This window comes from Corynebacterium alimapuense, from assembly GCF_003716585.1.
In the GTDB taxonomy this organism is placed as follows: Bacteria; Actinomycetota; Actinomycetes; order Mycobacteriales; family Mycobacteriaceae; genus Corynebacterium; species Corynebacterium alimapuense.
Genome location: NZ_PTJO01000006.1, coordinates 166946 through 223643 on the forward strand (window position 1 = coordinate 166946; position 56698 = coordinate 223643).

Genomic DNA, 56698 nt, shown 5'->3' on the forward strand with positions numbered 1-56698 from the left:
ATATTGCAGAGGCCATTCGCTGGGTCGCCTCGCTGCCAGCGCACATGAATATCGACTCGATGAATATCATGCCCCGCGATCAGGCCTAGACTGTTCGGTCGTGACCACTGCCGCTTTAAGCACCCTGCTCGTCGTGTGGATCGCGGCCATTGTCTCGCCCGGTCCTGATCTAGTTCAGATCATCCGCCTCGGCTCACGGTCTCGGGCAACCGGGATCTGGTGCGCCCTGGGGATCATGCTGGGCAATATCTTGTGGATCACCGGGTCCCTATTAGGGCTATCTGCACTGGTCAGCGCCTATCCGCCGGTGCTTACGGCACTCCAATTGCTCGGTGGTTCCTATCTATTCTGGATGGGTACAGGTGCCGTGCGAAGTGGGCTAAAAGCTCGCAGCGCAGCTAGCACCGATCCGGAAGCAACGCCCCAGGATCTTCCAGATCTGAGCGCCCTGCAGGCCGTGCGTCTGGGGTTGGCCACAAACTTGTCTAATCCCAAAGCGATTTTGTTCTTCGGTGCCATTTTTGCCCAGTTTATTCGCCCCGATATGGACGTGGCCTGGTCGGTAGCCGTTGCACTCATTCTCATTGTCACGGGTATCGCTTGGTTTGTGGGTTTTGCTTTGGCGGTAGGAGTGCTGGCCTCCAAAATTGTGCGCAATGCGGCGGTTATCGATCTCATCACTGGTGTGGTGTTTATCCTGCTAGCGCTGGTGATGATCTGGGAAGGTCTCCAGGGGTTAGCACTGGCTATTTCGGCACTCTAAAACCGATATCCCGGTAGGCGGTACTGCTGCCTGGAACCCGATAAGTACACTGGCCATCATGCAGGGAGCAGAGGTCGCGATCAGCGGTGAGACCATTAAACTTGGCCAGTTCATCAAGCTTGCCAGCCTGGTAGCTACTGGCGGTGAGGCCAAAGAGGCTATTGCCGCTGGACAGGTGAGTGTCAATGGTGAGGTGGATACCCGCCGTGGCAAAACGTTGCGCGTTGGGGACTTGGTTTGCGTTGCTGGCTCCTGCGCCCGTGTGAGTGCAGAGGCTGAGGGCGACTATTTTGACGAGGCTACTGCGGATGATGACTTTGACCCCGAGAAGTGGAGAAACCTGTAATGCCAGCTTTTGAGGCCATCGGTGGAATGCCGTATTGGATCGATCTGACTACCTCCGACGCTCGAAAGTCTGCGCACTTTTATTCCGAGCTGCTCGGCTGGGAGATTTCTGGCGATGATTATCGCATCGCCCGCGTGCAGGGTCTGCCGGTCGCCGGGCTTATCCCGCAGCCGGCCGATGGCTCTTCGTTTCCGGATACGTGGGTGACCTATTTCTTGGCTGATGATATTGATGCCCAGGTCCGCCAGGTAGTTGAACTCGGCGGGCGAGTCCTTGCTGAACCCACTGACGTTCAGCTAGGCCGGATGGCCGTGCTTATCGACGCCGCCGGGGCAATGTTTGGTCTCATCGAACCGGCCGGCGAGGATGCTTTTGTCGCGGCCGGCGAGCCGGGCACCCCAGTCTGGCATGAGCTGACCGCTACCACGGGCTTTGATGATGCCGTTGATTTCTATCATTCTTTGCTAGATTGGGAGCTGGTAGCCATGAACGCGGGGGAGGAGTTCACTTACACCACCGCGTTGGCACAGGGTGCCGCCTTCGCAGGCATTTGGAAGGCCGAGGGGAATTTCCCGCCCCAGGTGCCGAGCTTCTGGCAGAGCTATTTGGGTGTCTTAGATATGGCCGCTGCGGTGGCTAAGGTCCCGGAACTTGGCGGTGAGGTGATCCGTGATCCTTGGGATTCGGAGTTTGGCCTTATGTGTTTGATCTCTGATTCCACCGGCGCGACCGTCACGTTGTGTGAGGTTGAGGAACCGGTGGAGGATATCCGCGAGTCTGACCCGCTTGAGGGCTTTGAGTTCTGACCCGGTATTCGAGCTCGATGACCTGACGTCTGCGGTCCTCGCGCTTGTTGACGCGCTCCCGCCCGGCCAAGTGACCACCTATGGTGCGCTTGCTGCCGAGGTGGGTACTGGCCCACGTCAGGTTGGCCGCATCATGGCCAACTATGGGCACCTGACTGCCTGGTGGCGAGTGGTCCGTGCAGACGGCTCCTCACATGATCCTGAACGCTCCGTCCCGCACTGGGATGTTGAGGGGATCGCCCATAATGGGCGTGCTGTGAAGCTTTGATTCTGTCCGCTATTGAGGCTCGGCTGTTGGCCTTGTAGTGGGTTCAGTGCTGCATACTTTTGATTGTGGCTGTAGTCACACATTGCAATATCTATTGACCTATTGATAGAAAATTGAGTAAATTGCCTGTCAGGCGATAGAAAATAACCATGATAGTCGCCTCAACACTCCGAAACTGCAGGTAAGAAAGAGGTAATTGCATGGATGTCGCAGATATTGCCTGGATCCTGACAGCGTTCGCTTTGGTGGGCCTGATGTTCCCCGGTTTGTCTCTTCTTTACGGAGGCATGCTCGGCAGCGGGCAGGTTCTTAACATGTTCATGATGGTCATGAGTTCGCTGGCCGTCACCACATTTGTCTATGTCCTCTACGGCCATGGTCTAGTCCTCGGAAACTCCCTCGGTGGGTTGGGATTGATCGGCGACCCGCGAGAATACATTGGCTTCAACTCGCTCATCGAAGATGATGGAGCTGGCGGAATCCTCTGGGGTGGCTTCTTTATCTTGTTTGCCGCTATTTCCCTGGCACTAGTTGCCTCCGGCGCAGCAGGGCGGATGAAGTTTGGCTCCTGGCTCATTTTCGGAGCTCTCTGGCTCACCTTCGTCTATGGTCCTTTGGCTCACTGGGTGTTCGCCTTCGATGACGAAGAAGCTGGGATCGTTGGTGGTTGGTTGGTCAACAACGTCGGCATGCATGACTTTGCAGGTGGCACGGCCGTCCATATGAACGCTGGTGCCTCTGGCCTGGCCTTGGCAATGGTCTTGGGTGCTCGTCGTTCCGGCCCCACCCGTCCCCATAGCCTGCCTTTGACCCTGTTGGGCGCAGGCCTGATCGTTGTCGGCTGGTTCGGCTTCAACGGTGGTACTGCCGGTGGTGCGAACTTCCTCGCCACCTATGTCGTGGTTACCTCCTTGCTGGCCGCTGGTGGCGGAATTATGGGCTTCATGCTCATCGAGAAATTCCGCAACGGCAAGCCCACTCTGTTGGGCCTGGTCACCGGCATGATTGCTGGCTTGGTTGCGATTACCCCAGCAGCCGATGCCGTCAGCCCGATCGGTGCCATCATCGCCGGCTTCCTCGGTGCAGCAGGTGCAGCGTGGGCAATTAGCTGGAAGTCCCGCCACAAGATCGACGATTCCCTGGACGTCTTCGCAGTCCACGGCATCGCCGGAATCGTCGGCGCCTTCTTTGTTATGCTCTTCGGTTCTGCAGCAGCCCCGGCCGGAGTCCAAGGTGTCCTCCTTGGTGGAGACACTTCCCTGCTCTGGCGTGAACCCCTCGCAGTTGTGGTCACCCTGACCTGGGCCTTCGGTGTCACCTGGTTGATTGCCACCATAATGACCAAAATCTACGACATCCGAATCTCTCCAGAAGACGAAGCCGATGGCATCGATCAGTCGCTCCACGCTGAGTCTGCCTATGACATCCGCAGCACCGGCATGTTCGGCGCGACCTCTCGGGCAAGTGAGAGCCGTCGCCCTGTCAAAGCTGAGGCAAAGCCAGAAACCACGGTTGAACCGACCCCACCAGATAGTCCCAAGTAATCAAGCTAAAGCCCCCAAGTATCTGAAGAGCTAAGGACAAAACGTGACCAGCAATACTCCTTCCACCAATATCGATTTCCTCTACCTCTCCGAGCCCGAAATGGTTGAAGCCGGAGTCACCGACATCGCCCGCTGCGTCGATGTCATGGAGGAAACCCTCGTGCTGCTCGCCGATGGCGATTACATGATGGCTGGCCTGAAATCGAATTCTCACGGCGCAATGATCACCTTCCCGGAAAAGCCCGAATTCCCCGGGATGCCCGCTGATGGTCCGGATCGTCGCTTCATGGCGATGCCTGCCTACCTAGGAGGACGCTTCAACGGCACGGGTGTGAAGTGGTACGGCTCTAATGCCGAAAACCGTAAGTCCGGGCTCCCGCGCTCCATTCACGTTTTTGTCCTCAATGACACGGTCACTGGCGCTCCCAAGGCCATCATGTCCGCCAACTTGCTCTCTGCCTACCGCACCGGTGCGGTCCCGGGTGTGGGCGTCAAGCACCTAGCTAAGGCTGATGCGAGCTCAGTCGCCATCATCGGCCCCGGCGTGATGGGCAAGACCATCCTGGATGCTGCCATTTCGCAGCGCCCCATCACCACGGTCAAGATCAAGGGTCGCTCGGCTGGCTCGACCGAGAGCTTTACCGAGTGGGCTAAGAGCACTTACCCGGAGGTTAGCTTCGAGATCGTTGATTCGATCGAGGAAGCCTGCAAAGACACCGACATCGTCATTGCAGCTACCACTACCGATGCCGCTGGCCCGGAAGCCTTCCCTTACTTCCCGCGTGAGATTCTCTCACCCGGTGCGTTGTTGCTGCTGCCGGCTGCCGCGCGTTTCGACGACGAGTTGGTCACCGATCCGAGCACCCGCCTGGTCGTTGACTACGACGGCCTCTATGACGCTTGGAACGAGGAGTACGGCACCGAAGTTGCCTACCGCCTCCTTGGTATCCCCGGAAACCGCTGGTGGGACATGATCGAGAGTGGAGACCTGGCCAAGGATGCCACGTCTCAGATGGGCGATATTGCCGCAGGCCGCGCCCCAGGCCGAGCTAACGATGAAGAGATCATTCTCTACTCCGTTGGTGGCATGCCGGTCGAGGACGTCGCTTGGGCTACCGATATTTATGACACCGCCAAGAGCAAGGGACTGGGCACCAGCTTGAACCTCTGGGAATCTCCCGTCTTGGCTTAACGCACTACCCACACCCAGCACGAAAGCTCGAAAGGAAGCATCACCATCATGTCTGCACGAACCCGCGTCGGAGTCATCGGATTGGGAACCAGCGGGTCCATGGCTATGTGGCAGCTGAGCAAGGATAAAGACGTCGAGGTCATCGGCTTCGAGCAGTTTGGAGTCGGCCACGGATACGGAGCCTTCACTGGCGAGTCTCGGCTGTTTCGCACTGCCTATCATGAGGGTGCGAAATACGTTCCGTTGTTGCTGCGCGCTCGTGAACTCTGGCAAGACTTGGGCGGATTGACCGGTCGTCGGCTACTCAATCCATTTGGAGTGTTGAGTGTAGGAAAAGAAGATCATGCTCCGTTTAAGCGGATGGTGGAATCAGTAGAACAGTTCGGCCTACCGCACGAGCGACTCACCGCAGAGGCGATGCGGCACCGCTATCCCGGTCTGGACTTCCGGGATGATGAGGCTGGAGTTCTCGATCTTTACGGTGGTGCATTGCGCCCGGAGCTGGCAGTACTGAGCGCCTTGGAACAAGCCAAACTCAATGGCGCGACGGTCTTCGATCATGAGCGGATTCTCAATGTTGAGGATTTGGCTGATGAAGGAGTCAAGATCACCACTGAGAGTCGAGAGGTGATGGTTGATCGCGTCATCGTCACCGCAGGCTCGTGGGTCAAGGAGCTAGTGCCGGAGGTCTGCGATCTGATTGAGATTCGCAAGCTGGCATTGACCTGGTTCTTGCCCAAGTCTTACTCCGATTTCGTGCCGGAGCAGTTGCCGTGCTTTATCCGAGACCGGGACGGTTTCCACGTCTTCGGCGCCCCCAGCGTCGATGGCTACTCGGTCAAGATCGCCGGGATGGACATTTGGGGAGCACCCGGCAAGGAACGAATCGAAAACGCTGATCTACGGCTCGACCCGGAAGCTGTCTCGGCTTTTGGCGAGAAGGTCGTCGATATGTTCCCTGGAGTGCAGCCGGAGCCTAACCGCTACAGCGTCCACTTCGATAGCTTTACCTCATCGAAGGATCCCATCATTGACCGGATTGGCAATGTCGTTGTGGTCACTGGTTTGTCCGGACATGGGTTCAAAATGGCTACCGCGCTGGGTGAATTGGCTGGCGACTTGGCAGTACATGGCGAGGCTGAGTTTATGCATCCGGATTTCACTATCGCCGCGCATGAACCGATCCACGCGAAAGTTTAAGAGCTCGTTTGAGCTTGTCAGATAGTTGTTGAGACACTGAGCAGAAACAGGGCCGATGGTTGCGCACTAGCAATCATGGGCCCTGTCTGTGACTTAAGGAAAAGGACTACCCTCACCCTCATGAACGAATTAGACATCACCACCACTCAAGCTTGGGGCTCCCTAGGAATTAACCAGCCGCTAGAACCAGTAATCATTCCCCGGAGAGCTCTCCGCGAGGATGATGTGCGCATCAGCATTGAGTTCTCCGGCATTTGTCACTCGGATATTCATACGATGCGCGGAGATTGGGGGGCGCGGCAGTATCCGTTGGTTCCCGGTCACGAGATCGTCGGACGGGTCACCGCGGTTGGTGCGGACGTCGTCGATTATCAGTTGGGCGATCGTGTCGGGGTGGGCTGTTTCATCAACTCTTGTGGCTCCTGCCATGCCTGCCAGCAGGAAGAGATTTCTTATTGTGAAAACGGACCGATTCCCACCTATGGCGGTATTGATTCCTACGCTGATGATGAATACACCCAGGGCGGTTATGCGCGAGAGATCGTCGTGCGGGAGTCTTTCATTGTGCGCGTTCCAGAGGCGCTCGACCCAGCGGCGGCGGCTCCGTTGTTGTGCGCGGGTATCACCACCTATTCTCCGCTCAAGCGCTGGGGGACTGGCCCCGGCCGTCGAGTAGCGATCATCGGCATGGGCGGTTTAGGCCACGTCGGGGTCAAAATTGCGGCCGCGATGGGTGCTGAAGTCACGGTATTTTCTCATTCGACCAGCAAGCGCGAGGACGCCCTAGCTTTCGGCGCTCATGACCATGTCTCCACGGCTGAAGGACTGCCGGAGAACTACCGCAATTATTTCGATCTCATCCTCAACACCGTGTCCGTGGACCTAGAGACCGAGGACTATTTGGGGCTGCTGCGTTTCGACGGCTCGTTGGTCCAGCTCGGCCTGCCCGGCGCGCCACTGCAGACCAGCACCCGCAGGTTGGCACAGTTTCGTCGCTCGCTATCTGCCTCGATGGTTGGCGGCATTCGCGAGACCCAAGAGATGCTTGATTTCTGTGCCGAACACGGGGTGCTGGCCGAAATTGAGCTCATCTCGGCGGAGGACATTAACGTCGCTTATGACCGCACCGTGGCCTCGGATGTGCGTTATCGCTTCGTCATTGACGCCGCTACGATCTGAATTTAGGGTACTTTCCTGTAAGAATAGGACGAGTGAGCGGCTCTGCGAAGATAAAGACCGGGCGCCCCAGGCTGGGGCTGTCCGGTTGGATCTATACGCTCCGCCGCACGGTTCAGGGGTTTTGGTCCAATAGTGGGCTGGATAAGGCCGCCATGCTCACCTATTACACGGTGTTATCTTTTGCCCCGACGCTGTTGGCGGTTTATTCAATCGCCACGCTTTTTTTAGCTAATAACGCCGAATTGGTCAGCTCCTTGGTGGATGAGTTCATCACCACCTATATCCCAGATGAGTTTCAGGGACTGGTCACAGATATCGTCACCGCCGTTATCGGCTCGGCCGCTGGTGGCGTGGTGGGTTTGATCGCCGGTGCACTGACCGCCCTATGGTCGGCCTCAGCCTATGTCCGAGCCTTTTCTCGTTGTGCCAATAGTATCTACGGGCAGCCGGAGGGTCGTGGCCTGATCTGGACCTGGGGGACCATGCTCGTGACCACGGTGGTGCTAGTGGTGGGGCTAGTGCTGCTCGCAGCATCGGTGGCGATGAACGAATCGGTAGTCTCTGCGGTGTTTGCTCCCGTTGCTGATCCTCTGGGTCTGACTGACACGCTCAACTACCTGCTCAAGGTATTTTTGCCGGTCTGGGGATGGATCCAATGGCCAGTGATCTTAGGTCTAGCCATTGCCTTGATCGCGGTGCTCTACTACTACACACCGAATGTCCGGCTGCCGAAGTTTCGGTGGTTTAGCCCAGGCTCCCTAGTGGCATTGGCCGGGGTGGCATTGGTGGTCACGGGCTTTTACCTGTACCTATTGTTTTTTACTGCGCTGAGTTCTTATGGCGCTATCGGTACTCTTTTGGCGTTGATGTTTACCCTCTGGGGCGCCAATATCTCCCTGTTGTTGGGCGTCACCGTCAATGCGGAGATGGAACGGACCCGGCAGCTCAAGGAAGGAACTGCAGCGGAGAGCCAGATCCATCTTCCACTGCGCGGTACTACCGGAGCCCTGCGTAAAAAAGCCACGTGGCGTCAGATTGAAGCCCGCGGCCGTCAGTTGAGGCAGGAAGCCACTTCAGCGGCGGAGTCGGATTAAGGTCACACCGTGGCTAAGAACTCCGCCACATCGGCGATCTTGGTGCGGGAGACCTCCGGGGTAGCCACGCGGTGCCGAGAGACATATTCGCTGACGGTGACCTGTGGCGCCTGGTCAATCCCGACAGGGCGGGCGGCGATCTCATCCTGCAGAGCAATCTGAACCAAGGAACGTGGCCACGTGGACACTGGCGGGACTTCGCTGTTGCCGCGGATGCTGTCCGGAAGCCCTGCGACCGATCCGAGATCGGGGAAAGTGAGCACGAGGGCGTCGAAAAGCGAAGCATTAAGCGCAGCCAACGCGGCACCAGAGGAATAACCCCAGCCGGTGATGGAGCTGGCGTTATGGTGCTGGGCATAACCGACGGCCTTGGCCACCGCGGTGCTGATCTCCGGGACAGTGTGCTCAGGGGCCAGGGGATGATCCAGGTCCAGAATGGTTGTTCCGGAGCGCTGCGCTGCGGCGGCAACCTCTGGCCGCCAGGCGATCTCGAGCGCGGTGTCAGAACCGCGCCACCACCCTCCGGAATGCAGACTGATCGCCCAGCGGCCACTCGGCTCGGAAGGGACAAAAAGCTGACCGCCGACCTCCGGGACGTCAGAAACCTCAACTCCTTCGGCCCAGACCACCCCCGGCATCGAGTGATCTAAGCCAGCGCCGAGCATGAGCATCGCGGTATGAGTGATCCGGTCAGGTAACCGGGCAATGTAATTATCGGCCGGGGCAGGATCACCTGCGCCACCCTTCCACGGCGGAGTGAAATCGGGGAGATCGTAATGGGCCTCGAGGTAAGAGTAGAGCTGCTCGAGCTGCTGCTCAGGTGACATCTCGCGATCGATGCCACCGACCTGGAAATCAGCGCGGAAACGATCTTCTTGCTGCTGCTGGGTGCTCTTATCGGTGTCGGTCATGGCACCTAGCCTAGTGACGCATCGCTCTCACCGTGTCGGTGCCGAGTGACTATTCTGGAGATAGAACTAGCCACTGCGCATCAGGGGAGTCATCATGAGTGGAATCGTCCAAATCTACGATGCAGAGCTGAATCCGACGAAGGAATGGATCGCTGCCAGCTCCGGCGGAGTGGTCACGCTGCTGGGCAGCTATCGCCTGGCAGATCCCGCAGGGAAGGTGGGCATTGAGGTACTTGTCGGATCGGATATTGACGGCCGCCCCGTGCAACTGCCGCTGACCTACCGCGCCGCTGAACTGCATTCCGAGCACACACTATCGGAGATGGAACACAGCGTTTTGGGGCGACGCTGGGTATCTAATGCGCTGGGAGATCCGGTGGCGGTAGCTGCGTTTATTCGCGTCATCCTGGAAGGAGACGATGCTGCTACCCGCTCCGACGGTGTTCCGGCTGCTCTGGTGATCCGTGGTTCCGGTGACCATAGCCAGGTGAGTGTCACCGAGGTTGAGCTGAAAGAGGCCACTCGTCAGCGTGCCATTGGCACGGTGGTCGTCGATGGCCAGCGTAAATCCTTCCAGCTCTATCTTCCGCACTCGCTCCATCGCCTACACAGCAGTGACTCCGAAGCTGATCCCATCCGGCACAATTTGATCGGCTGGTTGCCGTCAATGCCGGAAAAGCAGCGCGTGGTGGCAGAACTCAGCCTGGAAGACTGAGCTGCTACCAGATGGTGACTCGCTTTTCTGGGGCAGTCCACATTGAAGATTCCTCGGTGACCTCGGGGAAGGCCTGATAGAACTCGTCGATATTGGCGGCGATGACATTGCAGCGGAACTCGGCTGGGGAGTGCGGGTCGATCGCCAGGTACTGCTGTGACTGCTCCGCGCGGATGGCGGTGCGCCACACTCTTGCCCAAGACAAAAACAGTCGCTGCAGGCCAGTGAACTCACGCTCGGCTAATTCTGGATCTGCGCCTTCGGCAGCGAACGGCAGTCGCGGAGAAGACTCGAAATCCAAGCCTTGGTCGGCCAGATAGTTGCGATAGGCCACCACTGCGATTCCCAGCCCGCCAAGGTCGCCGATGTTCTCACCCAAGGTGAACTCGCCGTTGACACCCGCAGAAGAGATGCCCGCCTCAGTGAGAACGCTCGGTACCAATCCGGTGAACTGTTCCACCAGCCGTGCAGTCAACGCGGTGAATGCCTCGCGGTCGTCGTCGGTCCACCACGACTTCAGGTTGCCGTGACCATCGAATTGGGAGCCTTGATCATCAAAGCCGTGGCCGATCTCATGGCCGATGACCGCGCCGATGGCACCAAAGTTCTCGGCTGCCTCAGCCTCGGGGGAATAGAAGGGGGCACGCAGGATAGCTGCCGGGAAGGTGATGTCATTGACCACCGGGTTATAGAAAGCGTTGACAGTTTGCGGAGTAGAAAACCACTCATCGCGGTCGGCGGGCTTGCCGATCTTGGCTAGCTCATAGTCCTGCAGGAAGATCGCGGCAGCGCGGACATTGTCCAGCAGCTGCGCCCCGGAAGCAGAAAAGTCCAGGCCCTCATAAGAACGCCAGGTATCCGGGTAACCGATCTTGGCTTTGAACTGGCTGAGCTTTTCTAGCGCAGCTTCCCTAGTAGGCAAAGTCATCCACGACAGGTCGGTGATGCGCTCACGGTAGGCGGCCACCAAGTAATCGACCAAAGTGAGCATCTCTTGCTTGGAAGAGACAGGGAAGTGACGTTCGACAAAGATCCGGCCGATTTCCTGGCCAACGAGAGACTCGGTGAGTCCGACGCCACGCTTCCACCGATCACGTTGCTCGGTTGCGCCGGACAGCAGCGTGCCATAGAACTCGAAGTTTTTCGTTCCTACTTCTTCCGGTAGAACGCTGGCCCGCGAGCGCAGAATGTGCCAGGTGCCCCAGAGCTGCCAGTCAGCCAACCGGTCGTCGGTAAGCAAAGAAGCCAAATGATCCACGTAGCTGGGCATCATCGAGATGACGGTGGCCGGCGGAAGGCCAGCGCCAGCCAGCAGCGTGCGGATGACCGATGGGAGTGCAGACCACTCCGTGGGGTTATGCACCTTCACTGCATCGCGAGTGGAGACGACATCCCAGTGAGCGGAGGCCAGCTCGGTCTCTAATGCCAGGATTCGATCGGCAGCGGCCTTAGGGGAGATACCAAATAGGCGCGCCGGGTCCAGGAAACCCAGCATCTCGGCGATGTGTTCGCGGTAGGCGGAAACGATCTCGGCGTGAGCGGGCTCGCGGTAATAGGCCTCATCGGGCAGTCCCAGGCCGGATTGAACGAGGTAGGCCACGGATTCTTCGGAGTCAGCGGATTTTTCCACCCAGAAGGTCACTGGGGAGGTCACTCCCAGACGTTCTAGCTGTCCTAGCTGGGCGGCGAACTTTTCTGCATTTGCTGCACTGAGCAGGTCCAAATCAGCATCCAAGGGTGCCATGCCGGCATCATTGACTCCGGGCAGATCCATGAACGAGGAAAACAGGGTGCCTGCTCGGCCGGTGTCGTGCTCGACGATGGCGCGGACGTCTTCTTCGGCGTCATCGCGTAGCCGGTGGAAGGTGCCGTCGACCCCGCGGTCGTCGGGAATGACATGGTCGGCCAACCAAGGGCCGTTGACGTAGGCGTAGAGATCGTTCATGACCACAACTGTAGGTGAGGTGGTTCCAGATAGTCTGGTGCGCATGTCAACCTACCGGCTTCAGCCCTCTGCGACTCGGCCTTGGTGGTGGGGCCTGTTTGGCGCCACTGCAATAATCCTGACGTTGCCAGTCATCCTCAATATGGCGGTGCCTACTCGCTATCAGACCGAGGAGGTTATTTTGGGCACACCCGGCTATAGCTGGGAGATCCCGCTTGGGCTCTCGTGTACCCCTTCTGCTGACTCGATCGGCGGTTCCGGCTGGTACTGCGGAGACGTATATGTGCAAACAATAATCGCTGAGGGCGGTACCGATCCTGATCGCACCTTGCGGCGGATGATGCGGGCGTTGAATACATCGGTGCCAGCTGAAAGCACGGCGATCCTCCGAGAGGATCAATCGCGTTTGCTTGTCGACGCCCCCGTTAACACCGTCGGCATCTCCCTTGAGGGGCAAGGGCAACAGGAAGGACAAACCATGGTCACCGTTGTCACCGGACCAGGTGCGCAAGTAGCTCCATTGGCAGATTTAGTGTGGCGTTCTTATACCGATGGTGAGGGTTTACCGGGCCTAGTGATGGAGGCTATTGCTGACTTGGACTATTCGACCGCGCTGCCGTGGGGAGTGTCCGCATGAGCCGTTTATTCCGTCGAACCTTAGCCTGGCTCAGCGTGCTCGGGTTGCCTATCTTGTTGTTTTTCAGCCTGAGTAATTTCTTTGTTTCTCCTGCTGGTACCGCTATTGGCCTGGTGTTTGCGGCACTTTATCTCGTGCTGGTGATCTGGCTGCTGCGGCGGTCGCCGATGTGGCCGGATCCCAGTGGTGCGGGATGGCTGTGGGTGGCAGCCTGTTTGGTGTGGGGCGCTGGGGTGAGCTTTTTATTGGTGATGCTCTCTGGACCTGCGATTCTTGCGTTGACCGAGAAATGGGGGCTGGAGCTGACAGAAGCTTCGTTCGGTGGTGCCTATCCAGAAGAGATCGGTAAGGCCTTGGGCGTGGGCGTTATTCTCTTTTCTTTTCGCGCGCTTAATCGCCCGTGGCATGGATTGATCACTGGCGCGCTGGTGGGATTGGGCTTTGAAGCTATTGAGAATGTGCTCTATGGGGCCATCGGCGCGGTGCTTGATCCTAATTCCGATATCAATGGCACATTGTGGTTATGGGCAGTGCGCCTACTTGCGGGGCCGGGTTTGCATATTGTGCTCTCGGCCTTGGCCGGCTGGGGGCTGGGCTTGGCGATCTTCAGCGCGCAGCGCAGCACCTGGTGGCGAGTGCAAGTTGCCGGTGGCTGGTTGGCCGTGGCCTTCCTCCTACATTTCGCGTGGAACTTGATGTGGCCGCAGACCTGGATGCTGATTGCTAACTACCTCGCCGTATCGATAGTGATGTATCCGCTATTTATCTGGGTTTGGGTGCGCGCCCACCGCGACTGTGTGGCCGATGACAGTTATGCTTATACCTCAAGGTCGATAGCAACGCTATCGACAAAGTGATTTAGGTCACCTTATGGAATCTTGACCTGGTATTTCACCCGGACCGACAGTAATTGGTCTGGGAGAATTGACTCTCGGAGTGTTTCTATAGGTTGACAGTCAGTTAACCGCGAAGGGGCATCCATGAATCGACAGGGTCTCTATAACCCCATTCACGAGCACGACGCCTGTGGCGTAGGGTTCGTCGCCAATCTCTACGGAAAACCATCTCGAGAGATCGTGGACAAAGGTCTGCAGATTCTCGAGAACATCGATCACCGTGGTGCAGCCGGTGCAGAGAAGAACACCGGTGACGGCACCGGCATCCTTATCCAGATCCCCGATGGTTTCTACCGGGAGGTCATGGCCGAGCAGGGAGTGACCCTGCCGGAAGCCGGTGCCTATGCCACAGGTATCGCCTTCCTCCCGCGTCGTCGCATGGCCATGTTTGACGCTCGTCGGGAGATCGAAGCCATTGCCGCCGAAGAGGGCGCGACCGTCCTCGGCTGGCGCGAACTACCCATCGAGCCAGAGGGCTTGGGGGAGATGGCACTAGATTCCATGCCGCACTTCTCCCAGATCTTCCTGTCTGCCAATGGCGCCACCGGCCTGGAGCTTGACCGGGTCATGTTCTTTATCCGTAAGCGCTGCGCGCGTGAATTAGGCACCAAAAACGGCGAAGAGACGGTCTACTTCCCCTCGCTGTCGGCACGCACCATCGTGTACAAAGGCATGCTCACCACTCCGCAGCTAGCGGAGTTCTTTCTCGACTTGGGCAACCCGCGGATGGAATCCGCTCTGGCCCTAGTTCACTCCCGCTTTTCTACCAACACCTTCCCCAGCTGGCCGTTGGCACACCCCTATCGCTTTGTCGCCCACAACGGTGAGATCAACACCGTCAAGGGCAACGAGAACTGGATGCGCGCTCGTGAGGCACTGATTGATTCGGATCTGTTGGGATCGCTCGACCGCGTGCTGCCGATCTGTTCTGCCGAGGCTTCCGATACCGCTCGCTTCGACCAAGCACTGGAGCTACTCCACCTGGGTGGTTACTCATTGCCGCATGCCATGGCCATGATGATTCCGCAGGCCTGGGAGCATAATCCCACCATCGATCCGAAGCTGCGGGATTTCTACGAGTACCACTCCTGCCTAATGGAGCCCTGGGACGGCCCGGCCGCAGTGGCCTTTACCGATGGCACCCTCATCGGTGCTGTGCTTGACCGCAACGGGCTGCGCCCCGGACGCCTCTGGGTCACCGATGATGGCCTTGTCGTCCTAGCCTCCGAAGCCGGCGTGATCGATCTTGAGCCTGAGCGCGTGGTCAAGCGCACCCGTGTGCAGCCCGGCCGCATGTTCCTGGTGGATACCGCCGCTGGAAGAATCGTCCCCGACGAAGAGATCAAGGAACAGCTCGCCAGCGCTCAGCCCTATGGCGACTGGATCTCGAAGAACTTCGTGCACGTGGAAAACCTCCCGCAGACCCGCTATGAGTACATGCCCCACGAGCGGGCAGTGCTGCGTCAGCGCGTATTCGGCGTTACTGAAGAAGACGCCGACCTAATTGTCCGTCCGATGGCACTGTCCGGGGCTGAGGCAATCGGTTCCATGGGCTCGGATACTCCCATCGCGGCGCTGTCCCAGCGCCCGCGCATGCTCTATGACTTCTTTGCCCAGCGGTTCGCTCAGGTAACCAACCCGCCGTTGGACTCGATCCGCGAGAAGCCGATCACCTCCATGTACACCCTGCTGGGTGCACAATCCGATGTGCTTAATCCGGATGCTCAGGCAGCCAGCCGCATTCGCTTGACCGGTCCGGTCATTGATAACCACCAGCTGGCCACGCTCACCCATGCCAATGATTCTGGGCAATGGCAGCACTTCCGTTCTGCAGTCATCTCCGGTCTCTACCCGGTGGCTCATCACGGTGCTGGCATGCGCGAGGCCATCGAGCGCGTGTTGCGCGAGGTCTCCGAAGCCATCCGCCAGGGCGCAACATTGATCGTGCTCTCGGACCGTGAATCCGATGAACGCTACGCCCCGGTGCCTTCTTTGCTGCTGACCTCCGCGGTCCACCAGCACCTAGTCACCGAGCGCACCCGTACCCGCTGCTCGTTGGTCGTGGAATCTGGCGATGCCCGTGAGGTCCATCATCTAGCTATGCTCACCAGCTTCGGCGCGGATGCGATTAACCCCTACATGGCGCTTGAAACCATTGATGAGTTGCGGTTGAAAGGTCAGCTCGGCGAGTTGACCCTTGACGAAGCCACCACCAACTACGTCGCTGCTGCGACCACCGGTGTACTGAAGGTCATGTCCAAGATGGGCATCGCTACCGTCGCTTCCTACCGAGGCGCGCAGTTGGCTGATGTCACGGGACTATCCCAGGAATTGCTTGATGAGTACTTCGGCGGGGTCCCTTCCCCCGTCGGCGGCATCAACTTAGATGAGCTGGCGGCCGATGTGGAAGCACGTCACCGCAGCGCCTTCCTACCTCGCCCCGAGGAGCTCGCGCACCGAGATCTCGACCTAGGCGGCGAGTACAAGTGGCGCCGTGAGGGGGAATACCACCTTTTCAACCCCGAGACCATCTTCAAGCTGCAGCACGCCACCCAGACCGGCCAGTACTCCATCTTCAAGGACTACACCCGGGCTGTCGATGACCAGTCCAAGCGACTGGCCACCATCCGCGGCATGTTTGAGTTCGACTCCGACCGTGAGCCGATCAGCGTTGATGAAGTCGAGCCCGTCGCGGACATCGTCAAGCGATTCTCTACCGGTGCGATGAGCTACGGCTCCATCTCCGCCGAGGCACACGAGACGCTCGCGATCGCGATGAACCGCCTTCACGCCATGTCTAACTCCGGCGAAGGTGGCGAGGATCCGGCCCGGTTTGAGGTCCAGCCCAACGGCGATTGGAAGCGTTCTGCCATCAAGCAGGTCGCCTCCGGACGTTTCGGTGTCACCAGCAACTACCTCAACAACTGCACCGACATCCAGATCAAGATGGCTCAGGGTGCCAAGCCCGGCGAAGGCGGCCAGCTGCCACCGAACAAGGTCTACCCGTGGATCGCCGAAGTGCGCATCACCACCCCGGGTGTCGGCCTGATCTCGCCTCCGCCGCACCACGATATTTACTCGATCGAGGATCTCGCACAGCTGATCTTCGACCTGAAAAACGCCAACCCGGATGCCCGTATCCACGTCAAGCTCGTCGCTGAGTCCGGTGTGGGTACCGTCGCCGCTGGTGTCTCCAAGGCACACGCCGATGTCGTGCTCATCTCCGGTCACGACGGTGGCACTGGCGCCTCCCCGCTGACCTCGCTCAAGCATGCTGGCGGTCCCTGGGAGCTCGGCCTGGCTGAGACTCAGCAGACCCTGCTGCTCAACGGTCTGCGTGACCGCATCCGCGTTCAGTGCGACGGTCAGCTCAAGACTGGCCGTGACGTCATGATTGCCGCGCTGCTGGGCGCCGAGGAATTCGGCTTCGCTACCGCACCATTGGTGGTCGAGGGTTGCATCATGATGCGCGTCTGCCACCTGGATACCTGCCCGGTGGGTGTCGCCACCCAGAACCCGGAGCTGCGTAAGCGCTACACCGGACAAGCTGAGCACGTGGTCAACTTCTTTACCTTCCTTGCCCAGGAAATCCGCGAGTACCTCGCTGAGCTAGGCTTCCGCTCCATTGACGCGGCCGTCGGTCAGGCGCAGGTTCTGCGTCAGCGTGATGACGTCGCCTTCATCAAGGCCAACCCGCGTGCTGCGGAACTGGATCTTTCCCCGATCTTTAAGGTCCCGGAGTCACCCTTCTTCCGTAACCAGAACCTGCGGTGTACCAAGACCCAGGAACATGGGTTGGAAGGCATCCTGGATGAGCAGATCATTCGCGATGCTCAGCTGACCATCGACGCGGCAGTAGCCGCCTCCGGTGAGAATGCTCCTGCATGGATGGTGGGTGCCCCGGCGCCTTCAATCCACCTGAGCTACCCGATCCGCAACATCAACCGCACCGTGGGCACCATGACCGGCTCCAAGATCACCCGAGCCGCAGGTGCCGCAGGACTGAAAGACAGCACCATCTCGGTGACCTTGACCGGTTCGGCCGGCAACTCTTTCGGCGCCTTCATTCCTCGAGGCCTGACCCTGGATCTGGTCGGTGACGCCAACGACTTCGTCGGCAAGGGACTCTCCGGCGGACGAATCATCGTTCGCCCGAACGCTGCTTCTCCGGAGCAACTTGATGGCGGAGAACCCGACATCATCGCTGGCAACGTCATCGGTTTCGGCTCGACCAGCGGTGAGATCTTCATCGCCGGTTCGGTCGGCGAGCGCTTCTGCGTTCGTAACTCCGGCGCTACCGCAGTAGTCGAAGGCATCGGCAACCACGGTTGCGAGTACATGACCGGCGGCCGAGTAGTTGTCCTCGGTGAGGTCGGCGATAACTTCGGCGCAGGCATGTCCGGTGGCGTCGCCTACCTGGCACCGGTTGGTGACCTAGAACGGCGAATCAACCCAGGTCTGGTTGGCATCGAAGAGCTTGACGATGAAGACATCGCCTTCCTCGAAGGTGCCATCGACGACCACATCCAGTTGACCGGATCGACCACCTCTTGGGAGGCAAAGGACATGATCAAGGTCATGCCGCGCGACTACCGCAAGGTTCTTAACATCATCGACCTAGCGACCCAAGAGGGCCGCGACGTCAACACCGCGATCATGGAGGCAGTGAACTGATATGGCTGATCCGCATGGTTTCTTGAAATATTCCCGCCGCGAGCCAGCACACCGCCCGGTGCCGCTGCGACTGATGGACTGGCGTGAAGTCTACGAAGCAGCCCCCGAGGGGCAGATTAATGAGCAGGCAGCACGCTGCATGGACTGTGGCGTGCCCTTCTGCCACGAAGGCTGCCCGCTGGGCAACATCATTCCTGAGTGGAATGACCTGGTTCGCCAAGGCCACTGGAAAGAGGCCTTCGACCGCCTTCACGCCACCAACAACTTCCCAGAATTCACGGGTCGTCTGTGCCCGGCTCCTTGTGAGGGCGCGTGCGTGCTGGCCATCAACGATGACGCCGTAGCGATCAAGAACGTCGAGCTGGCTATCGCTGAGAAGGGCTTCGAGGAAGGGTGGGTCACCCCGATCAAGCCCAGCTTCGACACCGGACAGTCCGTTGCCGTGATTGGCTCTGGGCCGGCTGGCATGGCCGCTGCTCAGCAGCTGACTCGCGCCGGGCACCGAGTAACTCTCTTCGAACGCGACGCCAGAATTGGCGGTCTGATGCGTTATGGCGTGCCGGACTACAAGATGGAAAACCGCTGGATCGAGCGTCGTCTCGAGCAGATGAGTGCCGAAGGCACCACCTTCCGCACCGGCGTGTCACCTACTGCTCAGGATCTCGCGCGTTTCGACGCCGTCGTCCTGGCCACCGGTACCCCCCAGGCCCGTGAGCTGCCCGCTCCTGGCCGTGAGTTGGCTGGCATCCATCAGGCGATGGATTACCTGCCCCAGCAGAACCTCAACAACGAGGGTGACCTGGACTCCGTGCAGATCTCGGCCAAGGGCAAGCGAGTGGTCATCATTGGTGGCGGCGATACCGGCATCGACTGCTTCGGCACCGCATTGCGCCAAGGCGCCGCGAGCGTCACCCAGTTCGACATCCGCCCAGTAGCTCCGGAAAAGCGTGCTGAGAGTACTCCGTGGCCGACCTACCCGCTGGTCTACCGCACTGCCACCGCCCATGAAGAGGGCGAGTACGTGGTCACCGGCAATGAAAGCGCCGATGAGATCGAAGCTCTGGGTCTGGCCTCCCGGCAGCCGGGCGACCTGATCGGTGGTCGGGTATTCTCCGCGAACACCGTTGAGTTCCGCGGCGATGAAAATGGCAATGTCGTTGGCCTCAGCTGCGTGGAGGTCGAGGTAGTTAACGGAAAGCGCGTACCTGTCGCAGGTAGCGACTTCGATTTCGATGCCGACATGGTGCTCATCGCTTTGGGCTTTACCGGTGCAGAAAGAAGCGGTGTCATCCACGAGCTCGGCGTCGCCTTCGACGACCGCGGCCGGATGGTCCGCGACGAGGAATACCGCGCCACGGTTAAGCCGCTGATGCCGGGCTTCCGCCCGAAGGTCTATGTCGCAGGTGACAGTGGCCGTGGCCAATCTCTGATTGTCTGGGCTATCGCTGAGGGTCGCGCAGCCGCAGCAGCGGTCGACGCTGACCTGATGGGTGAGACTGCACTGCCGATCGCAGTGACGCCTTATACCCAGCAGCTACAGGCCTAACAGCTGCTAGCAACTTAAGACCCGGATCCTGGAACTTCCAGGATCCGGGTCTTTTGGGTTTTTTAAGTCTGAGTGGTCGGTCTAACCCACCAGATCTACGGGGCGCCCACCGCGGATGAACAATCACATCCGCTGGGCGGGCCCGGGCTAGGCCGCTCGGGGGAGTAGACCTAGTTGTCGATCATCATCTCGGAGGGCATCCACAGCCCAGAGCGGGAGACGACCTCCATATCGATCTCGGCGTCTACTGGGGCAGTGCCCTCAGAGTTGACCCTTCGCAGGTAGATCTCGATGGAACCCCAGTCGCGGTGCCAATCGGACTTGGTATAGCTAGGCAGCTCATAAGAGCTGTTGACCGCATCCGCGGTGCCCATGATGCCGCCGCCGTCATAATCCTGGAAGGGAGTCAACGTGGACTTGCCTGGATGGTCAGGAGAAATGCGGTATTCAGGAACTTCGGTAACGCCTGCGAAGTGATCGAAGCTGCGCTGGCAGGGGAATTGCAAGCCGACTGACCAGTCAATCAGTCCAGGTTTCTCGGAACCGACAACATTGTTGAGGGAATCTAGGTCCGGTACCCGGGGCGGGGTGAATGCCAGCCACTGTTCGGGATCCAAGCTCAGGTCGGAGGCGACGATGCGCACCACGTCTGCCTCTTCGGGCAGTGAATCTAGCGGCAGTCGCAGGTTGCGCCACGACGGCTGCGGCCCGATGTCGAGCATCTCCATTTCTCCAACGTCAGTGACCTCGCCATCAGCTGTGCGAGTGCCGTACTCCAAGGCGAGATCCTGGCCATCTTGCAGCACACCGTTGATGTCGTGGTGTTCGATGCGTCCGGCCGCTGAGACCACCAACAAAGGAGTTTCTTCAGTGGCTTCAGGTAGCTCGAACCAGGAGGTGGTGATTTCAGCTGGGAATTGCGCTCCATTGGTCCACGAGCCCACCACTGGCACCGTGGTGTAATCCAAGCCGAAGGGGAGCCGGGCGCTGGAGCCATTCACGCCAGTTTCTGCGCGGACACCACCGGTGTTGCCAGTGTCTTGCCCGGTGGTCTCCTCTGAGCCGCCGGCGCTTTCGGTATCGGCAATAGCGCCGACCGAGGCGGTATCCACGGCATCTTGGGTGATAGATGGCGGTAGGTTATTGGCTTCGAATCCGCGATTGTCCTCTGCCTCGAGGGATTCACCGAGGGAAACGCCCTCGACTGGGTTGAGGAAGGAGTCGTTGGAATTGGTCTCTACGAGAGCATCGTTGGCTAGGTTGCAGGTATCGCCAGTCAGTGATCGCAAGTTGCCCAGTCCGACGGAGTACGCGGGGTATTGGGAGATAAAGCCCTTAGATAGTGATGCCAGCGAGAATACGATCATCACGGCGCAGGCTACTGCAATTGGCGCGGTAGCAACTCCGGTCCAGCGGGTGGATTTCTCGGAAGCTTTTTTGGCAGCCGTCGGGCTGGCACCGGAGCTTTCGGCGCGGGCGGTACGCAGATCGCCGATGAAAGATTGAATAGTACCTGCGGCCAACACGGCCAAAGAGATAAACAGGACGATCGTAGAGGCTTCGACCCCTTGGTATTGCACGGTTTTGTCGAACCAGGGGACCCCGAAGCTTGAGATATACCACCAGCCGTTGATGCCAGAAAGCGCGATGGCGGTGACAAAAAGGATGGCACCGATAAAGAGCGTTCGATTTCGGGAGGAACGCAGCACCATGTGACTGAGTGCGACTGCTGCTAGCGCTGCTAGGGCGCCGGCGATTCCGGCGTAGACACCGAAGTGGTGAGTCCACTTGGTGGGGGTAAACATCAAGAAGAACATGGTGCCGAAAATGATCAGAACCAGCCTCATCGAGGGACCCTTGGCGGAGCCTGGAACTCGGCCATTGCGCAGGATTGACGTCAGGACCAACGCCAAGCAGAGGAACATCATCAGCACGGCAAAGCGGCGGGTCAGGGAACCATCAACGGTTTGCTCCATGAGACTTTGGTAGCGAACCCATTCGTCGTACCACGCCAGTGAGGGGCCCTTGGCCGCGCGCACGCGGATGGATTCCATCACCGTTGCCCAGGTTTGGTCACCAAAGACGGCGATGAGAATGGCGGTGCCGGCGGCCACTAGCGGAGCGACCATCGCTAGTACCCCATGGCTTATCGACGCCCGTGAGCAACCAGGTGTCATACCCATCAACGGGAGGCGTCGGTAGATGATGCGGAAGAGACTAGACAGAGAGGCCAACAAGGCGGCCACGGCCATCAGACCGGTGGGTCCGGCTCCGAGCGAGATCGTGGCGATGATAATGCCGATCGCGGCTGGAAGCAGTCGGGAAGTAGCGATTGACCGCTCAAACGATGCCCACGTCAGCAGCGCTCCCATAGCAATGATTGGCTCCGGCCGGATGCCGTTGTTATAGGGCAGCCAGAAGGCGAGGAAGACCATGGCAGCTGTCCAATGAGCCACGCGGCGACCATCGATCATCGCGCCCAATCGGGGGATGATCTCTCGGGACAGCACCAGCCAAATGATGATGCCGGAGATCAGCGAAGGCAGGCGTATCCACACCGAGGCCGTCGAAATCTGGGTCATGAGAGCTAAGAGATCGTAATAGGGCGAGCCAAAAGGTGATTCTGGGACTCCGAACCAACGGTAATAATTGGCCATGTAGCCGGCGCTCTCAGAAGCCCTGGCCATGGTCAAGATGTAGCCGTCATCTGAGGTATTGGCGCCGAAGATATGCCAGAAACCGAGGGTGGATAGGACTATGCCGTCGAGGGGTTTGAAGCGCCACCAGCCGGCGGGAAGGAAGCGTCGCGACGACCGTCCATCCAGTAGGTCCATGCGGTGTAATGTCCACAGGCCGACCAGCAGGGAAGCTAGGCCACCAAACATGGCGAGGTATTTGACCGCCGAGGGTGTGGTGGTAAATCGCGAGTTGATCTCGACCTCGACATCAAGTCCGGCATCAGTGAGCGCGGCTGCAGTCTCAGGTGAGTCATCGATCTCGGTGTAGATACCGGTGATCTGAGGACGAACATCCTCATCGTCGATGATGCTCTCGAGGGCTTCTCCCTCATCATCGGTCGCTCCAGGGATACTGACTGTGGTTTCCTCTTCGGTCGAGGAAACCACCAGCAGTGCGTCGGAGTCGAGCTCTGCGATCTCGTCCTCGGTGAGCTCTAAGGGGACTTGGTCGCGAATGATGACATCAAGCCCGCCGTCGGCCGAACGGATGAACATACCGCGAGAAGTGGCATCGGTGGAGTCTGCTGGAAGAGTAGAAAGCAGCAGTGATTGGCCGGTCCTCAGCCCGTCGATGGCATCGGCGATGGGAAGCGCGATGTCGATCTGTTCTGGCGCATAGGAGATCAACGGGGCGTTGACCGAGCTGAGGCTGTCATCTTGCGGCCACGAAAGTGAAGACTGGGTCTGATTGACCGGCAGGAAAGGCGTCAGCACAAATAACAGGAAGCCCAGGAGGCCGGAAAAGATCGCCAGGTTCTTCAGCCAACTGGGGGCGATGCCCCTAGGGCCTGCTGAACCCTGGGAGGGTACTTGTTTCGACACGGCGGTTGCAGACACGAAAATTAAGCCTACTTCAGTATCAGGGGTTTACTCGGGTTGCCACAACGAATGGTCCGATCTGAGAGACCTTCCACTCTTGCGGAGAATCCAGGAAGACATCCGGATTGAACTGGATAGCTCGGTACCGGATGTTGGGATTGCTGGGGTAGATGTCCTCGGACAAGTGGGTTTGCCATCCGGATTCCTGATCTTCCAGGTCACCGCGTAGAACAAATACGTCAGGGGCGCGCCACGGAGATTGTTCCAATGCTCCGAGGAAGTCCGCTGGTTCCGAGAGCTCGTCCCAAGAGCCATCAGCCCAACCCTGGATGGTGCTATTTCGCTCTTCGAACTCGCCTAGGGGATTGGCGTAGTGGCTAGTAAATCCCTGGAAACCCAAATAGGGATTGAAGGCCATGAGGTTGAACTCGTCAGTCAGCATCACCGTGTCCTCGGTGACATAGCCTTGGGCGCTGATTTCCTCATTGATTTCGGCGTAGTAGCGACCTGCGTCTGGTGCATAGCGGTCAGCACGCTCGCCAAAACCATCAGTATTGGTATAGGCGTGGTCGATAGCGGTCTGGTTTTCGATCGGTATGTTTTGTGCGTAATGCACTCCGGAGGCACAGAGGATGATGACCATGATTGTGGTCATGCTGCGCCGGACCTTAGCGGAAAACCGGTCTGGATAAAGTCGGCTGATTCCCACCAATCGAAGCTCGGCTAGCGCGAGTACACCCGCGGTGCTGAGTTGGAGCACGATGAGCATATCGATGCGAAAGCCCAGCAAAGTAGTTCCGATGAGGGTTGCCACCATGGAGGCAAGTGCCCAGAGATAGAAGCTAAACAGCGCGATAGCCATCGCCTGGACATCCTGATCGACGATCCGCAGGAGGAGATAGACCAGGCCAATCAAACAGAGGAGGCCGATGATCGAGGGCGCTAAGAACGGCAGTGGGATCTGTGCCCCGGTTAACGGCAGATAATCCGGAGCGGTACTAGCCGAGTGCGGGTGACCAGTCACCACCATCCACAAGTAGGGACCCCATGCCACGAGTGCGATGAAGATGGAACCGAAGCCAATGACAGTCAAGTGCAGTAGCGGCTTGAGCGTGCGGGAATGCAGCAACGTGAAGATCAAGGCGATGACCACGACGGAGACGGCAACAGCGCCGGTAAACAACGTGTACATCGTCGCGGAGAACCCCAAATAGAGGGTGAGAGCGACGCTTGAGAACCACGAACCTAGCAAGGCACGTCGCGCCAGCAACGCAGCCGCCGGGGCACCTAATGCCACTATTGCGCCATAGGGTTCTTCTGGGCTCATCACCAAGACCACACACATGCTCACGAGCGCGATGCCTGTGGCTACCGCCAACGATCCGGTCAGCCGCTGCCAGATTGGAACCAGCATGCAGGCAGCCGCGGCAATGGAGATCATTGCCCACGGTTGGTAGACCTCCCAACCTGAGATGCCCAGCAGATTGGCTAAGCGGCCACCACCCCAAAACCAACCCAAGGGGTAGTAGGAGGGCAGATCTAGATAGTTCATATCCGCGTTGGACCAAGTGGTAGCCATGCGAGTGAGGAACTGAGTGCGGAACACTTGGTCGACTTGCACGCCGTCGAGATACAGCCGCGTGGCCGACAGTGGAATCGCGGTGGTACTTATCATCAACGCCGCGGGGGACAAGTAGGAAACTAGATAGGTCAGCACTACTCGCCAGCGAGGGCGCCTGATCTCTAGCTCAGCGTCCGGTTCAGCAGCAGGGAGGGCTTTGGGCTTGCTCGCCCACCAGCGCGGAGCACGCTGTTCATCCAAGAGCCAGAGCGTAATAAGAACTCCGACCACCACGATCGTGGCCACGGTCCCAGCAGTAGCTAGTGCCAAGGTCACATTCGAGGTGGTAAATGCTGGCAGGCTGGTCAGCCGCAGAACGAACCAAGCTAGAAGAACGAAGGCGCCGCCACCGAGGCCAGCCGCGATAATTCCCGCGACCGTCGCTTTTCGGCTCACCAGATCACTGGTGTAGTCCTCCATGGTCTGGGAGTTCAGTTTGAGTGATTCAGCGACGGGCGCGGGGGACGTCATGTTTAGAAGGGTAGCGCTCGGAAAATCTGACGCGGAATCAGGTTGAACACCGCTGCCACAGCTTGGAAGGCAGGGTGGACAAAGATGATGTCTTTTCCATCCACCACGGCCTTGACCGTGGCGGTGGCGACGTCATCGACATTTACCGTCAGCGGAGCTTCTTTACCCTCTGAACTCATTTTGGTACGAACCTGGCCTGGGCGGACCACTAGAACATTGGCGCCGGATCCACGCAGGGCTTCACCGAGCTGGGTATAGAAACCATCCACTCCAGCCTTGGAGGCACCGTAGACGAAATTCGAACGACGCACTCGCACGCCAGCTACGGAAGACAACGCGACGATGGTGCCGTGGCTTTGCGCCTTGAAGCGCTGGCCGAGCAACACACCGACGGAGACCGGCCCGGTGTAGTTGATCTGGGCGGAAGCCACGGCCTTGGCCTGGTCTTGCCACAGCTGTTCTTGATCTCCCAAAGTGCCGAAGGCGACGATCGCTACGTCCACGTCACCGTGGGCGAAAGCGGCGTCGATAACAGCGGGATGGGAATCGAAGTCAGTGGCATCGAAGTCGAGTACCTCGACCTCGGAGGCGCCGGCGGCGCGGACCTGTTCGACGGCGGCGTCGATACGCGGGGAGTCCGTGCGTGCGGCGAGAGTGACACGAGCGGGACCATGGGAAAGGAACTCTGCGACGATGCCGAGTCCGATCTCCGAGGTTCCGCCGAGCAGCAGAATATTCTGGGCTTGGCCCACAGCGTTAAGCATTCTTAGATACTCCTAGATCAGTTCAGTTCGAGACGGCGGGACATATCGGAAGCGAAGACTCCGGTGGGATCAATCTCGTTGCGAGTATCCAACCAACCCTGCATCCCCGGGTACATCTTGTGGAAGCTCTCAGCGGAAGTGCGCGACTCCTTGGCCAAGTAGAGGCGGCCGCCAAACTCGATAACTCGACGGTCCAGATCATCAAGGAAGGCGCCTAGGCCCTTCTTGATCGGGAAGTCCACGCAGACGTTCCAACCCGGCATCGGGTAGGACAGCGGGCCACGGTTGCCCTCGCCGAAGAGCTTGAAGACGTTGAGCGCTGAGTAATGACCCGAACGCTGAATATCGCGGATGATCTCCTTGAACGGCTCGATGGCCTCACGCGGCACGACAAATTGGTACTGCAGGAAGCCCTTGGAACCGTAGCCTCGGTTCCATTCGCCGATCAGATCCAGCGGCTGATAGAACTGCGTCAGGTTTTGAACTTGGTTCTTGTACTCACCAGACTTGAGCCACCACAGCTCGCCGATGGCCATCATCGAGAGCTTGTTCATGGTGAAAGACGGGAAGATGTCCGGAACCGTCACCAGCTGCGGGGCATTGAACTTCAGGGGATCCTTGGCCAGCTTCGGAGACAGCTCCTGCAGCTGATCCAGGGTGGCCAGGCTGCCGCGAGAAACGGCGGAGCGGCCAAGCTTGGGCTCCGGGGAGATCGCATCAAACCAGGCAGAAGAATAGGTGTAGTTTTTCTCCGAACCATCCGAGTGGAACTCGACGGTCTCATCGAGATTGCCGGTCAGATCGCCATCGGCGATGAAGTAAGCAGTCTCAGTCTTAGTCATCCGGATGCTGGCGCGCAGGATGATGCCGGTCAAACCCATGCCGCCGACGGTCGCCCAGAACAGGGTGCCAGCAGGATCATCGGAGGAACCTTCAGGCTCGAGATGGAGAACGCGGCCATCGGCTACCAAAAGCTCCATCGAAGTCACATGATCGCCGAAAGAACCAGCCGAATGGTGGTTTTTACCGTGAATATCAGGACCGATAGCGCCACCGATAGTCACCTGGCGGGTGCCCGGGAGTACCGGAACCCACAGCCCATAAGGCAGAGCAGCCTTCATTAGCTGATCAAGGGTGACGCCGCCATCAACATCGACGAGCGCGGAATCAGGGTCAATCGAGTGAATCTTGTTGAGCGGCTGCATGTCCACGACAACACCGCCGGCATTTTGTGCCGGGTCACCGTAGGAACGACCCATGCCGCGGGCGATAACTCCGCGCCGCAGGTGGGTGGGCTTGTCAGAGTTATCATCAGCGACGCGTTTGACGGTCTCGATGATGGCCTCGACATCCGGGGAGCTGAGGACGTGGGCGGTGGTAGGCGCAGTGCGTCCCCACCCGGTCAGTGACTGTTCAGTGGTCTTGAGTTCCATCTTCCAATTTTCTGTCTCGACGGAGGCGCGCAAAGAGGAATCTGGTGCGCGCGGCAGATACCTAGTCGATCCTACCTACGTGAGGCTGCTTTCCGAGGTGGCAGTGACTAGGAAAACCCTGTGGGATCAGTGGTATCAGTCATGATTCCGACGATCTTATTTTTAGCAAAAGTGTTACAAATTCCAGATGAGAATGTTCTTTCGTCTGTTTTTGTGAATTTGTGTAACACTTAGTGAGTAATATGCGATTACTAACGTCGGCCGGAATGGCAGTTCTGTGCCGAGGTTATTTTTTGGCCGAGGCGTTCTGTTGGGGCGTCTCTTTTTTGTTGTCGAATCACCCCCGAATGTGGCTAGCTAAAGGAGGCAATTTTTAAGGGTGAGAATGGGTAGTTTTTGAGGAAAATGTAGTTGACCTTGGGAAATAGATTTGGGAGAAAAATAACACCAATTCTGGCCGTAGAGAAAATCTGACTCAAGGTAATTATTGCTAGCAATGCACTGTTAGAGTTGAGTCAAAGCAATTCACACAAGGTGTTTTGCACTAGACGAAAGGTACTGTCATGTTGGATTTCATTCTTGAATACCTCGGTTACGTTATCACCTCCATCCCTTGGGCTTTCACTGAGCTTTCTTCCATGCTCTTCTTCTAGTCCTCTGCCTGTCTCGTTTGCTGGCCGTGATGATGGAGAGTAGTCAAAATATTGTGAACTAGATTTTGGTTAGTCACCAATGGCCAGTCAAAAAAGACGCCACTACCTGCATTGGTAGTGGCGTCTTTTGGCGTGGAAATTGTATTTTTGTCGATTGCTTGCCAGGGAAAATTAGGCATCTTGGCGTGTTTTCTGCTTCAGATAAATCTTATACAACATGTCATATCTTATGCACTTTGCTATAATCCCAGTTCAATACAGCTTTTTAACATCTCCTGTGGAGAGCGATTTTTCTGAACATGTAGCTTTTTCTAGGGTTGGATTTTTGGTATATCGTATGGGCGGCATAGGTCTAAGGCCTTCTTGGGATTCATAAGAAGGTCATTTAACTGTATCCCATCTAATGTATGTTTTATTAAAAGATAATTTATGATAAATATTTCAAATCGATGAGGAAGTGGATCGTCGCTAGTTTGGTAGGACCACAGTAGATTTTCGAAATAGCCAACACAAGATTAATGATCATCCCTTTCGTTATGGAATGATTGAATCATGGTTCCATAATCAGACAATTTCTACTTTTGTGGCAGTGATCAAATGAGTGATGTACTCTAGCTCCAATCTGACAGCCTTAAGTTGATTTACGTATTTTCCATCTGTCAATAGTCGGACCTTTTTGAGTGGTTCTAGACGCTCCATTAACTGCGAATTGTGGTTTTGGCCAAATTTGAGTGAATTCTTGAATGAATGAACTATCGAGATAAGATCAACGGTCTTGGGTAGGGAATTATTTGAATGATTAATCATTTAATTGATTGTGGCGAGTGTCATCGCTTCAGCTCAGGCAGATGATGCGGACGACATATTTTGATAGTGTCCGTTCATAGGCGGTTCTCCGCTGCTTTGATTCTGAAAATCACTATGAAAGGACATTTACATGTCTTCTGACGTTTACACTGCCGTTTCCAGCGCATTCACCAGCATCTTCGATCAGTTCGGTGACTTCTCCACCGGCATCCTGACTGTGCTGGTTGACCTGGGCGGCCAGTTCGCTGGCTCCGTCGACAACCTTTTCGCGTAGTCGTCAAGCTTCAGCAACCTGTCTTTAGATAGGTAAGCGTGTAGCCCCAGGCCTTAGGGCCTGGGGCTACACGCTTAGCTTGGGTAGTTTGAGCCAGTGGCGAGGCGCCTAGCTCAGTGTCTTAGAGGTTCATGATTTCCCGGATCTGGGCAGGCAGTTCTTCCTGACTAGTAATTTCCGGGCCGCCTGACTCAGCGTATTCGCGCAGCAAACGGTAGACAATGGTGCGGTCGTGGCTATCAAGGATCGGCAACTCTTGAGCCACTATTCTGGTCATCAATCCATTTAATGGCAGGTCCGTCTGCTCTGCGGCGATAAAACGGCCCTCGTATTGGTCCTTATCTGGGTCAAAACCCTTGCTGCGTCCAAACATAGTTCCCAGGGTATACAGCACTGATCATGTCTGGGGTAGCAGCTAGGGTTGGCCACATGACCGACTATCACAGCCATGATGAGACTTTGGCCGGCCGCGTCACCCAGGCAAGCCTGGTGGGTGTCCTTGTCTCACTACCCGACTACGTGGAATCCAGATTCTCCCGCTTCCTGGTCAGCACGATCTTGACCGTTGGCGGGGGAGCGTTGAACTCGGCGCTTCACTCTGGTGGCAAAGACGTAACCACTAACGTCACCATCCAGCTTGACCAGCTAAAACAAGCAATCGGTGACATTGGCAATGCTGCTGGCCCTCAATCGGATATTCCGGCCGGAGATCCCATCTCCGATTCTCCGGTGAAAACTGGGTCGGCGCTGATGGCAGCAGCCATCATGCTCCTGGTACTAGTCCGAGCGGAGGGGCTGATTCAGCGACGCCTGGCAGCAGCGATGCGCCAGCGTGGTGTGAAACTGCCCTATACGGTTCTTGGCGCGATCAGTGCTGGAGCGACTTTTGTGGTCGCTCAGGATGCCGACCGGCGACGGAGCGCGGCATGATGATCGCGGTCGTCGATAAGCAGCCTTCGGTCACCGTGGTCTGGCATGTTCAGACTGGTTTCGATACTCCCTCGGCCTCAGGCGTGCTTTCTGGCGCGTGGATCGTGGGGCCAGGGGAGGTTGATCCAGATCGATTGTCGGATCTGACTGCGGGGGCGGTAGTAGTGCCCACCGATGGCAGCGGGCTTACTCCAGAGGATCTTCGAGCAGCCGTCTGTGAGGCGCTGGGAGAGATTAAGGCAGCTGCGGATCAGGCTAAACAAGCCAACCCGAAGCTCACGGTGCCGAGATTTGAGGAGCCGGTGGCCGTGGATGTCGAGAAGTTCTTTTCGGTCTATCGCGGCGAGGAGGTCGGGCAGAAAGCATGGGCCTACGCCATGACTGTGGCCGAGTTAGTTGAGAGCTGGCAGGCGATCGAGGCACGTCGGCGTTCGCGAAAGTTCTTACAGGAGAGATTCGGTACGGAGACTCGGCCGCTGCCACTGCCCTAGGAGCTGAACATGGATTTCTGCGAATGGAGGGTCGGCGTGGCTACGCTTGAGTCATGTCCACCAACGGTGCCGCCAAAGTCGTCGATCTGACGGCCGCACGCGAGCGAAAGCAGCGCCAGCCGCGGACCGTGATTCTCCAGACTTCCAACGTCCGCGCGGATGAAGAAGTCCATCGCCAGATCGGGCTCAAAGACGCCCTTCATCTCGCTGATCTGCATGAGGCTTTGGTCATCAGCTTCGGGTTATCGAAGGAACTCGGTTCCGCCCCCTGGTATTTCAGTGCAGTAAACGATCGAGAGTCGCGCTTAGACGCTGGCGACCCAGTTCATCGTCATCTGGCAGCAGAAGGCGATGCAGTGGCCTATCATTTCGGGCTCTGGGATATCGCGATTGTGGCGGTGGAATCCTATCCGCGCGACGCCGGTACTCCTCGAGCGCTGTGCATTGGCGGATCCGGAGATTTCGGCGGCGTCGAGTTTGATCTAGCGGAAATTAACGCTGAGCTCACCGGAACCGCCACCACCCGCGAGGTGCTCACCGCTACCAAAGCAGAAGTCCGAGAGCTGATCGACCGCAGCGGTATTTTCGACTTCGTGCCCCTGCTACAGGCATTGGATTTGACCCGTGAGGTCATTTTGCCGGTGCCTAAGGTAGAAACGCTGCGTGGGCTGCCTGTGGAAAACGATCGGGTCGGGCGAGATGCCTTCTGGACGGTGATGCTGGCGATCTCCTGCATGAGTGATGACCAGTTGGCAGACGAAATCCTTGAATCCACCATGAGCAGTCTCGGCTGGGAGAACGACGATGGAACCGCCTTGACCGGTGCTGAGACCAGAGCGCTTTGTGCGGAATCACTACGGCAGCTAGCCTCCGTCGGCGGCTATGGCACTGATGCGCTCTCCCCAGTTGATCGTCTAGATATCTACCGAGAACTTCTTCGAGTTTGAGCGTCCGGGGTAGGCTAATGCCTCGTGTCTACCACCAGCGAGTCTGATTCCACGGCCGAGGTCGAAATTAGCGGCATGACCCTAAAAACTCAGGCCATCCGCTTCCTTGTTTCCGGCGGCATTTCCGCGGTCATCGACCTCGGTCTGACCTGGATTATGCAGATCTTCTTCGGTGCCGGGCCGATACTAGGACGCTCCGTAGGCTTTATCTTCGGCACCATCACCGCCTACCTGATCAACCGCCGGTGGACCTTCCAAGCCGCACCGTCCTACCGCAGGTTCTTCATGGTCGCCGGCCTGTACACGATGACCTACTTCATCAATGTCGGTTTGCACGCTTTCTGCTACGACCTGTTTATCGGCTGGGGTTGGGGAAGCTCCGTGGCCGTTCTCGTGGCCTACCTCATCGCACAGACTGTGGGTACCGTCATCAACTTCGTGGTCCAGCGAGTGTTCATCTTTAAGAAGTCGGCCGAGTAAAACGCTCCTTGCGCCCCTGGTGGTGCAGCCGGAGCCATTCCCGGAACCCTGCTAGATCGCGGCGCTGGATGAGGAAGAACCATGCGAAGCGCGCATACTCCTGCGGAAGTAGCTTGCGCATACCCGGCTGGCTCATGATGTAGCCACGGTTGCGGTAGGTGAAATAGCGCTTGGACTCATTGTCCGGATACTGGGTATGCATTTTCCCGCCCAAGATGGGCTTGAACTCTTCTGAGCCATCCGGGTGCAGATAAGCAGTGGTCAGCGCAGTGCCAAAGGACAGCCCCGAGCGGACTAAGCGGCGATGGTATTCCACCTCATCTCCGCGGATAAACAACCGATAATCCGGGACACCGATGATTTCCATGGCCTCTGCGCTAATGAGCGCGCCATTAAACAGGCTGGCGATACCCTCGAGGAAATCGCCCTCCAATTCGGCACGCTTGCGGCGCCACACCAGGCCCTGACGCAATGGGAAGGCGAGCCGGTCAGAATCGTTGATATTGCAGACCACCGGTGAGACTTCGTGGAGACGGTGGGTCTCGGCGACGTCGAAAAGCAAAGACAAGACGTGCTCATCGGCGGGGCGGCCATCATCATCAGCACACCAGATCGCATCCGCACCCAACGCCAGCGCAGTGAGGAAACCATAGGCAAACCCGCCGGCCCCGCCCAGATTGGTTCGGCTGGGCAGGTAAACAGCACGCTCGCCAGCCAACTCCGCAACCAGCGATTGGACCTCATCTTCACAACCGTTGTCCACCACGACGACCCAATCCACCGGATGGGTCTGGTTGACCACCTGCTCCAAAGACGCGCGGAGAAGGTCCACCCGCTTATGCGTGACGATGACCGCCGCAGTGGAACCGGAACGAGACAAGAAGGCTGTTGACATGGGGATCATTGTGCCACCTCTTCCCACCATGGACCGTCCCGGATCAACGTGTTGTGCCAGCGCCATACCGGGCTGGATTCGGTAGACAGGTGGCGAGGGTCATCAGTTGTAGCGGCGATGATCTGCTCGATAACGTCGTTGAAGTGGTGTTTTACGCAGCTTCCCGAGTACCGCAGCACTCGATAGCCATGCCTGGTGGCGTAATTGGCCTTCCAGCGATCGCGCACGAAGGTGGTGCGATTCTCAGCGGAATGATACTGATAGCCATCGATCTCCACGATCACCCGTGACCGAGGGAGCACACCATCGAAGAAGTAGCCGCCGATGTTGTGATTCTGCAGTACCTCGACGCCCCGGCGCTTGAGCTCACGGAATACTCTGCGCTCGGCCTCACTATCGGCGCCAATGGCAGCTGCGCGGATCAGGGCTTTTAGTGCAGCGGGCGGCTGGGGCATCCGGGTGAGGTGGGTTTCTAGGGATTCTCGACCATGACGTCCGGCATATTGCTGCTCGAGGAAGGCAATCAGTTCCCCGGCTTCGTGGCTGGTGGTGGCCAGATCTGCGACGGCGGCCACCGGGGTGGTCACGAAGATGCCATCGATTCTTCGACCGAGCAGGCAACGGCTCTGGCGAATGGTGATCTGGGCCGTGCGTCTGGCAGATAGCCCGTAGGGCACGCGCGCGCTGACGGGCAGCGTGATGTCCTTGTCGGAGTGAATCTGCAGTGCGGTGAGCCCGGAAAAGACCAGCTTGGGCCGGTTGTGGGAGAGGGCTCTGAGTAGGAGGTTTCCCGTTGGTGGGGCAGTGGTATAGATTCCGCGATCGACACGATAGAGGTGTTGTTGGGTTAGGAGCCGGTGAATATGATGCGGCGTGGCTCCGAGTGCTCTGAGCCCGGCGGTGTCGATGACTGCATGCTCCGGTAGCCGGATGTCCCCCATAGAATTCCTCCCCTGCTCGGGGAGCTTAGAGGGTGGGCGCGGAGTTGGCAGGGAGGAGTTGGCAGGGATCCTAGTTGGCGTTGACGCTGGGGGCTGAAAACAGTGTGAGGCGGGCTGGTGTCAACGCGAAGGCGGATTTCCAGCAGCAAGCAGGCCGACCGAGACCCTCCCAAAAGCTCAACTACCCCGCGGAGCCTTCTTCCTCCTCATCAAACCGCTGGAGCAGCGAGCGGACATAATCGCCAGCACCCTTACCCTCGTAGGACTCGACGACGTCATCGACCATGCCGTGTTCGCGGATCTGACCATGATCGACCCAGAGTGCGGTATTGCACAGCTGTGCCAGGAAATCATTGGAGTGGGAGGCGAAAACGAGGATTCCCGATCGCTTGACCAATTCCTGTAGCCGGACGCGGGCTTTGGCCATAAAGGCGGCGTCAACTGCGCCGATGCCTTCGTCGAGGAGCAGGATCTCCGGTTCGATTGAGGTGACCACACCCAGCGCCAGGCGTACGCGCATACCGGTGGAGTAGGTGCGCAGCGGCATATCTAGGTATTCGCCCAGCTCAGAGAAGTCAGCGATCTCGTCGATCTTGTCTCTCATCTGCTTGCGGGTCTGGCCGAGGAAGAGTCCGCGGATGATGATGTTTTCGTAACCGGAGATCTCTGGATCCATGCCCACACCGAGGTCAAAGACCGGAGCCACGCGGCCGCGGATGTGGGTGGATCCGCGGGTGGGCTCGTAGATTCCCGATAGCAGGCGCAAAAGAGTGGATTTACCGGCACCGTTGTGGCCGACCAAACCCACGCGATCGCCCTCGCGGAGATGGAGGTTGATGTTACTGAGCGCTTCGACGACCATCGTGTTGTCGGTGTTGCGCCCGATGGCACCGCCGGCAGTAGAGAGGACAGCCTTTTTCATAGAGCGGGACTTGGCATCAAAGATGGGGAAGTCGACGCAGGCGTTGTATGTGTCAATGGAGACCATTAGTACCTTCCTAAACCCAGTAACTGACGCGGGAACGCCATTGCTTCATAGCCACCAGGGCCAAGGTCAATCCGACGGCAGTACATGCCAGGACGATCCACCAGTGATAGGCGGCTATCGGCTCGCCGATCATGGGTGCGCGGATGATCTCTAGGTAGTGGAACAGCGGGTTGATTTCTGCCAACAGTGCTCGCTGAGCGATATCGCCGCCCTGTTCCTTGAGCGTCTGGGTGGTCCAGACAATCGGGGTGACATAGAACAGCAGCTGGACCATGGCTTCTAACAGCGGTGCGACGTCACGATAACGGGTGGCCACGATGCCAAAGAACATCGCCACCCACACGCCGTTAATGATCAGCAAGGCCATTGCGGGAATGGTCAGCAGCACCTCCCAGCCCAAGGGACGGGGGAAAATGATCATCAGGATCACCCAGATGATCAGGTTGTGCGCCAAAAACAGGGCTTGGCGCCAGACCAAGCGATAGACGTGCACCGACAGTGCGGAAGGCAGCTGTTTGATCAGGCCTTCATTGTCGATGAAGATCTCAGCGCCGTCCTTGATACAGCCGGAGATAAAGCCCCACATGATCAGGCCGACGGTGACATGGGGGAGGAATTCTGCCAGCGGCAACTGGAAGAGCATTGAATACAATAAGCCCAGCGCTAGGGCCATAACGCCGGTGGCGATGGTGATCCACAACGGGCCGAGCGTAGATCGTCGGTAGCGTTGTTTAATATCTTGCATTCCCAGCTGCAGCCACAATTGGTGCTGCTGGAATCCACTGCTGAGGTCATGCCATGCCGCGCCGAAAGTTTTGGAACGGGAGGCTGGGATGCCGGTACTGACGGATTCTGTCATCCGGGCCAGATCGGCCTTGAGGTCTCGGTTGGGGGCTTGTTCCTGCACATCTACACCCTAGCCTGGTATCGCTGAGAGACTAAGCATTACGCCGGGAGCGTGCTCCACCTGCCATTCTGTGAATTTGCTAGCAATATTATGATGATAATGCTGGTGCTGACCTGCGTATACTGTGGTTATTATGGCAATTTCTGCAGGGTGGGGCCGACGGTGCATTGTCGAAGAAGGCAGGGCATACTAGATGGACGTAATTCTCGATCGAGGTTTTAAGGAGGCAGCGCAATGAGTTATGACGTGGCCAGTGTCCGGGGGCAGTATGTCTCCCTTGGCGATGGCTGGACCTATCTCAATGCGCATGCCCGCCCACAGATTCCCGAAACTGTCTCCGCTGCGGTGTCGAGGTCCTTCCGCCTGGCAGGTTGTGTCGCGGATGCAGAGTCAAGTTCGGGCTCGCATTCCAAGCAGCAGACCGCAGGGCGCCTCGAGGCTGACTCGCTCTTGGCCTCCGCTCGGATTGCCGTAGCCGATCTTTGTGGGTCAAGTCCGGAGCGGGTCGTCTTAGGCTCAAGTCTGCCGTCGCTTTATATGAGTCTCTCGCAGGCCATGCGACCGCTGTTGCGCCATAATTCCTCGGTCGTGCTCTCTCGCTTGGATTCGCCGGAGTTGAACTATCCGCTTGAGGGCCTATCTGCGGAGGTGCGCTGGGCGCAGCCGGATCTGGGCACTGGAATGCTTCCGTCCTCGCAATACACCGAGCTGGTGGACGGTTCTACGCGGTTGGTGTCGTTATCGGCGGCGCAGTCGCTGCTGGGCACCGTCGCCCCGGTTGCGGAGATCGTCGATTACAGCCGCTCTCGCTCGCGCGCCTGGGTGCTGGTTGAGGCCTCCGCTTATGCGGCCTACCGTCCGCTGGCAGCGGACCAGTGGGACGCCGATATTGTGGCGCTAGATCTAGCTGCTCTGGGTGGACCACAACTGGGAGCCTTAGTGTTCCGGGATTCGGCCATGTTCCGGCGGTTGGATCAGATTCGAGAAGCCCCAGTCGCGCCGGGCTTGGCTGGTGGCGTCCCCGCGATGGTGGGCCATCTGGCGGGGCTGAGTGAGACTATCGGCACGCGGCGAACCCGACTGCAACGGTCAATGGGTGAACTCGATGGCTATTTGAAGTCGTTGACCGATGAGCTCTATTTCCTACTCGGCGGCCTGTCCTCAGTCCATATTTTGGGAGTTTCTGGCGAAGCCGGTGATGGTGGCGCGGGCGACCGAGTACCGAGGTTGTCCTTTGCTGTTCGCGGGGTGCCAGCGGAGACGGTGCATCAACGGTTGATCGATAATGGTTTGGTCACCACCATTTTGCCTGCCAGCCAGCTGTTTTCCGAGATGGGTGTGGATGAAGTCGGTGGAGCAGTGACCGCCTCCTTGGCACCTTTCAACACCCGCTATGACATCGAGCATCTGACCCGGGTCGTCGCCTCGCTGGCTTAGGCATCCACCTCCAGTACGATCTTTCCGGTGACCTCTCCGGAGCCAAGCAGCGCGTGGGCTTGGGCAGCCTCGGACAGCGGGAGGACGGTGTGGATGTGGTGGGAGATGCGGGCGTCGGCAAGCAGGGGCCAAACGTGCTCGGCGGTGGAGCGAACGACCTCGGCCTTGCCTTCGACTGAGCGGGCGCGCAGGGTAGTGCCACGGACGGACAGTCGGCGAGGCAAAAGTGCGCCGAGGTTGATCTCGGTCTTTACTCCGCCTTGTAGGCCAATGATGATCAGTTGGCCATCTTCGGCCAGGCTGCGGAGATTCTGACGGAGGTACTTCGCGCCCATGATGTCGAGGATGACATCACAGCGGCCCTTGAGCTCCTCGGAAAAGTCCTGTTCACGGTAGTTAATCAGAATATCTGCGCCGAGTTCTCGGCAGGTCTCAAGTTTTTCCGAGGTACCGGCCGTCACGGCCACGTTGGCACCGAGCTGTTTACAGAGCTGGATGGCGAAGGTCCCGATGCCGCCCGCGCCGCCATGAATGAGCACCGTCTGGCCTTCTTTCAGACCGGCGAGCATACCTAGGTTTGACCAGACGGTGCAGGCCACCTCGACGATGCTGGCAGCCTCGGTGAAGCTATAGCCCTCCGGGATGGGAAGCAGCTGGCCTTCGGGGACGGCTACGTAGTCGGCGTAACCACCACCGGCGAGCAGGCAGGCGACTTTTTCTCCGCGGTCGCGGTCGGTGGTTCCGGGGTCCTCGATGACGCCGGAGCATTCCAGGCCGATGATCTCCGAGGCGCCTGGCGGCGGCGGATAGTGGCCCTTGGCTTGCAACAGGTCTCCGCGATTTACTCCGGCGGCATGGACCTTGACCAAGACCTCGCCGTCTCGAAGTTCTGGAGTCGGAGTTTCGGCGAGTGCGAGTGAGGTGGGATCCTGACTATCGGTCAGTGTGATGGCTTTCATGCGTCCCCAGCGTAGGGAAATTCTTGAGAGTCGGGGTGACTCGGGTAGGATAATCGACTGTCGCTTAGGCGATGGTTAATAAGGAGATGTGGCAGAGCGGCCGAATGCACTGGTCTTGAAAACCAGCGAGGGTCAAACCTCCGCGGGTTCAAATCCCGCCGTCTCCGCACAATTGAGTCAGGGACGTATTTTCTCACACACCGTAAATCGGTGAACAGGGAAAATACGTCCCTGGCGTCATTTCTAGGTGAGAAAATACGTCAGGCGCGGGTTAAGGGTAAGGGACAAATGCCCCTTAATCGTCAGGCGCGTAACCGTCAGGCGCGCTGATCGAGCCAAGCTTCGATCCCTCCGGCCAGGCTCACCAGCCCACTGATCCCACGCTCGGACAAGGCAGCCACGGCTTTCGCGGAGCGCACGCCACCGGCGCAGTAAATCACTACCTGACCGGAAGCATTCATCTCAGCAGGATTCCGGCCAGCGAGAATTTCGCCCAGAGGGACATTCACTGCACCCGGGATACGGAAGCTTTGGAATTCTTCCGGCTCGCGGACGTCGATAAGCAGGGCGTTTGCTGGGATCTTCCTGATTTCATCGACTTCCGGGGCGCTGGAGCCGCGAGCCTGGACTGGTGGGCCTTCGGCCAGTAGCCGGGCAACGCTTGCTGGCGAGCCAACGATAGGCAGGTACTCCCATTGCCCGCTCAGTGAGGAAAAATATCCCAATGTGCCGATGAGCGGATCGCCGATGCCGGTGAGCAACTTGATCGCTTCCATCGCCATCGCAGAGCCGACCACCCCGACGACCGGGCCTAAGACTCCGGCTTGGGCGCAGCTCGGAACTTCGCCGGGTGCAGGCGGGGCGGGGAAGAGGTCTTCGTAGACGGGGCCGTGTCCGGCGTGGAAGACGGACAGTTGGGCGTCGAAACCCAGGATGGAGGCCCACACATGGGGGATCTGCAGGCGGGCGCAGGCATAGGAGACCAGATGGCGGGTGTCGAAATTATCGCTGCCATCGACAACGAGATCTGCACCTTGGAGAAGATCTACCGCAGTGGAGCGTTCGAGCCGTTCAACGCGAGCCTCGACCGTAATCCCAGGATTGAGCGCCAGCATTTTCTCTCGCGCTGAGCGAGCTTTCGGACTGCCGATACCAGCGGTGTCGTGGATGACCTGCCGGTGGAGGTTAGATAGGTCTACGTCGTCGTCGTCGATAATGGTGATGTGTCCAACGCCAGCCCCAGCCAGGTAGAGCAGTGCAGGCGAGCCCAACCCACCGGCGCCAATGACGGCAACATGCGCGCCCAGCAACGCCTCTTGAGACTCTGGGCCGAAGCCACCCAAGCTGAGTTGCCGGCGATAGCGAGAATTCTGTTCGGGGGACAAGCTCATTCGACGCCCACCCACTGGGTATGTCCGTCGCGTAGCTTTTGTTCTTTCCAAATCGGCACTTCGGCCTTAACCCGGTCGGCCAGCGCCGAACACGCTGCGAAGGCATCACCGCGGTGAGCACTGCTGGCCAGCGCGAGGAAAGCCACCTCGCCGATGACTAGGTCGCCGGTGCGATGGGCGGTCCACAGGCGTGTAGTGGGATACTCAGCGCTGATCGACGCCGCCACCCGAGCAATCACCTCATCTGCACTGGGATGCGCGGAATAAGACAGCGTGGCCACTTCCTGCCCACCATCGTGATCGCGCACCACTCCCTCGAAGGCCACCAGCGCGCCCATTGCCTCGGTGATGATCTCTTTGCGGGCCTGGGCGAGTAGTCCGTCGAGTGGAACATCGGTAATGAGAGCGTCAATGACCACGCCGGTTTGTTCGGCGACATACGCGGGATCAGTGGTCATGGTTGCCCTCCAAAAGGTCAGCCAGATGATTAATAACAGGCTCCAAGACCGCGCAGCCATCGATGACCCCGCCGGTGGATCCGGGCAAGGTCATCACGAAGGTGTTCCCGACGACTCCGGCCACCGCGCGCGACACAATCGCCGTGGCGGTGGATTCGCGGCCTTGGGAGAAAAAGGCGTGGACGATGCCGGGGAGCTCGCGTTCTAGATGAGGGGCGATGGCATCAACAGTGCGGTCATCGGCGGTGATGCCAGTGCCACCGGAGGTCAAGACAATGGTGGGCAGCGGGCCACTGAAAACACGCTCGATCGTCTCTGGCAGATCCGCATCGCTGACTACTAGCGGATGGGGAGTTTCAAAGCCCATATCGCGGAGGAACTGAACCGCGATGGGGCCGGAGCGGTCCTCGTACTCGCCAGCGGCGGCACGGGTGGAGGCGACGATAACAAGGCCGGTACGGGTCATGGTGAGGTGACTTTCTGTGAGCTACAGGGGATAGGTGGTGACGGTGTCACCGGCAGGTAGCCCGCCGGCGGGGATATGGATCAAGCAATCAGCGGCCAGTGCCTGGACTAAGAGGTGAGAGCCTGCCCCGCCGACTGGAACGGCATGGCGTTGGCCTTGCTTATCGGTCTCCGCACGACCCCGGAGGAACTGCTCGCGGTCGGGGAGGCCTGGAGCGTCAGCTGTTAGGCGCGCGTTCATCGGTGCCGGAGCGTGTCCCAGAGTGGGGGCAATAAACAGCCGGAAGCTGACCAGGGTGGAAACCGGATTGCCCGGCAGGCTGATGACTGGGACGCCGTGGAAGTGGGAGATACCTTGCGGTCCGCCTGGCTGCTGGTCAACGTGGCCGAACCACCCGTGATCGGAAAGAAGCTGGCGGACCACCTCGTATTTCCCGGCGCTGATTCCGCCGGAGGTGATGATTGCAGTGGGGGAATGCACTGCCACCGCCTCGGCCAAGTCGGTGTCCAATCGCGCCGGGTCATCGTTGGTGTGTACGTGGGCGGCGACCTCGATGCCAGCTTGGGCGCATAGTGCTGCGAGCATCGGCGCGTTTGTGTCGGGAGTGCTGGCGGCGTTGCCGGAGTCGTTGATTTCTGCACCTCCGGTACAAATGACAACTTTTGCTCGCTCGTGGACGGTCACCTCGGTGAGATTTTGTCCGGCCAGCACCGCAATGGCCACTGGGCTCAGCAATGCGCCGGCGCTGAGGAGGGTGGCGCCCGCAGGAATATCGGAACCCGCGCGGCGGATGAATTGTCCTAGTTTCACGGCAGGTACGTCGATCATCGCGCCGGGCTCGGGGAAATGAGCTGGGCGGCAGTCTTCCACCGGCACGATGGCTAATGTTTCACGTGGAACCTTTGCCCCAGTCATGATTGGGACTACTTCCTCTCCTATGCCTGCTGGATAGAGCAGTTCAGGATCATCACCAGCAGCCAAGGTTCGACCCACTGGAAAGCTGGCCGGTGCCCTGCGCAGGTGTGAGGCAGAGAGAGCGTATCCGTCCATCTGTGAGTTGTCGAAGCGCGGCGAGGGATGTTCGGCGATCAGCGATGCGGCCAGGACGCGGGAGCGGGCGTCGGCAAGCGGGACGATAACGGTGCCTTGCGGATCAAGTGCCGCCCGGACTGCGGTGAAGTGTTCCTCGGGCGTGCGCATGCGTTCTCCTTAGGGTCGATGGATTTGCCATCACCCTACTCGTGGCACTCGGTGGACCAATGGCCTGAATCCGGGCATGCTGGTGGCGTGGATATTCATTATTTCGCAGCCGCCCGCGCCGCCGCCGGAACGGACCGAGAACAGGTCGATCAATTACCCGGAACCCTCGGAGAGCTTCTCGACGCCCGCGCTGCCGCCCATTCCGGCACCACCGAGGCCGGCATGGGGCTGGGAGAGATATTTAGCCGCTGCACGTTCCTGCTCGACGGTCGCAATAGCGAACGCTCAGCTGAATTGTCCGGGGTCCGGCGGCTAGATGTACTGCCGCCGTTTGCTGGAGGCTAGCGGCGGGAGCCGGTGAATAGTCCTAAGAATCCGCGCGCGAGGGCGAGCACAATCGCGCCGAAAAATGCTGGCCAGAAGCCATCGATGATCAGCCCCAGGCCTAGCTGATTGGACAGCCAGCCGGTCAGCAGCAGAACGCCGCCGTTGATTACCAGGGCAAATAGTCCCAGGGTGAGGCAGGTAATTGGCAGGCCAAGCAGGTGGAGAATCGGAGCGACGAATTCGTTGATCACGATGAACACCGCAGCCACACCTAGGAATACCAGCGCCAAGTCGTAGCTGCCATCTGCATAAATCACGGTCTCTGGCGGGAGGATGCGCACGCCGGGGACAAAGAGCGTCACCACCCACAGGGCGATGGCGACCACGATGGTGTCCAAAATCCAACGGAAGAGTGTTCCCATAGTTTTATAGTCCTGCCTTGTCCCAGGCCGCTAAGAGCTCATCGGCCTGCTCGGTGGTAGTGATGGTGATCCGCACTCCCTCGGGGAAGGCTCGAACGAGCACTCCCTGCTCAGCTAGACGCCTAGCGATCTCCGTCGAATCCACACCTGGCAGCCAGATGAAATTCGCCTGACTGTGAGAAGTGCCGATGGCATCGGCTACACGGTCGCGCTGGAGCACCGTCTCCTCAGTACGGGCGAGCAGTTCCGTGGCGGAGTTCAGTGAGGCGATCGCGCCAGCTTGAGCCACTGAGCTCAGCGCGAAGGGAATGGCCACCTTGTTTATCGCGGTGATGAGTTCTGGGGCGCCGAAGGCATAACCGACCCGAACCCCGGCTAAGCCATAAGCCTTGGAGAAGGTACGCAGGCCAATGACATTGGGGTGTCGAGCGATCTCCTCGGTGGCCACGGCCGTGTCGGCGGCCCGGTTGTACTCGAAATAAGCCTCGTCGAGGGCGACAACGACTCTTTCTGGTACCTGCGTCATGAATGCTGCGAACTCATCTCGGGTAATGGTCATCCCGGAAGGGTTATTCGGGTTGCACACAAAGATCAGGCTGGTTCGGTCAGTGATGGCCGCGGCCATGGCTGCCAAATCATGGTGGCCGGTCTCAGTCAGCGGGATCGGGACGGCGGTGGCTCCGACGACCTTGGTGAAGATGGGATAAGCCTCGAAGCTGCGCCACGGGAAGATCACCTCATCATCAGAAGTGGTGGTGACCTGTACCAACTGCTGGCATAGTGCCGAAGAACCACAGCCGACTGCTACCTGATCGATTGTTAGACTCAAGTGCTCAGCGAGGGTTTCCCGCAGCACGCTTGCGCCCATATCCGGGTAGCGATTAGCCCCACTGGCAGCCGCCGACATGGCAGCAACTGCTGTGTCCAAGGGCGCGGTGGCAACTTCATTAGATGACAATTTCAGTGCATCAGGGCGGTTGGTGCCCGGAATATAGGCGGGTAGATCGGCAAGATCGGGACGAATCATGGGCTCGAGTCTAACGCGGTTTGATTCGGACACCGGCTGGCGGGTAGAATTCCCAGAGGTCTTGCAGCTAAGTTTTTTAGCCTATGGATCTGGAGACGTGCCAGAGTGGCCGAATGGGACTCACTGCTAATGAGTTGCCTTCTTAACCGAGGGCCGGAGGTTCGAATCCTCTCGTCTCCGCTGCTTTTCCTTATTTTTGGGAGAGCTGGTTTGGCGCCCGTAGCTCAACGGATAGAGCATCTGACTACGGATCAGAAGGTTGGGGGTTCGAATCCCTCCGGGCGCACCATCTGGATTAGTTAAAAGGCAGCAACCACGCTAGATCGTGGTTGCTGCCTCTTTTTCTGGGCTAGGACTGATCGGTCATCTAGTCGAAAGCACTATGCGGGATCCGCCTATCCCGGCCTGCTTGGTATCCAGCCACCGCCATCAGAATGCTCAGCGCGGACAAAATGAACAGTGCGCTCGTCCACGCGCCAGTAGCGGTGTGGAGAACACCCAGCAGGAGTGGTCCCGTAGCCGCGACTAAATAGCCAATGGTCTGTGCCATTCCCGCCAGTGCGGCGGCTTCTACATATCCACCGGCGCGCTGCGATTGGAAGCTCATGGCGAGCGCGAGTGCGCCGCCACTGCCTAGCCCTAAGAGCATGCAGGCGAGGATGCCTTGCCCTGGTATTAAGAGCACGAGAAAACCAGCGGCCACGAAAACGGACACAATCGCAGCAACATAGCGCTGGTCTTGGCGTCCGCGGGTAATAATCGGTAGCGACAGGCTTGAGAGGATGCCCATGCCTTGGAAGAAAAACAACATCCATCCGGACTGGGAGGCGGTCATGCCAGTGCCGATGAGGATGCTGGGTAGCCACGCGATGATGGTGTAAAAAACCAGCGATTGCAGGCCCATGTAGAGGCTTACCTGCCAGGCTAAGGCTGATTTCCAGGGCATCCGTACCGGAGATGGCTTGGCATCGGATCGGGCGGGTGCGACAAAGCTATCCCTGCGTAGGCGCAGCAGCCAGACCACGAGTGCCGGAATGGTTAGAACAATTCCCCAAGCCAGAGCAGCACGCCATCCGCCGGGTAGCGCGTTGGCCAACGGCACGCTGATGCCCGATGAGACCCCGGCGATAAGCGCCATGACGGTGACATAGATAGAGCTGACGATGTGCACATGGCTCGCGGGAACGTGCTGGCGAACTACTGATGGCAGCAACACGTTGCCCACGGCAATGGCAGCGGACAAGATAATGGTGCCAATAAACAGGCTGGCTAGCGAAGGCACTGACCGCACCACGGTGCCGAGCGCGAGCACAGCGAGGGCAACAACCATCAGCCGTGTCGTGCCGAGGCGGTTGGACATGCGAACTACAAACGGAGAGGTGACCGCAAACATCACCAATGGCAGCGTGGTTAGTGCGCCGCCCCAGGCCGAGGTAAGTCCCGTATCTTGCTCAATCGCTGGCAGGAGGACACCGACTCCGGTGAGAGTCGCCCTAAGGTTCATGGCGACGAGGAGGATCGCAATGATCGCCCCGATAGTGCCGGCGCGAATGCTGCTGGGTGCCACGCTGGCGTGCTCGGATTCGGTAGGAGAAGGGGTGCTCATTGCAGAGGTCGATGCTTTCAGCATGGTCAGAGGATAAGGACGCTGTGGTTCACCTTAGGCGCATGGAGATCTGCGGCGGTACCTGCCCGGAGCGTCGGCTCACCCAAGCTTATCGACACCCGCTGGCATGGCCCGCCCAACTTCCCATTGGCCGTTAGCTCAGCGCACCACTGATGCGTTCGGCGTTGATCAGCTGCATGTCGATGTAGTTGCCGGCTTCGCCGTCTGGTTCAGTGAGTGACTCGGTAAATAGCGGGATGACGTCTACGTCGATCTCGGCTTCGTCGGCGAGGACATCTGCGAGCCGTTGCGGTTGGGAGGAATCGGCAAAGATTGCCGGGACGTTGTTGTCGCGGATTGTGGTGCTCAGGTCCCGGAGATCTGCGGCTGAGGGGGCAGCTAGAGTCGTTCCGCCAGGGATGATGGTGCCAATGATCTCGTAGTCGAATCTGTCAGCGAGGTAACCGAAGACGTGGTGATTGGTGACCAATTTCCGCTGTTCCTGTGGCACGGATTCCAAAAGCGCCGCGACTTCAGTGTCTAGCTCGGCCAATTCGCCGCGGTAGGCCTCTGAGGAGCTCAGGACGTCTTGGCCGATCACTTCCACTAGGTGGTCCTCGATGATCTCGGCTGCGGTGATCATGCGTGCGGGATCTGTCCAGAAGTGTGGATCGAGGTTGCCCTCGTCACTGCCTGCGGAGTAGACGATTGGGTCGATCTCCTCGCTGATTTCGAGCACATCGACTCCTTCTGACCTGGCATTGTCCAAGTTTGAGCCGAGTCCTTCCTCTAACCCGAGTCCGTTGGCGACGATGAGGTCGGCATCTTGCATGGCTGCGGCCTCTTGCGCGGAGATACCGAAGGAATGCGGGTCAGCGTTAGGTTTCATCAGCACCTGGACATCCGCGGATTCGCCGACGAGCTGGGTAACGACGTCGCCAAGAATGTTTGTGGTGACCACGATGCTCGGCCGCTCGGAGGCGCTGTCGCAGGCCACGAGGGTGCTCGCCAGCACTCCGGAGACCAGGGCAGCGACGACGACCTGGAGTTTTCTCATTAGTTGTCCCCGGTGATCGCGATGGCGGAGGGCTGGCCGCCTAGCTCGAAGCTGCGGGCCTCGCGGAGGTCATCGGCCAAGTCGATTTCTAAGACGGTGCCGGTCTCCGGGTCAGAAACATATCCTCGTTCCTGGGTGAGAGCCACCGCCGGGCGCGGAGCGTCTGAGTCATCGCCGATGATTTCAACCAACTCACGTTGCGCAGTGATCTCGCCTGATGCAGCGTCGATTGCGTAGCCGGTGCCGTCCTCGTCGATGGCGAATACCGTGGAATCATCTGGTGCGATGGCGGTGGAGAGCACCGGAGCTCCGGTCTCGACTACGGTCCAGTTGCCGGTATCGATATTGAGGATGCCGAGTCCGGAACCGTCGAATGGTGCGACCGCGATGTCATCCCCGGCAGTCAGGGACCATGCACGGCCATCAGCCTCCGATGGATAGGCGGTGATTGCGGCGTTGAAGTCCTCGTTGACTGTGAGTAGGCCGTCAGCGCAGGCGAAGGACACATGCTCTGCGGAGGCAGCAGTGCCGTGAATTTCTGGGCAGGAGATATCTCCGGTTAGTTGTGCTGAGGCATCCTCGCCGTTGTTGTCAAAGAGGGTGATCTCTGCGGGCAAGTCAGTTGCATCAGCAGCAGGCACCGTCGAGAGAACATGTTCATCGAAGGGGACTGCTACTCCGTGGTGTTCGCCGACCTGGAAAGAGACGCTCTCATCGATTACTCCGTCATCGAGGCTGGTGCGCGGTAGAACCGTCACGGTGCCGTCCCCGTCGAAAAACATCGCTACCTGTGAGTCATTGGAGACCGCATGGCCAGGGGTGTCGCCATCGACGGTTCCTACTTCCGCTGGATCGGAGACGTAGTAGTGGCTGTGGTCGCCGTGATCTACGGTCCATACCCCGCTGTCGATGACGTTGAAGCCAGCGTCATCGCCGGTGAAGAGGAAACGTCCATCGGAGTCCTTGAGCGTGCCGCCGGCGGCGGCCGAGGGCATATCTACCGTCTCGCCGGTCAGTAGGTCCACCATGGTTAGCTCATCGGTCTCGGCATCCGCAACAGTCAGCCGTAGCTGGGATTCGGTTGCTTCCTCAGCGCCTTTGACGTAGCCATGCGGGGTCTCGGAAGTGGGTGTTGCTGCCGAGCTGATGGTGTCAGGCTCTTCAGCAGTGGCGCTACAAGCAGCCAATCCGACTAGCAGTGCTGGGGTGAGCAGTCCGGCTGTGAGACCTGCACGTTTTCTCATCATTATCCTTATTGAAAATCATTATCATTTACGGTGTGGAGTCTGACTCTACAGAGAAGGGCCTTGGCTGCCAAGATGCTGAGGAAGGTCACCCCGCTCAGGAGGGTTATCGTCGCCCCTGCGGCAGTCTCCGCGTACCAGCTAATCAAGAGTCCGACGTAGACCTGTGCCATTCCAATGGCTGCGGCGACCGTCATTGCCCGCCCGATTCCCTGGACCATGAGTAGGGCCGTGGCAGGCGGTCCGATCAATAGACCAAAGACCAATAATGTGCCCACCACCTGGAAAGAAGTCACGGTGGCCAGGGCTACCAGTGCCAGCATTCCGATATGTGTGAGCCCTGGACGCATTCCGAGCGTGTGTGCTTTGCGCTCATCGAAGGTTAGTGCCGTAAAGGGGCGGTGCAGGATCCAGCAGGCTAGTACTCCCGCGATTGTTGCGGCCCCGATTATCAGGACGTCATTCCAGGCGACGCCGAGAATATCGCCGAATAGGAATGCGGTGAGATCCACGGCGAAAGAGCCAGAGTGCGACACGATCACCACGCCCAGCGACAGCATGGTGATGAATTGCAATCCGATGCTGACGTCCTGCGATAGCCGCGATGACCTGCTCACCGCCACCACGCCGAATGATATTACTAGCGCGCTGGCGGCCGCCCCGATCATGAGATTGCCGCCGAGCAGTGCGGCTATCGCCACTCCGGGGAGCATGCCGTGGCTCATGGCATCGCCAAAGAAGGTGAGTCCGCGCAGGACAACCCAAGTGCCAATTCCGGCACACAGGACCGCCGCCAGGCTTCCGGCCAGCAGTGCGCGGAAAACGAAGGAGGCTTCGAAGGGGACCGTCAGGAATTCCATTTGATAATGATTATCATTAGTGTGAGGGGATGCATGAACCAGTCCACCTGACAGGCATCTGCCACCGATACGGTCGACTGCCTTCCCTCAATGGAATCAACCTCGAATTTCACCCCGGGACTGTCACCGCTCTCGTTGGCGGGAATGGCTCCGGGAAGTCCACTCTTCTAGGCCTGCTCGCAGGCACACTTCGCCCGACCTCAGGGGTCATATCCGGAGTGCCTACCAACACCGCCTTGGTGCCTCAACACAGCACCGTGCCCGACCTATTTCCGGTCACCGTCCGCCGAACAGTCTCCATGGGACGCTGGCGGGCACGTGGCCTTATGCGCTCGCTGAGCCGCAGTGATCGAGGCATCGTCGATCAGGCAATGAGCTGCATGGGGATTGCAGATCTGGCCGATCGCACGCTTGGCGATCTATCTGGGGGACAGCGACAGCGCACTTTCATCGCCCAAGGGCTCGCCCAACAGGCTGACCTGCTCCTGCTTGATGAACCGCTCGCCGCAGTTGATAGCACCACGGTGCTGATGATTGATCAGGCGATCCGGGCAGAGAAGGCATCTGGGACCACCGTTGTTATCGCCACCCACCACTGGGAGCAAGCAAACACCGCTGACCAAGTCATTGTCCTCGACCGTGGGCAACTAGCCACCACCACACTCACCGAGCAACAGGAGCTTGCATGAACACCTCGCACCGTCCCACGCCCGTGACCGTTCTGTCTGGGTTTCTCGGATCTGGAAAAACCACCCTGCTTAACGCCGTATTGGCCAATCGCGATGGTCGGCGCATTGCCGTGATCGTTAACGATTTCTCCGAGATTAATATCGACGCCGCCCTCATTGCGGGCGAAGGCCACCTGACCCGCGGCGAGGATCGCTTCGTGGAACTGAGCAATGGTTGCATTTGCTGCACCCTGCGCGAAGATCTTGTCGACGCCGTCGGGGAGCTGTCCCGCTCGGGCAACTACGACCACATTCTCATCGAATCGACCGGAATCTCGGAACCAATGCCGGTCGCTGCCACCTTCGAATGGGAATGGGAAGACGGCACTCGTCTGGCCGATCTGGCACCCATCGACACCATGGTCACGCTTGTCGACGCCGTCCAATTTATCGATAGCCTCGGCACCCGCGTGCTCATCCAGGATGCCGACCGTGGTGCCACTCCCGAAGATGAGCGCACCGTCGCCGACCTGCTCGTTGATCAAGTTGAGTTCGCCGATCGGATCTATCTCACCAAGACTGACTTAGTCGATGCCGACCGACTCGCAGCGACGATGACGCTGGTGCGAAAGATGAACCCCCGGGCAGAGCTCGACATCATGGTCAATGGGTTCGTTCACGGGAAAAGTGCGGTGAGCGAGATCCTGGGAGCGCATCTCTACAGCGAAGCCACAGCGCGCACCTATCAGGGTTATACGGAGGAATTGGAGAATCCGCACACACCGGAGACCGAAGAATACGGAATTAGCTCCGTGGTCTTCCGTGGTGAACGCCCGCTCGACCGGGGGCGTCTGCTCGAAGTATTGCGATCGACCACCGGACTCGTGCGATCGAAGGGTTACTGCTGGATCTCTGACCGGCTAGAAACCGCCCAAATATGGCATCAGGCTGGCCCAGATCTGTCCATCCAGCCTGCTGGTTCGTGGAAGGCTGCCGGACTGCAACCAGGCAATGAGGTAGTACTCATCGGAGTGCGCTTTGATGCGGCGGCTCTACTGAAGAAGCTGGATGCCGCGATGCTTACCGACGCTGAAGCTGTCCAGCTGGTCTGAGCATTCTTGAGAATGCTGCGCCAGCTCTCAATGTCACGAGGTGACGCATCGGGAGCAGCCAGCGCGCCTTCGCCGATTCAATCTGGGGGCGATTGAGAGTTTTCCCTAGAAACACAAAAACACGACCCGTCTACAGCTTCTGCAGCTGTGTCAGGTCGTGCAATGTGGCGCGGCTTAAAAAGCTAAGGCTAGGCCCGTCCCGCATTGGTGCAAATTAGGAAGCAAGAGCGGAGCGCTTGATCTGCTCGAACTCGTCAGCGCTGATAGCACCGGAATCGAGCAGGGCCTTGGCCCGGCTGATCTCCTCGGCCGGGCTGGCGCCGGCGACGGTGCGGATGTAATCCTCAGCCTGCTTCTGAGCAGCGATGGAGTCCTTCATGTTGCGCTCGGTCATGCCGCGGCCACGGAAAATCAGGTAGACCAAGGCGGTGCCCAAGGGGATGAAGACCAGGAAGATGGCCCAAACAGCCTTCCACCAGCCGCTGAGCTTCTTATCGCGGAACAGATCAGAGAAGACCATGATCAGGAGGAAGAGAGAGGCGATGAAGATGAATGCCCAGAAAAATACGAGAAGGAGGTCCCAGAAGGAGGTGAGGAAATCCATGGTTAAAAGCTCCAATGCTTTAAAAGTATGCGATCGACGGGTCGGCCAATTCCGTACCAGTTGAAGGTCGTCCACGCGTAAACGGCGAGACCCAGGTAGTTATATTAGCCATAGGATCGCTGGTTAGCATAGGTCAGACGAGGAAAAACTCTCAGGTTCTTGTTGGGGTAGGGGTGCCTAACTCGGAGCGATGCTTTCTGAGGCAACAATTGCCACGCTCAGTGTTTATTGTTGATTAATGAACCTAAATGTCGGCATTTCCCATCGGTGGGGGTGGGGGTGACGCCGGTCAATCTCCGTGTTCGCGCTTGTGGCGATCTCTCAGTTGGGGGAAGTCAGGCACGTCTGCGGAGTCCAGTGGCTAGATGGGTGACCAGCAGGTGAGCTGGGCTCCAGATGCTAGAGGTGCTGGACGTTAGGGATGCGGCAATGTCTGGCTTGCCTAGGAGGTTGATTCCCGCATGTGGCTCGGCGTTGACAGGGGAGTTGTTACTGAAGAAATTGAGAACTAGCGCCGAGGACACCCGGTGGACAGTCGGATCTGCTGAGGGGCGGGGTCATAAGGTCGACTATCTGGGCATTAGAGGTGGTCGCGCAGGGCGATTCGGGAGCCGAGGACGTAACTGGTCTCCGGATATGGCCTCTCAGAGACCCCCGAATAAGGGGAGCGGGAACAAAAAGCAGAGCCTATCTGTGCAGGTGGTCGGACCATAGGCCGGAGATAGTGGCGAATGCCTCTCGGTTCATTCGTGATCGGTTCCTTTTTTTGAGGTCTTGGTTAGTAACATCACATCTATCCCATGACCATGCCCATCTCTTTGACATTTAGAAAGATCGTGGACCGAACATGAGCACTCCTCATACAACAGAGAGCACAGCGATGCCGGCGGGGGAGGACACTGAGGTCCGTGATACCCGCGAGTGGTACCGGCAAGCGACCGGAATTATCCTCGGTCTCGTCCTCGCGGCTTTCGTCTTCTTCATCTTCCCGACCGATGCGGGCGAGACTGTGTTGCAGTCCTCCGGCGCTGATGCTGAGGTGGAATACACCTACCAGTCAATGCGCATCGTTGCAGCCACCACCGTGTGGATGGCCGTGTGGTGGATGACGGAAGCTATCCCGCTAGCAGCCACCGCACTTATTCCGATCGCAGTCTTCCCGATCTCACAGATCGCGACCTTCTCCCAGGTTGGCGCACCTTATGCCAGCGCCACGATCTTTCTCTTCTTGGGTGGCTTCCTGCTGGCCCTGGGCCTGCAGCGCTGGAACCTGCACCGCCGTCTTGCACTGGCCGTGGTCTTGGCTGTGGGTACTAGCCCCAAGCGCTTGATTCTTGGCTTCATGATCGCGACCGGTTTCCTTTCTATGTGGGTTTCCAATACCGCTACCGCAGTGGTCATGCTGCCGATCGGTATGTCGGTTCTTCAGCTGACCTCCACGATCGTCGGCGGAATGCACCACCAGAAGAAGTTTGCCACCGGCCTGATGCTGGCGATCGCTTACTCCGCTTCCATCGGCTCCTTGGGCACCCTGATCGGTACTCCTCCGAACGCTCTGCTCGTCGGTTACATGCAAGAAGCTCATGACATCACCATTGGCTTCGGTCAGTGGATGATGGTCGGCGTTCCGTTGGCAACGGTGTTCACCGTCATTGCTTGGCTCGTGCTGATTACCGTGTTCAAGCCGGAAATGGATGAGATTCCCGGTGGCCGCGATCTGATCCGCGAGGAAATCCGCAAGATGGGTCCGTGGAGTCGTCCGCAGATCATGGTCGGCATCATCTTCCTCGGTGCCGCTTTCTCTTGGGTCTTCGTCCCGCTGATCATCGACTGGACCGGCTCTGAGATCGTTTACAGCGACGCCGTCGTCGGTATCATCGCTGGCCTGCTGATGTTCACCATTCCGGCACACGCCAAGACCGGTGTCCGACTGCTGGACTGGAAGACCGCGAATGAGGTCCCCTGGGACGTTCTACTGTTGTTCGGTGGCGGTTTGTCGCTCTCCGGAATGTTCACCCTGACCGGTCTGTCCCTGTGGATTGGTGAACAAGCCAAGGGTCTGCAGGTCCTGCCGATCTTCCTGCTCATGGGCGCTGTCGCTCTGCTGGTCTTGGTGCTTACTGAGTTCACCTCGAACACCGCTACCGCAGCAACCTTCCTCCCGATCATGGGTGGTGTGGCCGTCGGTATTGGCTTGACCGAGGCTACTGAGATGAACGTTCTCCTGCTGACCATCCCGGTCGCGCTGGCCGCTACCTGTGCGTTCATGCTGCCGGTGGCAACCCCGCCGAACGCAATTGCCTACGGCTCCGGCTACGTCAAGATCGGCGACATGATCAAGGGCGGTATCTGGCTCAACATGATCGGCGTCGTTCTGTTGACCTTGACGTCATACTTCATTGCCGTTCCGGTCTTCGGATTGGTGCTCTAACCAGCTGTTTTGTTAGTTGCTGGCAGCGAGTGTAATGTTACATCTCGTTGCACAGCAGCCGGCGCCCGTAGCTCAACGGATAGAGCATCTGACTACGGATCAGAAGGTTGGGGGTTCGAATCCCTCCGGGCGCACAAGAGAAAAATAACAGGACTGCGACACATTAAATTGTGTCGCAGTCCTTTTTTGTGTTGATCCCGCAGGCTATCTCCCGCAGGCAGTGCCCGAGCAGCATCCCTAGCCGCGATGTCGATTAGCTCCCGTTATCCGGCGCTGCGCGTTAATAGTCAGCTAATATTATTTCGATTTTAAAAACTATCAACGAATCTCGGGAGTAGACGTGCTCAAGAAAAATCTCCGTATTGTGTCAGTGTTCTCAGCCGTTGGTCTTAGCCTTTCCTTGCTTGGCTGCAGCACCGCCACCGAAGAAGAGAATGAGGCCTCGGCCTGCGAGTCCTATGACGCCTTGGTCTTGGCGCTCTCAGATGCCTCGGCGGCTGTTGATTCCTCTTCCACGATCGGCGAGATCAGCGATGCTCGTGAGAGCGTGGCAGATGCCTACGCTGACTTCAACGAAGCGCTAGAAGAGGTGGGTGCGGACCGGAGTGCTGCACTGGAAGATGCTTGGGATGACCTAGAGGGTTCTTTCAACAGCGTTGATGATGAGCAGACGATTCCGCAAGCAGTAGAAACCGTCACCCCGGCCATCGAGAATGTTCAAAATGCCCAAGAGGACATGTCGGAAGCGCTCTCCTGTGGAGATGCTGAGGCCTAAAACGGTCTAAAGATACCCTGAGCTTTCTTGAGCTAGACAGATAGCGAGGGACCACCAACGCTGGTGGTCCCTCGCTATCTGTCTGTAGCCCCAATCATTCTGGCGGCTAGAAGATCTCGATCCTCGCACCGAGGGATTCGGCGTGCTCAAGATGTCGAATCCAGCCCTTGGTACCGGGTTGTAGCCGCAGCAGCGGCCGAGAAGAAATCTTGATCGGAGAGACCGATTCGCGCCTTGCGCCGTGGCGAGCCTCAAACCGCTCGCGGGCAGAGTAGCCAGCCTCAGCTAGGCCGGATAGATCCGGTTCAGGGCCGCTGAGGGCCTCCCGGGTCTCTGCCAAGATCTCCATGGCCTCATCAAGGGCGGAGACCACTGCAGGGGCGTTGGTCTCGCACATTGCTTGCACTAGGGCTGGTTGGGTGCTGGCTACTCGAGTGCTATCCCGGAAGCTGCTAGCGGCCAAGGACTGGGCGAGGGTGCCACCATTGTCACCGACGACCGCCAGGGTCTCGGCGAAGACGTGCACCAAGTGGGAAATACGGGCGACTGCGGCGTCATGATGAGCTACCCGTGCTGGGACGGCTTCTGCGCCGACCGTGGCAACCAATCGGACGACGTCGCTCCACAGCTCGATCCATTCGCGATCAGCATTTTCAGCATGGTCATAGGTGACCACCCATGCTGCGCGAGTAAAAAGCCCCTTGTGGGATGCGGTCCAACCACTGTTGGCAGTGCCGGCCATGGGGTGCCCGCCGACATAACGATTGTCCATGCCCCGCTGGTGGACGAGCTGGCTAATCTCAGTTTTGACCGAGACCACGTCAGTGAAACCACAGCTGGGTGCATGTTCGCCGAGGGCATCAAGGAGCCCAGCAATAGCGGGCATGGGTGTGGCTAAGACGATCAGGGCACCTTCTTCCTCCGCGCGGCTCAAGATGCCGGTGAGATCAGAGGAAGTATCGAAGCCCTCTCGACCGGCAGCGCGCACGCTGGCGGTAGAGCGGTCATAGCCGTAGGCAGGATGGTTGCGGCCGGCGAGATCGCGCAGCAAAGAGCCGCCGATGAGGCCGAGGCCGAGTACGCAGATAGGCCGGTTCAGATCAGTCGAGGTCACCTGACAAGTGTGGCACAACCCGACTACTCTCACCGGTATGGAACACGAGGAGTTTGGCCTGAGTTTTGCCGTCGCGGTCACTAGGCCCGAAGAGCAATGGGTGCTCCGCACCTTCGACGATGACTTCTCTTCTCTAGCAACCTCGATCGCAGTGGTACGGTCGTTGCGTTCTGAGGGGCCGGCTTTTGCCTTGTTGTGCGTGGAAGATGAGTATTTTGTGCTCTTTCGCCCCACTCCCAAAGGCGAGCGGCTGTTGATCTCGGATGCCACGATGGCCGTCGATGATGATTTTGCTGCTCAAGTGCTTGCTGAACTTGATGTCGAGATCCCGGATCTCAACCCGGATGAGCTCGATGAGATTGATGGCTGGGCGGACGGTGACTTTGATCTGCTCGAGGATCTAGGTCTGAGCGAGGAAGTGCTCGGAGTCATCGTCGATGACACTGAGCCGCTGCCCTCTGAGCAGCTCATGCGGATTGCTGATGAGCTGGGGTTCGCCGACGCGCTGGCTGAGGCTATCGGGCTCGAAGATTGAGCGGGTTGAGGTGTCTGTTTTGCCGCAAGCACGTGGCTTGACTCGCGCGACGCTGCTGATGCGGCGCGCCTTGGACGTCGCCGCAACCACTCCGCCTGGGGATATTCCGGTGGGGGCGGTGATTTTCGGTCCTGATGGAGACGAGCTGGCGTGGGGAACCAATCGTCGAGAAGCGGACGGCGATCCCACTGCACACGCCGAGGTAGTGGCCATCCGAGCCGCCGTGCAGGTCTACGGGGATGCTTGGCGGCTGAGCGACTGCACCTTGGTGGTCACATTAGAGCCGTGCACCATGTGTGCCGGGGCCATCATGGGCGCGCGGATAGGGGAGCTGATCTTCGGCGCTTATGAGCCTAAGACCGGAGCCTGCGGCTCGCTTATCGACGCCGTCCGTGCCCCCGGCCAGCTGCACCGCCTGGCTGTGCGCGGCGGAGTCCTAGAACAAGAGTGTGCTGGACTGCTGGGAGAGTTCTTCAGCGACTTAAGATAATTTTTAGTGCATTTATTGTGGAATGTCCGTATTCTCGCGAGGGACACTAACCGAACGATCCAAGGATGAAGAGGACACACTCATGGGAGACTTCGAGAACAAGGCAGAAGACCTCGGCGGCAAGGCCAAGGAAGGCTACGGCGAGGCCGTGGGCGATGAGAGCGTCCGCGACGAAGGCCGAGCTGATCAGACCAAGGCCGATATTAAAGACAAGGCTGCCAAGGCCGGCGAGTCCGTGAAAGACGGCGTCAACAAGATCCTCGGCGGATTCCAGGACGACACTAAGAAGTAGATAGGCCTTAACTAGGCCAGGCAATTTGGTCGCACGGCGCGTACTCCATTACTGTTGATGGCGGTGGCGTGTCCGAGCGGCCGAAGGTGCTCGCCTCGAAAGCGAGTGTTGGGTAACCCCCAACCGAGGGTTCAAATCCCTCCGCCACCGCCAAATAATGAAGCCCCCGGCGCTCATCTTGAGCGTCGGGGTTTTTCGCGTTCGGTTAGCCTCGGTAGGCTAGGTTGCGTTCGCTCGTCCAACACTGAGGAAGCCAAACACCGTGGCAAAACTACTGTTCAAACTCGGGCGCTGGTCGTTCCACCGGAAGTGGATTGTCATCGTCTTGTGGCTGGCCATTTTGGCGGG

54 protein-coding genes and 5 tRNA genes (2 of these 59 cut by a window edge) are annotated in these 56698 nt (G+C 58.6%); 35 read left to right on the top strand and 24 right to left on the bottom strand.

Features of this window, described 5'->3' with window-relative positions; translation table 11 throughout:
* The 10 genes from C5L39_RS10060 to C5L39_RS10105 all read left to right on the top strand — a co-directional run.
* A protein-coding gene (locus C5L39_RS10060; protein ID WP_123048772.1) for an SDR family oxidoreductase crosses the window boundary here: on the top strand, positions 1-89 show its end. The gene continues 649 nt to the left of window position 1, outside the view; 89 of the gene's 738 nt are visible here — the last part of the coding sequence; its start codon lies off the left edge, out of view; the stop codon is at positions 87-89.
* A gap of 11 nt (positions 90-100) precedes the next feature.
* The gene (locus tag C5L39_RS10065; RefSeq protein WP_123048773.1) at positions 101-763 is read left to right on the top strand and encodes a LysE family translocator; all 663 of its coding nucleotides are present in this window, start codon (positions 101-103) and stop codon (positions 761-763) included.
* 58 nt (positions 764-821) lie between these two features.
* On the top strand, positions 822-1109 hold the full coding sequence (locus tag C5L39_RS10070; RefSeq protein WP_123048774.1) for an RNA-binding S4 domain-containing protein: 288 nt from the start codon (positions 822-824) through the stop codon (positions 1107-1109).
* A complete protein-coding gene (locus tag C5L39_RS10075) occupies positions 1109-1915 on the top strand; it encodes a VOC family protein (RefSeq protein WP_123048775.1) in 807 nt (268 codons plus the stop codon). Before C5L39_RS10070 ends, C5L39_RS10075 begins: the two co-directional genes overlap by 1 nt.
* Positions 1905-2183 (top strand): MGMT family protein, encoded by a 279-nt coding sequence (locus tag C5L39_RS10080; RefSeq protein ID WP_123048776.1) that lies wholly within the window; start codon positions 1905-1907, stop codon positions 2181-2183. The genes C5L39_RS10075 and C5L39_RS10080 overlap by 11 nt, the downstream gene beginning before the upstream one ends.
* 200 nt (positions 2184-2383) lie before the next feature.
* Entirely contained in the window at positions 2384-3727 is a 1344-nt protein-coding gene (locus C5L39_RS10085) for an ammonium transporter (RefSeq protein WP_123048777.1), read from the top strand.
* A 100-nt stretch (positions 3728-3827) separates the two neighbouring features.
* On the top strand, positions 3828-4919 hold the full coding sequence (locus tag C5L39_RS10090; RefSeq protein WP_245974976.1) for a tyramine oxidase subunit B: 1092 nt from the start codon (positions 3828-3830) through the stop codon (positions 4917-4919).
* A gap of 48 nt (positions 4920-4967) precedes the next feature.
* A complete protein-coding gene (gene solA / locus C5L39_RS10095) occupies positions 4968-6119 on the top strand; it encodes an N-methyl-L-tryptophan oxidase (RefSeq protein ID WP_123048779.1) in 1152 nt (383 codons plus the stop codon).
* 120 nt (positions 6120-6239) lie between these two features.
* On the top strand, positions 6240-7298 hold the full coding sequence (locus C5L39_RS10100; RefSeq protein ID WP_123048780.1) for an NAD(P)-dependent alcohol dehydrogenase: 1059 nt from the start codon (positions 6240-6242) through the stop codon (positions 7296-7298).
* 32 nt (positions 7299-7330) lie between these two features.
* Positions 7331-8392 carry a YihY/virulence factor BrkB family protein gene (locus C5L39_RS10105; RefSeq protein WP_126268757.1) on the top strand — a complete coding sequence of 354 codons (1062 nt, stop codon included), beginning with the start codon at positions 7331-7333 and terminating at the stop codon, positions 8390-8392.
* Positions 8393-8394: 2 nt separating this feature from the next.
* Here the strand turns inward: C5L39_RS10105 and C5L39_RS10110 are convergent, their stop codons facing one another.
* Entirely contained in the window at positions 8395-9303 is a 909-nt protein-coding gene (locus C5L39_RS10110) for an alpha/beta hydrolase fold domain-containing protein (protein ID WP_123048782.1), read from the bottom strand.
* Between the two features lie 94 nt (positions 9304-9397).
* Here C5L39_RS10110 and C5L39_RS10115 point away from each other — a divergent pair, with 94 nt between their 5' ends.
* Positions 9398-10018 carry a CG0192 family protein gene (locus C5L39_RS10115; RefSeq protein ID WP_123048783.1) on the top strand — a complete coding sequence of 207 codons (621 nt, stop codon included), beginning with the start codon at positions 9398-9400 and terminating at the stop codon, positions 10016-10018.
* A gap of 4 nt (positions 10019-10022) precedes the next feature.
* On the opposite strand, the gene C5L39_RS10120 is transcribed toward C5L39_RS10115, so the two are convergent.
* On the bottom strand, positions 10023-11963 hold the full coding sequence (locus tag C5L39_RS10120) for a M13 family metallopeptidase (RefSeq protein WP_123048784.1): 1941 nt from the start codon (positions 11961-11963) through the stop codon (positions 10023-10025).
* Between C5L39_RS10120 and C5L39_RS10125 the strand changes: the two genes are divergently transcribed.
* The 4 genes from C5L39_RS10125 (at position 11962) to C5L39_RS10140 (ending at position 19716) form a co-directional block, all read left to right on the top strand.
* Positions 11962-12600, top strand: a complete 639-nt coding sequence (locus C5L39_RS10125) for a hypothetical protein (RefSeq protein WP_123048785.1) — start codon at positions 11962-11964, stop codon at positions 12598-12600. The genes C5L39_RS10120 and C5L39_RS10125 overlap by 2 nt on opposite strands.
* Entirely contained in the window at positions 12597-13457 is an 861-nt protein-coding gene (locus C5L39_RS10130; RefSeq protein WP_123048786.1) for a PrsW family intramembrane metalloprotease, read from the top strand. Before C5L39_RS10125 ends, C5L39_RS10130 begins: the two co-directional genes overlap by 4 nt.
* A 123-nt stretch (positions 13458-13580) precedes the next feature.
* Entirely contained in the window at positions 13581-18170 is a 4590-nt protein-coding gene (gene gltB, locus C5L39_RS10135) for a glutamate synthase large subunit (protein ID WP_123048787.1), read from the top strand.
* 1 nt (position 18171) lies between these two features.
* Complete coding sequence (locus C5L39_RS10140) at positions 18172-19716, top strand: glutamate synthase subunit beta (RefSeq protein ID WP_123048788.1); 1545 nt, start codon at positions 18172-18174, stop codon at positions 19714-19716.
* A 170-nt stretch (positions 19717-19886) separates the two neighbouring features.
* Here the strand turns inward: C5L39_RS10140 and C5L39_RS10145 are convergent, their stop codons facing one another.
* From C5L39_RS10145 to dprE1, 4 genes are read right to left on the bottom strand one after another with little or no spacing between them, the layout of a single operon-like run.
* Positions 19887-23297: an arabinosyltransferase domain-containing protein gene (locus tag C5L39_RS10145; protein WP_165858041.1), complete on the bottom strand. Its 3411-nt coding sequence runs from the start codon at positions 23295-23297 to the stop codon at positions 19887-19889.
* A gap of 16 nt (positions 23298-23313) precedes the next feature.
* Positions 23314-25365, bottom strand: coding sequence for a galactan 5-O-arabinofuranosyltransferase (locus C5L39_RS10150; RefSeq protein WP_165858032.1), 2052 nt, complete (start codon positions 25363-25365; stop codon positions 23314-23316).
* A gap of 2 nt (positions 25366-25367) precedes the next feature.
* Positions 25368-26129 carry a decaprenylphospho-beta-D-erythro-pentofuranosid-2-ulose 2-reductase gene (dprE2, locus tag C5L39_RS10155; protein ID WP_123048789.1) on the bottom strand — a complete coding sequence of 254 codons (762 nt, stop codon included), beginning with the start codon at positions 26127-26129 and terminating at the stop codon, positions 25368-25370.
* Between the two features lie 17 nt (positions 26130-26146).
* Positions 26147-27562: a decaprenylphosphoryl-beta-D-ribose oxidase gene (gene dprE1, locus C5L39_RS10160; RefSeq protein ID WP_123048790.1), complete on the bottom strand. Its 1416-nt coding sequence runs from the start codon at positions 27560-27562 to the stop codon at positions 26147-26149.
* A gap of 1590 nt (positions 27563-29152) precedes the next feature.
* On the opposite strand from dprE1, the gene C5L39_RS10750 reads away from it, so the two are divergent.
* Positions 29153-29296, top strand: a complete 144-nt coding sequence (locus C5L39_RS10750) for a hypothetical protein (RefSeq protein WP_165858033.1) — start codon at positions 29153-29155, stop codon at positions 29294-29296.
* 121 nt (positions 29297-29417) lie between these two features.
* Here C5L39_RS10750 and C5L39_RS10170 read toward each other — a convergent pair whose 3' ends face one another.
* A complete protein-coding gene (locus C5L39_RS10170) occupies positions 29418-29669 on the bottom strand; it encodes a hypothetical protein (RefSeq protein ID WP_123048792.1) in 252 nt (83 codons plus the stop codon).
* Between the two features lie 56 nt (positions 29670-29725).
* Between C5L39_RS10170 and C5L39_RS10175 the strand changes: the two genes are divergently transcribed.
* From C5L39_RS10175 to C5L39_RS10190, 4 genes are all read left to right on the top strand, one after another.
* Positions 29726-30226, top strand: a complete 501-nt coding sequence (locus tag C5L39_RS10175) for a hypothetical protein (RefSeq protein ID WP_123048793.1) — start codon at positions 29726-29728, stop codon at positions 30224-30226.
* On the top strand, positions 30223-30717 hold the full coding sequence (locus C5L39_RS10180) for a hypothetical protein (protein ID WP_123048794.1): 495 nt from the start codon (positions 30223-30225) through the stop codon (positions 30715-30717). Before C5L39_RS10175 ends, C5L39_RS10180 begins: the two co-directional genes overlap by 4 nt.
* 53 nt (positions 30718-30770) lie before the next feature.
* A complete protein-coding gene (locus C5L39_RS10185; protein ID WP_165858034.1) occupies positions 30771-31664 on the top strand; it encodes a hypothetical protein in 894 nt (297 codons plus the stop codon).
* 75 nt (positions 31665-31739) lie between these two features.
* A complete protein-coding gene (locus C5L39_RS10190; RefSeq protein WP_123048855.1) occupies positions 31740-32144 on the top strand; it encodes a GtrA family protein in 405 nt (134 codons plus the stop codon).
* Here C5L39_RS10190 and glfT1 read toward each other — a convergent pair.
* The 4 genes from glfT1 to wzm all read right to left on the bottom strand — a co-directional run bounded on the left by glfT1 (position 32125) and on the right by wzm (position 35875).
* Entirely contained in the window at positions 32125-33048 is a 924-nt protein-coding gene (glfT1, locus tag C5L39_RS10195; RefSeq protein WP_123048795.1) for a galactofuranosyltransferase GlfT1, read from the bottom strand. The genes C5L39_RS10190 and glfT1 overlap by 20 nt on opposite strands.
* Positions 33045-33980, bottom strand: a complete 936-nt coding sequence (locus tag C5L39_RS10200; protein WP_123048796.1) for a DUF559 domain-containing protein — start codon at positions 33978-33980, stop codon at positions 33045-33047. Before C5L39_RS10200 ends, glfT1 begins: the two co-directional genes overlap by 4 nt.
* Positions 33981-34161: 181 nt before the next feature.
* Positions 34162-34968 carry a galactan export ABC transporter ATP-binding subunit Wzt/RfbE gene (wzt, locus tag C5L39_RS10205; protein WP_123048797.1) on the bottom strand — a complete coding sequence of 269 codons (807 nt, stop codon included), beginning with the start codon at positions 34966-34968 and terminating at the stop codon, positions 34162-34164.
* Between the two features lie 10 nt (positions 34969-34978).
* Positions 34979-35875, bottom strand: a complete 897-nt coding sequence (gene wzm, locus C5L39_RS10210) for a galactan export ABC transporter permease subunit Wzm/RfbD (protein ID WP_245974974.1) — start codon at positions 35873-35875, stop codon at positions 34979-34981.
* A gap of 234 nt (positions 35876-36109) precedes the next feature.
* Here wzm and C5L39_RS10215 point away from each other — a divergent pair, with 234 nt between their 5' ends.
* On the top strand, positions 36110-37312 hold the full coding sequence (locus C5L39_RS10215) for an aminotransferase class V-fold PLP-dependent enzyme (protein WP_123048798.1): 1203 nt from the start codon (positions 36110-36112) through the stop codon (positions 37310-37312).
* Here C5L39_RS10215 and C5L39_RS10220 read toward each other — a convergent pair.
* The gene (locus tag C5L39_RS10220; RefSeq protein WP_123048799.1) at positions 37309-38271 is read right to left on the bottom strand and encodes an NAD(P)H-quinone oxidoreductase; all 963 of its coding nucleotides are present in this window, start codon (positions 38269-38271) and stop codon (positions 37309-37311) included. The two genes, C5L39_RS10215 and C5L39_RS10220, sit on opposite strands and share 4 nt — an antisense overlap.
* A gap of 82 nt (positions 38272-38353) precedes the next feature.
* Here C5L39_RS10220 and C5L39_RS10225 point away from each other — a divergent pair.
* Positions 38354-38438 (top strand) — tRNA-Ser (locus C5L39_RS10225).
* 150 nt (positions 38439-38588) lie between these two features.
* Here C5L39_RS10225 and C5L39_RS10230 read toward each other — a convergent pair.
* The 4 genes from C5L39_RS10230 to C5L39_RS10245 are packed head-to-tail and all read right to left on the bottom strand — an operon-like array spanning position 38589 to position 41786.
* On the bottom strand, positions 38589-39662 hold the full coding sequence (locus tag C5L39_RS10230) for a ThiF family adenylyltransferase (protein WP_123048800.1): 1074 nt from the start codon (positions 39660-39662) through the stop codon (positions 38589-38591).
* A complete protein-coding gene (locus tag C5L39_RS10235) occupies positions 39659-40120 on the bottom strand; it encodes a molybdenum cofactor biosynthesis protein MoaE (protein WP_123048801.1) in 462 nt (153 codons plus the stop codon). The genes C5L39_RS10230 and C5L39_RS10235 overlap by 4 nt, the downstream gene beginning before the upstream one ends.
* The gene (locus tag C5L39_RS10240; RefSeq protein ID WP_123048802.1) at positions 40110-40586 is read right to left on the bottom strand and encodes a MogA/MoaB family molybdenum cofactor biosynthesis protein; all 477 of its coding nucleotides are present in this window, start codon (positions 40584-40586) and stop codon (positions 40110-40112) included. Before C5L39_RS10240 ends, C5L39_RS10235 begins: the two co-directional genes overlap by 11 nt.
* 21 nt (positions 40587-40607) lie before the next feature.
* Positions 40608-41786 (bottom strand): molybdopterin molybdotransferase MoeA, encoded by a 1179-nt coding sequence (locus C5L39_RS10245; protein ID WP_123048803.1) that lies wholly within the window; start codon positions 41784-41786, stop codon positions 40608-40610.
* An 87-nt stretch (positions 41787-41873) separates the two neighbouring features.
* On the opposite strand from C5L39_RS10245, the gene C5L39_RS10250 reads away from it, so the two are divergent.
* Positions 41874-42131 carry a MoaD/ThiS family protein gene (locus tag C5L39_RS10250; RefSeq protein WP_123048857.1) on the top strand — a complete coding sequence of 86 codons (258 nt, stop codon included), beginning with the start codon at positions 41874-41876 and terminating at the stop codon, positions 42129-42131.
* On the opposite strand, the gene C5L39_RS10255 is transcribed toward C5L39_RS10250, so the two are convergent.
* Positions 42128-42535 carry a phage holin family protein gene (locus tag C5L39_RS10255; RefSeq protein ID WP_123048804.1) on the bottom strand — a complete coding sequence of 136 codons (408 nt, stop codon included), beginning with the start codon at positions 42533-42535 and terminating at the stop codon, positions 42128-42130. The genes C5L39_RS10250 and C5L39_RS10255 overlap by 4 nt on opposite strands.
* A gap of 4 nt (positions 42536-42539) precedes the next feature.
* Positions 42540-43562: a histidinol-phosphate transaminase gene (locus tag C5L39_RS10260; RefSeq protein ID WP_123048858.1), complete on the bottom strand. Its 1023-nt coding sequence runs from the start codon at positions 43560-43562 to the stop codon at positions 42540-42542.
* Between the two features lie 91 nt (positions 43563-43653).
* Between C5L39_RS10260 and C5L39_RS10265 the strand changes: the two genes are divergently transcribed.
* Both C5L39_RS10265 and C5L39_RS10270 read left to right on the top strand, forming a co-directional pair.
* Positions 43654-43742: transfer RNA gene (locus tag C5L39_RS10265), tRNA-Ser, on the top strand.
* Positions 43743-43775: 33 nt separating this feature from the next.
* Positions 43776-43851 (top strand) — tRNA-Arg (locus C5L39_RS10270).
* Between the two features lie 78 nt (positions 43852-43929).
* Here C5L39_RS10270 and C5L39_RS10275 read toward each other — a convergent pair.
* The 4 genes from C5L39_RS10275 to aztB form a co-directional block, all read right to left on the bottom strand.
* Positions 43930-45192, bottom strand: a complete 1263-nt coding sequence (locus C5L39_RS10275; protein ID WP_245974975.1) for a CynX/NimT family MFS transporter — start codon at positions 45190-45192, stop codon at positions 43930-43932.
* A gap of 130 nt (positions 45193-45322) precedes the next feature.
* Positions 45323-46225 (bottom strand): metal ABC transporter substrate-binding protein, encoded by a 903-nt coding sequence (locus C5L39_RS10280; RefSeq protein WP_123048806.1) that lies wholly within the window; start codon positions 46223-46225, stop codon positions 45323-45325.
* Positions 46225-47472, bottom strand: a complete 1248-nt coding sequence (locus tag C5L39_RS10285; RefSeq protein WP_126268758.1) for a lactonase family protein — start codon at positions 47470-47472, stop codon at positions 46225-46227. Before C5L39_RS10285 ends, C5L39_RS10280 begins: the two co-directional genes overlap by 1 nt.
* A gap of 5 nt (positions 47473-47477) precedes the next feature.
* Positions 47478-48329, bottom strand: coding sequence for a zinc ABC transporter permease AztB (aztB, locus tag C5L39_RS10290; protein ID WP_123048808.1), 852 nt, complete (start codon positions 48327-48329; stop codon positions 47478-47480).
* 29 nt (positions 48330-48358) lie between these two features.
* On the opposite strand from aztB, the gene aztA reads away from it, so the two are divergent.
* Both aztA and C5L39_RS10300 read left to right on the top strand, forming a co-directional pair.
* Positions 48359-49018, top strand: coding sequence for a zinc ABC transporter ATP-binding protein AztA (gene aztA, locus C5L39_RS10295; protein WP_123048809.1), 660 nt, complete (start codon positions 48359-48361; stop codon positions 49016-49018).
* Positions 49015-50109 carry a GTP-binding protein gene (locus C5L39_RS10300; RefSeq protein WP_123048810.1) on the top strand — a complete coding sequence of 365 codons (1095 nt, stop codon included), beginning with the start codon at positions 49015-49017 and terminating at the stop codon, positions 50107-50109. The genes aztA and C5L39_RS10300 overlap by 4 nt, the downstream gene beginning before the upstream one ends.
* Positions 50110-50323: 214 nt before the next feature.
* On the opposite strand, the gene C5L39_RS10305 is transcribed toward C5L39_RS10300, so the two are convergent.
* Positions 50324-50713, bottom strand: coding sequence for an SHOCT domain-containing protein (locus tag C5L39_RS10305; RefSeq protein WP_123048811.1), 390 nt, complete (start codon positions 50711-50713; stop codon positions 50324-50326).
* A gap of 847 nt (positions 50714-51560) precedes the next feature.
* Between C5L39_RS10305 and C5L39_RS10315 the strand changes: the two genes are divergently transcribed.
* The 3 genes from C5L39_RS10315 to C5L39_RS10325 all read left to right on the top strand — a co-directional run bounded on the left by C5L39_RS10315 (position 51561) and on the right by C5L39_RS10325 (position 53919).
* Entirely contained in the window at positions 51561-53144 is a 1584-nt protein-coding gene (locus C5L39_RS10315) for an SLC13 family permease (RefSeq protein WP_123048813.1), read from the top strand.
* Between the two features lie 61 nt (positions 53145-53205).
* Positions 53206-53278 (top strand) — tRNA-Arg (locus C5L39_RS10320).
* A gap of 206 nt (positions 53279-53484) precedes the next feature.
* A complete protein-coding gene (locus C5L39_RS10325) occupies positions 53485-53919 on the top strand; it encodes a hypothetical protein (protein WP_126268759.1) in 435 nt (144 codons plus the stop codon).
* A 106-nt stretch (positions 53920-54025) separates the two neighbouring features.
* Here C5L39_RS10325 and C5L39_RS10330 read toward each other — a convergent pair whose 3' ends face one another.
* The gene (locus tag C5L39_RS10330) at positions 54026-55033 is read right to left on the bottom strand and encodes a prephenate dehydrogenase (protein WP_123048815.1); all 1008 of its coding nucleotides are present in this window, start codon (positions 55031-55033) and stop codon (positions 54026-54028) included.
* Positions 55034-55070: 37 nt separating this feature from the next.
* Between C5L39_RS10330 and C5L39_RS10335 the strand changes: the two genes are divergently transcribed.
* From C5L39_RS10335 to C5L39_RS10355, 5 genes are all read left to right on the top strand, one after another.
* A complete protein-coding gene (locus tag C5L39_RS10335; protein WP_123048859.1) occupies positions 55071-55568 on the top strand; it encodes a tRNA adenosine deaminase-associated protein in 498 nt (165 codons plus the stop codon).
* Between the two features lie 10 nt (positions 55569-55578).
* Positions 55579-56058, top strand: a complete 480-nt coding sequence (locus C5L39_RS10340; RefSeq protein ID WP_425453882.1) for a nucleoside deaminase — start codon at positions 55579-55581, stop codon at positions 56056-56058.
* An 82-nt stretch (positions 56059-56140) separates the two neighbouring features.
* On the top strand, positions 56141-56350 hold the full coding sequence (locus C5L39_RS10345) for a CsbD family protein (protein ID WP_123048817.1): 210 nt from the start codon (positions 56141-56143) through the stop codon (positions 56348-56350).
* 62 nt (positions 56351-56412) lie between these two features.
* Positions 56413-56503, top strand: a tRNA-Ser gene (locus tag C5L39_RS10350).
* A 109-nt stretch (positions 56504-56612) separates the two neighbouring features.
* Positions 56613-56698, top strand: the 5' portion of a protein-coding gene (locus tag C5L39_RS10355) for an MMPL family transporter (RefSeq protein WP_123048818.1). Its footprint extends 2389 nt past the window's final position; the window shows 86 of its 2475 coding nt (coding positions 1-86); the start codon lies at positions 56613-56615; its stop codon lies off the right edge, out of view.

What these genes read in the sequence shown, in the direction of transcription:
- C5L39_RS10085 (WP_123048777.1), top strand. Translation starts at nt 2,384, where the DNA reads ATGGATGTCGCAGATATTGCCTGGATCCTGACAGCGTTCGCTTTGGTG.
- wzt (WP_123048797.1), bottom strand. Translation starts at nt 34,968, where the DNA reads ATGGTCTCCATTGACACATACAACGCCTGCGTCGACTTCCCCATCTTT.
- C5L39_RS10190 (WP_123048855.1), top strand. Translation starts at nt 31,740, where the DNA reads ATGACCCTAAAAACTCAGGCCATCCGCTTCCTTGTTTCCGGCGGCATT.
- C5L39_RS10215 (WP_123048798.1), top strand. Translation starts at nt 36,110, where the DNA reads ATGAGTTATGACGTGGCCAGTGTCCGGGGGCAGTATGTCTCCCTTGGC.
- C5L39_RS10235 (WP_123048801.1), bottom strand. Translation starts at nt 40,120, where the DNA reads ATGACCACTGATCCCGCGTATGTCGCCGAACAAACCGGCGTGGTCATT.
- C5L39_RS10070 (WP_123048774.1), top strand. Translation starts at nt 822, where the DNA reads ATGCAGGGAGCAGAGGTCGCGATCAGCGGTGAGACCATTAAACTTGGC.
- C5L39_RS10075 (WP_123048775.1), top strand. Translation starts at nt 1,109, where the DNA reads ATGCCAGCTTTTGAGGCCATCGGTGGAATGCCGTATTGGATCGATCTG.
- C5L39_RS10100 (WP_123048780.1), top strand. Translation starts at nt 6,240, where the DNA reads ATGAACGAATTAGACATCACCACCACTCAAGCTTGGGGCTCCCTAGGA.
- solA (WP_123048779.1), top strand. Translation starts at nt 4,968, where the DNA reads ATGTCTGCACGAACCCGCGTCGGAGTCATCGGATTGGGAACCAGCGGG.
- C5L39_RS10300 (WP_123048810.1), top strand. Translation starts at nt 49,015, where the DNA reads ATGAACACCTCGCACCGTCCCACGCCCGTGACCGTTCTGTCTGGGTTT.
- gltB (WP_123048787.1), top strand. Translation starts at nt 13,581, where the DNA reads ATGAATCGACAGGGTCTCTATAACCCCATTCACGAGCACGACGCCTGT.
- C5L39_RS10750 (WP_165858033.1), top strand. Translation starts at nt 29,153, where the DNA reads ATGTCTTCTGACGTTTACACTGCCGTTTCCAGCGCATTCACCAGCATC.
- C5L39_RS10285 (WP_126268758.1), bottom strand. Translation starts at nt 47,472, where the DNA reads ATGATGAGAAAACGTGCAGGTCTCACAGCCGGACTGCTCACCCCAGCA.
- C5L39_RS10115 (WP_123048783.1), top strand. Translation starts at nt 9,398, where the DNA reads ATGAGTGGAATCGTCCAAATCTACGATGCAGAGCTGAATCCGACGAAG.
- aztA (WP_123048809.1), top strand. Translation starts at nt 48,359, where the DNA reads ATGCATGAACCAGTCCACCTGACAGGCATCTGCCACCGATACGGTCGA.
- glfT1 (WP_123048795.1), bottom strand. Translation starts at nt 33,048, where the DNA reads ATGATCCCCATGTCAACAGCCTTCTTGTCTCGTTCCGGTTCCACTGCG.
- C5L39_RS10185 (WP_165858034.1), top strand. Translation starts at nt 30,771, where the DNA reads ATGTCCACCAACGGTGCCGCCAAAGTCGTCGATCTGACGGCCGCACGC.
- C5L39_RS10140 (WP_123048788.1), top strand. Translation starts at nt 18,172, where the DNA reads ATGGCTGATCCGCATGGTTTCTTGAAATATTCCCGCCGCGAGCCAGCA.
- C5L39_RS10255 (WP_123048804.1), bottom strand. Translation starts at nt 42,535, where the DNA reads ATGGGAACACTCTTCCGTTGGATTTTGGACACCATCGTGGTCGCCATC.
- C5L39_RS10090 (WP_245974976.1), top strand. Translation starts at nt 3,828, where the DNA reads ATGGTTGAAGCCGGAGTCACCGACATCGCCCGCTGCGTCGATGTCATG.
- C5L39_RS10120 (WP_123048784.1), bottom strand. Translation starts at nt 11,963, where the DNA reads ATGAACGATCTCTACGCCTACGTCAACGGCCCTTGGTTGGCCGACCAT.
- C5L39_RS10200 (WP_123048796.1), bottom strand. Translation starts at nt 33,980, where the DNA reads ATGGGGGACATCCGGCTACCGGAGCATGCAGTCATCGACACCGCCGGG.
- C5L39_RS10260 (WP_123048858.1), bottom strand. Translation starts at nt 43,562, where the DNA reads ATGATTCGTCCCGATCTTGCCGATCTACCCGCCTATATTCCGGGCACC.
- C5L39_RS10110 (WP_123048782.1), bottom strand. Translation starts at nt 9,303, where the DNA reads ATGACCGACACCGATAAGAGCACCCAGCAGCAGCAAGAAGATCGTTTC.
- C5L39_RS10175 (WP_123048793.1), top strand. Translation starts at nt 29,726, where the DNA reads ATGACCGACTATCACAGCCATGATGAGACTTTGGCCGGCCGCGTCACC.
- C5L39_RS10220 (WP_123048799.1), bottom strand. Translation starts at nt 38,271, where the DNA reads ATGAAAGCCATCACACTGACCGATAGTCAGGATCCCACCTCACTCGCA.
- C5L39_RS10230 (WP_123048800.1), bottom strand. Translation starts at nt 39,662, where the DNA reads ATGAGCTTGTCCCCCGAACAGAATTCTCGCTATCGCCGGCAACTCAGC.
- C5L39_RS10275 (WP_245974975.1), bottom strand. Translation starts at nt 45,192, where the DNA reads ATGCTGAAAGCATCGACCTCTGCAATGAGCACCCCTTCTCCTACCGAA.
- C5L39_RS10125 (WP_123048785.1), top strand. Translation starts at nt 11,962, where the DNA reads ATGACCACAACTGTAGGTGAGGTGGTTCCAGATAGTCTGGTGCGCATG.
- C5L39_RS10150 (WP_165858032.1), bottom strand. Translation starts at nt 25,365, where the DNA reads ATGACGTCCCCCGCGCCCGTCGCTGAATCACTCAAACTGAACTCCCAG.
- C5L39_RS10240 (WP_123048802.1), bottom strand. Translation starts at nt 40,586, where the DNA reads ATGACCCGTACCGGCCTTGTTATCGTCGCCTCCACCCGTGCCGCCGCT.
- C5L39_RS10305 (WP_123048811.1), bottom strand. Translation starts at nt 50,713, where the DNA reads ATGGATTTCCTCACCTCCTTCTGGGACCTCCTTCTCGTATTTTTCTGG.
- C5L39_RS10315 (WP_123048813.1), top strand. Translation starts at nt 51,561, where the DNA reads ATGAGCACTCCTCATACAACAGAGAGCACAGCGATGCCGGCGGGGGAG.
- dprE1 (WP_123048790.1), bottom strand. Translation starts at nt 27,562, where the DNA reads ATGGAACTCAAGACCACTGAACAGTCACTGACCGGGTGGGGACGCACT.
- C5L39_RS10170 (WP_123048792.1), bottom strand. Translation starts at nt 29,669, where the DNA reads ATGTTTGGACGCAGCAAGGGTTTTGACCCAGATAAGGACCAATACGAG.
- C5L39_RS10345 (WP_123048817.1), top strand. Translation starts at nt 56,141, where the DNA reads ATGGGAGACTTCGAGAACAAGGCAGAAGACCTCGGCGGCAAGGCCAAG.
- C5L39_RS10280 (WP_123048806.1), bottom strand. Translation starts at nt 46,225, where the DNA reads ATGAGAAAACTCCAGGTCGTCGTCGCTGCCCTGGTCTCCGGAGTGCTG.
- dprE2 (WP_123048789.1), bottom strand. Translation starts at nt 26,129, where the DNA reads ATGCTTAACGCTGTGGGCCAAGCCCAGAATATTCTGCTGCTCGGCGGA.
- C5L39_RS10245 (WP_123048803.1), bottom strand. Translation starts at nt 41,786, where the DNA reads ATGCGCACGCCCGAGGAACACTTCACCGCAGTCCGGGCGGCACTTGAT.
- C5L39_RS10130 (WP_123048786.1), top strand. Translation starts at nt 12,597, where the DNA reads ATGAGCCGTTTATTCCGTCGAACCTTAGCCTGGCTCAGCGTGCTCGGG.
- aztB (WP_123048808.1), bottom strand. Translation starts at nt 48,329, where the DNA reads ATGGAATTCCTGACGGTCCCCTTCGAAGCCTCCTTCGTTTTCCGCGCA.
- C5L39_RS10335 (WP_123048859.1), top strand. Translation starts at nt 55,071, where the DNA reads ATGGAACACGAGGAGTTTGGCCTGAGTTTTGCCGTCGCGGTCACTAGG.
- C5L39_RS10180 (WP_123048794.1), top strand. Translation starts at nt 30,223, where the DNA reads ATGATGATCGCGGTCGTCGATAAGCAGCCTTCGGTCACCGTGGTCTGG.